General features: G+C 69.8%; 62 protein-coding genes and 3 pseudogenes (1 of these 65 only partly in view). 16 read left to right on the forward strand and 49 right to left on the reverse strand.

Going from position 1 to position 53,838, the window contains the following annotated elements:
- Positions 1-906: 906 nt before the first annotated feature.
- The 3 genes and pseudogenes from ACIF80_RS34640 to ACIF80_RS34650 all read left to right on the forward strand — a co-directional run.
- On the forward strand, positions 907-1,506 hold the full coding sequence (locus ACIF80_RS34640; RefSeq protein WP_399812223.1) for a hypothetical protein: 600 nt from the start codon (positions 907-909) through the stop codon (positions 1,504-1,506).
- 76 nt (positions 1,507-1,582) lie between these two features.
- The gene (locus ACIF80_RS34645) at positions 1,583-1,846 is read left to right on the forward strand and encodes a hypothetical protein (RefSeq protein WP_399812226.1); all 264 of its coding nucleotides are present in this window, start codon (positions 1,583-1,585) and stop codon (positions 1,844-1,846) included.
- 37 nt (positions 1,847-1,883) lie between these two features.
- Positions 1,884-2,045: pseudogene (locus ACIF80_RS34650) on the forward strand (DEAD/DEAH box helicase family protein); the annotation flags it as partial.
- 203 nt (positions 2,046-2,248) lie between these two features.
- Here ACIF80_RS34650 and tpg read toward each other — a convergent pair.
- From tpg to ACIF80_RS34690, 8 genes and pseudogenes are all read right to left on the reverse strand, one after another.
- Positions 2,249-2,539, reverse strand: a pseudogene (gene tpg, locus ACIF80_RS34655) (telomere-protecting terminal protein Tpg); the annotation flags it as partial.
- 37 nt (positions 2,540-2,576) lie between these two features.
- Positions 2,577-3,434 (reverse strand): hypothetical protein, encoded by an 858-nt coding sequence (locus tag ACIF80_RS34660; RefSeq protein WP_399812228.1) that lies wholly within the window; start codon positions 3,432-3,434, stop codon positions 2,577-2,579.
- A 368-nt stretch (positions 3,435-3,802) separates the two neighbouring features.
- A complete protein-coding gene (locus tag ACIF80_RS34665; protein WP_399812230.1) occupies positions 3,803-4,036 on the reverse strand; it encodes a winged helix-turn-helix domain-containing protein in 234 nt (77 codons plus the stop codon).
- The gene (locus ACIF80_RS34670) at positions 3,997-4,464 is read right to left on the reverse strand and encodes a hypothetical protein (RefSeq protein ID WP_399812233.1); all 468 of its coding nucleotides are present in this window, start codon (positions 4,462-4,464) and stop codon (positions 3,997-3,999) included. Before ACIF80_RS34670 ends, ACIF80_RS34665 begins: the two co-directional genes overlap by 40 nt.
- Positions 4,465-4,493: 29 nt before the next feature.
- Positions 4,494-5,429 (reverse strand): helix-turn-helix domain-containing protein, encoded by a 936-nt coding sequence (locus tag ACIF80_RS34675; RefSeq protein ID WP_399812236.1) that lies wholly within the window; start codon positions 5,427-5,429, stop codon positions 4,494-4,496.
- 957 nt (positions 5,430-6,386) lie between these two features.
- Positions 6,387-6,527, reverse strand: coding sequence for a hypothetical protein (locus ACIF80_RS34680; RefSeq protein WP_399812238.1), 141 nt, complete (start codon positions 6,525-6,527; stop codon positions 6,387-6,389).
- A 71-nt stretch (positions 6,528-6,598) separates the two neighbouring features.
- A complete protein-coding gene (locus tag ACIF80_RS34685; protein WP_399812241.1) occupies positions 6,599-7,132 on the reverse strand; it encodes an AAA family ATPase in 534 nt (177 codons plus the stop codon).
- 94 nt (positions 7,133-7,226) lie between these two features.
- Entirely contained in the window at positions 7,227-7,886 is a 660-nt protein-coding gene (locus tag ACIF80_RS34690; protein ID WP_399812243.1) for an HNH endonuclease family protein, read from the reverse strand.
- A gap of 288 nt (positions 7,887-8,174) precedes the next feature.
- Here ACIF80_RS34690 and ACIF80_RS34695 point away from each other — a divergent pair, with 288 nt between their 5' ends.
- On the forward strand, positions 8,175-8,384 hold the full coding sequence (locus ACIF80_RS34695) for a DUF6207 family protein (protein WP_399812246.1): 210 nt from the start codon (positions 8,175-8,177) through the stop codon (positions 8,382-8,384).
- A 245-nt stretch (positions 8,385-8,629) separates the two neighbouring features.
- Here ACIF80_RS34695 and ACIF80_RS34700 read toward each other — a convergent pair whose 3' ends face one another.
- The 5 genes from ACIF80_RS34700 to mobF all read right to left on the reverse strand — a co-directional run bounded on the left by ACIF80_RS34700 (position 8,630) and on the right by mobF (position 13,462).
- On the reverse strand, positions 8,630-9,685 hold the full coding sequence (locus ACIF80_RS34700) for a replication-relaxation family protein (RefSeq protein ID WP_399812248.1): 1,056 nt from the start codon (positions 9,683-9,685) through the stop codon (positions 8,630-8,632).
- 235 nt (positions 9,686-9,920) lie between these two features.
- Positions 9,921-10,532 carry a GNAT family N-acetyltransferase gene (locus ACIF80_RS34705; protein WP_399812250.1) on the reverse strand — a complete coding sequence of 204 codons (612 nt, stop codon included), beginning with the start codon at positions 10,530-10,532 and terminating at the stop codon, positions 9,921-9,923.
- A 220-nt stretch (positions 10,533-10,752) separates the two neighbouring features.
- Positions 10,753-11,277: a hypothetical protein gene (locus ACIF80_RS34710; RefSeq protein ID WP_399812252.1), complete on the reverse strand. Its 525-nt coding sequence runs from the start codon at positions 11,275-11,277 to the stop codon at positions 10,753-10,755.
- Between the two features lie 35 nt (positions 11,278-11,312).
- The gene (locus tag ACIF80_RS34715) at positions 11,313-11,660 is read right to left on the reverse strand and encodes a hypothetical protein (RefSeq protein ID WP_399812254.1); all 348 of its coding nucleotides are present in this window, start codon (positions 11,658-11,660) and stop codon (positions 11,313-11,315) included.
- Positions 11,657-13,462, reverse strand: a complete 1,806-nt coding sequence (mobF, locus tag ACIF80_RS34720) for a MobF family relaxase (RefSeq protein ID WP_399812257.1) — start codon at positions 13,460-13,462, stop codon at positions 11,657-11,659. The genes ACIF80_RS34715 and mobF overlap by 4 nt, the downstream gene beginning before the upstream one ends.
- Before the next feature lie 158 nt (positions 13,463-13,620).
- Between mobF and ACIF80_RS34725 the strand changes: the two genes are divergently transcribed.
- Positions 13,621-13,815, forward strand: coding sequence for a hypothetical protein (locus tag ACIF80_RS34725; RefSeq protein WP_399812259.1), 195 nt, complete (start codon positions 13,621-13,623; stop codon positions 13,813-13,815).
- Positions 13,816-14,118: 303 nt separating this feature from the next.
- Here ACIF80_RS34725 and ACIF80_RS34730 read toward each other — a convergent pair whose 3' ends face one another.
- The 15 genes and pseudogenes from ACIF80_RS34730 to ACIF80_RS34800 all read right to left on the reverse strand — a co-directional run bounded on the left by ACIF80_RS34730 (position 14,119) and on the right by ACIF80_RS34800 (position 22,598).
- Positions 14,119-15,192, reverse strand: a complete 1,074-nt coding sequence (locus tag ACIF80_RS34730; protein WP_399812261.1) for a ParB/RepB/Spo0J family partition protein — start codon at positions 15,190-15,192, stop codon at positions 14,119-14,121.
- A gap of 446 nt (positions 15,193-15,638) precedes the next feature.
- Positions 15,639-15,725 (reverse strand): annotated as a pseudogene (locus ACIF80_RS34735) (ParA family protein); the annotation flags it as partial.
- A 618-nt stretch (positions 15,726-16,343) separates the two neighbouring features.
- Entirely contained in the window at positions 16,344-16,709 is a 366-nt protein-coding gene (locus tag ACIF80_RS34740; RefSeq protein ID WP_399812263.1) for a hypothetical protein, read from the reverse strand.
- A complete protein-coding gene (locus ACIF80_RS34745; RefSeq protein ID WP_399812266.1) occupies positions 16,706-17,395 on the reverse strand; it encodes a hypothetical protein in 690 nt (229 codons plus the stop codon). The genes ACIF80_RS34740 and ACIF80_RS34745 overlap by 4 nt, the downstream gene beginning before the upstream one ends.
- On the reverse strand, positions 17,392-18,171 hold the full coding sequence (locus ACIF80_RS34750; RefSeq protein WP_399812268.1) for an HIT family protein: 780 nt from the start codon (positions 18,169-18,171) through the stop codon (positions 17,392-17,394). The genes ACIF80_RS34745 and ACIF80_RS34750 overlap by 4 nt, the downstream gene beginning before the upstream one ends.
- A gap of 85 nt (positions 18,172-18,256) precedes the next feature.
- The gene (locus ACIF80_RS34755; protein WP_399812271.1) at positions 18,257-18,439 is read right to left on the reverse strand and encodes a hypothetical protein; all 183 of its coding nucleotides are present in this window, start codon (positions 18,437-18,439) and stop codon (positions 18,257-18,259) included.
- Positions 18,436-18,918, reverse strand: a complete 483-nt coding sequence (locus ACIF80_RS34760; protein WP_399812274.1) for a hypothetical protein — start codon at positions 18,916-18,918, stop codon at positions 18,436-18,438. Before ACIF80_RS34760 ends, ACIF80_RS34755 begins: the two co-directional genes overlap by 4 nt.
- Positions 18,915-19,124 (reverse strand): hypothetical protein, encoded by a 210-nt coding sequence (locus tag ACIF80_RS34765; RefSeq protein ID WP_399812276.1) that lies wholly within the window; start codon positions 19,122-19,124, stop codon positions 18,915-18,917. Before ACIF80_RS34765 ends, ACIF80_RS34760 begins: the two co-directional genes overlap by 4 nt.
- A 19-nt stretch (positions 19,125-19,143) precedes the next feature.
- Complete coding sequence (locus ACIF80_RS34770; RefSeq protein WP_399812278.1) at positions 19,144-19,434, reverse strand: hypothetical protein; 291 nt, start codon at positions 19,432-19,434, stop codon at positions 19,144-19,146.
- The gene (locus ACIF80_RS34775; RefSeq protein WP_399812281.1) at positions 19,431-19,871 is read right to left on the reverse strand and encodes a hypothetical protein; all 441 of its coding nucleotides are present in this window, start codon (positions 19,869-19,871) and stop codon (positions 19,431-19,433) included. Before ACIF80_RS34775 ends, ACIF80_RS34770 begins: the two co-directional genes overlap by 4 nt.
- Positions 19,868-20,545, reverse strand: a complete 678-nt coding sequence (locus ACIF80_RS34780; protein ID WP_399812283.1) for a GGDEF domain-containing protein — start codon at positions 20,543-20,545, stop codon at positions 19,868-19,870. The genes ACIF80_RS34775 and ACIF80_RS34780 overlap by 4 nt, the downstream gene beginning before the upstream one ends.
- 89 nt (positions 20,546-20,634) lie before the next feature.
- Complete coding sequence (locus ACIF80_RS34785; protein ID WP_399812286.1) at positions 20,635-20,937, reverse strand: hypothetical protein; 303 nt, start codon at positions 20,935-20,937, stop codon at positions 20,635-20,637.
- 97 nt (positions 20,938-21,034) lie between these two features.
- Positions 21,035-21,997 (reverse strand): AAA family ATPase, encoded by a 963-nt coding sequence (locus ACIF80_RS34790; RefSeq protein ID WP_399812288.1) that lies wholly within the window; start codon positions 21,995-21,997, stop codon positions 21,035-21,037.
- Positions 21,998-22,086: 89 nt separating this feature from the next.
- Entirely contained in the window at positions 22,087-22,254 is a 168-nt protein-coding gene (locus tag ACIF80_RS34795; protein ID WP_399812290.1) for a pRL2-8, read from the reverse strand.
- Positions 22,254-22,598 (reverse strand): hypothetical protein, encoded by a 345-nt coding sequence (locus ACIF80_RS34800; protein WP_399812293.1) that lies wholly within the window; start codon positions 22,596-22,598, stop codon positions 22,254-22,256. Before ACIF80_RS34800 ends, ACIF80_RS34795 begins: the two co-directional genes overlap by 1 nt.
- Positions 22,599-23,141: 543 nt before the next feature.
- Here ACIF80_RS34800 and ACIF80_RS34805 point away from each other — a divergent pair.
- Complete coding sequence (locus tag ACIF80_RS34805; protein ID WP_399812295.1) at positions 23,142-23,828, forward strand: hypothetical protein; 687 nt, start codon at positions 23,142-23,144, stop codon at positions 23,826-23,828.
- 476 nt (positions 23,829-24,304) lie between these two features.
- On the opposite strand, the gene ACIF80_RS34810 is transcribed toward ACIF80_RS34805, so the two are convergent.
- Positions 24,305-25,084 (reverse strand): hypothetical protein, encoded by a 780-nt coding sequence (locus tag ACIF80_RS34810; RefSeq protein WP_399812297.1) that lies wholly within the window; start codon positions 25,082-25,084, stop codon positions 24,305-24,307.
- Positions 25,085-25,175: 91 nt separating this feature from the next.
- On the opposite strand from ACIF80_RS34810, the gene ACIF80_RS34815 reads away from it, so the two are divergent.
- Positions 25,176-25,394, forward strand: a complete 219-nt coding sequence (locus ACIF80_RS34815; protein ID WP_164441989.1) for a hypothetical protein — start codon at positions 25,176-25,178, stop codon at positions 25,392-25,394.
- Between the two features lie 83 nt (positions 25,395-25,477).
- On the opposite strand, the gene ACIF80_RS34820 is transcribed toward ACIF80_RS34815, so the two are convergent.
- The 14 genes from ACIF80_RS34820 to ACIF80_RS34885 form a co-directional block, all read right to left on the reverse strand.
- Positions 25,478-25,975 carry a hypothetical protein gene (locus ACIF80_RS34820; protein WP_399812299.1) on the reverse strand — a complete coding sequence of 166 codons (498 nt, stop codon included), beginning with the start codon at positions 25,973-25,975 and terminating at the stop codon, positions 25,478-25,480.
- A gap of 89 nt (positions 25,976-26,064) precedes the next feature.
- Positions 26,065-26,313: a hypothetical protein gene (locus ACIF80_RS34825; RefSeq protein WP_399812301.1), complete on the reverse strand. Its 249-nt coding sequence runs from the start codon at positions 26,311-26,313 to the stop codon at positions 26,065-26,067.
- Complete coding sequence (locus ACIF80_RS34830; RefSeq protein ID WP_029380917.1) at positions 26,295-26,483, reverse strand: hypothetical protein; 189 nt, start codon at positions 26,481-26,483, stop codon at positions 26,295-26,297. Before ACIF80_RS34830 ends, ACIF80_RS34825 begins: the two co-directional genes overlap by 19 nt.
- A gap of 40 nt (positions 26,484-26,523) precedes the next feature.
- Positions 26,524-28,827, reverse strand: coding sequence for a hypothetical protein (locus ACIF80_RS34835; protein ID WP_399812303.1), 2,304 nt, complete (start codon positions 28,825-28,827; stop codon positions 26,524-26,526).
- A gap of 87 nt (positions 28,828-28,914) precedes the next feature.
- Entirely contained in the window at positions 28,915-29,364 is a 450-nt protein-coding gene (locus tag ACIF80_RS34840; RefSeq protein ID WP_399812305.1) for a conjugal transfer protein TraB, read from the reverse strand.
- 11 nt (positions 29,365-29,375) lie between these two features.
- On the reverse strand, positions 29,376-31,880 hold the full coding sequence (locus ACIF80_RS34845) for a hypothetical protein (RefSeq protein ID WP_399812307.1): 2,505 nt from the start codon (positions 31,878-31,880) through the stop codon (positions 29,376-29,378).
- 123 nt (positions 31,881-32,003) lie between these two features.
- Entirely contained in the window at positions 32,004-32,207 is a 204-nt protein-coding gene (locus ACIF80_RS34850; protein WP_037970934.1) for a hypothetical protein, read from the reverse strand.
- A complete protein-coding gene (locus tag ACIF80_RS34855; RefSeq protein ID WP_399812309.1) occupies positions 32,204-32,752 on the reverse strand; it encodes a hypothetical protein in 549 nt (182 codons plus the stop codon). Before ACIF80_RS34855 ends, ACIF80_RS34850 begins: the two co-directional genes overlap by 4 nt.
- 137 nt (positions 32,753-32,889) lie before the next feature.
- Positions 32,890-34,611, reverse strand: a complete 1,722-nt coding sequence (locus ACIF80_RS34860) for a DUF2637 domain-containing protein (RefSeq protein WP_399812311.1) — start codon at positions 34,609-34,611, stop codon at positions 32,890-32,892.
- A 241-nt stretch (positions 34,612-34,852) separates the two neighbouring features.
- On the reverse strand, positions 34,853-35,212 hold the full coding sequence (locus ACIF80_RS34865) for a hypothetical protein (protein ID WP_399812313.1): 360 nt from the start codon (positions 35,210-35,212) through the stop codon (positions 34,853-34,855).
- 111 nt (positions 35,213-35,323) lie between these two features.
- Complete coding sequence (locus tag ACIF80_RS34870) at positions 35,324-35,626, reverse strand: WhiB family transcriptional regulator (protein WP_399812316.1); 303 nt, start codon at positions 35,624-35,626, stop codon at positions 35,324-35,326.
- 159 nt (positions 35,627-35,785) lie between these two features.
- Positions 35,786-35,968, reverse strand: coding sequence for a hypothetical protein (locus ACIF80_RS34875; RefSeq protein WP_065001274.1), 183 nt, complete (start codon positions 35,966-35,968; stop codon positions 35,786-35,788).
- Between the two features lie 82 nt (positions 35,969-36,050).
- Entirely contained in the window at positions 36,051-36,215 is a 165-nt protein-coding gene (locus ACIF80_RS34880) for a hypothetical protein (protein WP_199846142.1), read from the reverse strand.
- A gap of 171 nt (positions 36,216-36,386) precedes the next feature.
- Positions 36,387-36,995, reverse strand: coding sequence for a hypothetical protein (locus ACIF80_RS34885; RefSeq protein WP_399812319.1), 609 nt, complete (start codon positions 36,993-36,995; stop codon positions 36,387-36,389).
- A gap of 357 nt (positions 36,996-37,352) precedes the next feature.
- On the opposite strand from ACIF80_RS34885, the gene ACIF80_RS34890 reads away from it, so the two are divergent.
- From ACIF80_RS34890 to ACIF80_RS34915, 6 genes are all read left to right on the forward strand, one after another.
- Positions 37,353-38,111, forward strand: coding sequence for a GntR family transcriptional regulator (locus ACIF80_RS34890; RefSeq protein WP_399812321.1), 759 nt, complete (start codon positions 37,353-37,355; stop codon positions 38,109-38,111).
- Positions 38,108-38,818 (forward strand): AAA family ATPase, encoded by a 711-nt coding sequence (locus ACIF80_RS34895; protein ID WP_399812323.1) that lies wholly within the window; start codon positions 38,108-38,110, stop codon positions 38,816-38,818. Before ACIF80_RS34890 ends, ACIF80_RS34895 begins: the two co-directional genes overlap by 4 nt.
- A gap of 353 nt (positions 38,819-39,171) precedes the next feature.
- On the forward strand, positions 39,172-40,287 hold the full coding sequence (locus ACIF80_RS34900) for an XRE family transcriptional regulator (protein ID WP_399812325.1): 1,116 nt from the start codon (positions 39,172-39,174) through the stop codon (positions 40,285-40,287).
- Positions 40,288-41,506: 1,219 nt separating this feature from the next.
- Positions 41,507-42,988 (forward strand): transcriptional regulator, encoded by a 1,482-nt coding sequence (locus tag ACIF80_RS34905; RefSeq protein ID WP_399812327.1) that lies wholly within the window; start codon positions 41,507-41,509, stop codon positions 42,986-42,988.
- A complete protein-coding gene (locus tag ACIF80_RS34910; RefSeq protein ID WP_399812330.1) occupies positions 42,985-43,806 on the forward strand; it encodes a DciA family protein in 822 nt (273 codons plus the stop codon). The genes ACIF80_RS34905 and ACIF80_RS34910 overlap by 4 nt, the downstream gene beginning before the upstream one ends.
- 83 nt (positions 43,807-43,889) lie before the next feature.
- Positions 43,890-44,735: a hypothetical protein gene (locus tag ACIF80_RS34915; RefSeq protein WP_399812333.1), complete on the forward strand. Its 846-nt coding sequence runs from the start codon at positions 43,890-43,892 to the stop codon at positions 44,733-44,735.
- A 191-nt stretch (positions 44,736-44,926) separates the two neighbouring features.
- On the opposite strand, the gene ACIF80_RS34920 is transcribed toward ACIF80_RS34915, so the two are convergent.
- A complete protein-coding gene (locus ACIF80_RS34920) occupies positions 44,927-45,130 on the reverse strand; it encodes a hypothetical protein (RefSeq protein WP_399812336.1) in 204 nt (67 codons plus the stop codon).
- Positions 45,131-45,695: 565 nt separating this feature from the next.
- Positions 45,696-47,507, reverse strand: coding sequence for a hypothetical protein (locus ACIF80_RS34925; RefSeq protein ID WP_399812339.1), 1,812 nt, complete (start codon positions 47,505-47,507; stop codon positions 45,696-45,698).
- 634 nt (positions 47,508-48,141) lie between these two features.
- On the opposite strand from ACIF80_RS34925, the gene ACIF80_RS34930 reads away from it, so the two are divergent.
- Complete coding sequence (locus ACIF80_RS34930; RefSeq protein ID WP_399812342.1) at positions 48,142-48,888, forward strand: DUF5131 family protein; 747 nt, start codon at positions 48,142-48,144, stop codon at positions 48,886-48,888.
- A gap of 24 nt (positions 48,889-48,912) precedes the next feature.
- Here the strand turns inward: ACIF80_RS34930 and tcmP are convergent, their stop codons facing one another.
- On the reverse strand, positions 48,913-50,094 hold the full coding sequence (tcmP, locus tag ACIF80_RS34935; protein WP_399812345.1) for a three-Cys-motif partner protein TcmP: 1,182 nt from the start codon (positions 50,092-50,094) through the stop codon (positions 48,913-48,915).
- A gap of 285 nt (positions 50,095-50,379) precedes the next feature.
- Here tcmP and ACIF80_RS34940 point away from each other — a divergent pair, with 285 nt between their 5' ends.
- A complete protein-coding gene (locus tag ACIF80_RS34940) occupies positions 50,380-50,649 on the forward strand; it encodes a hypothetical protein (RefSeq protein WP_399812347.1) in 270 nt (89 codons plus the stop codon).
- Between the two features lie 7 nt (positions 50,650-50,656).
- Here ACIF80_RS34940 and ACIF80_RS34945 read toward each other — a convergent pair whose 3' ends face one another.
- Together ACIF80_RS34945 and ACIF80_RS34950 are read right to left on the reverse strand one after the other, a co-directional pair.
- Positions 50,657-50,911, reverse strand: a complete 255-nt coding sequence (locus ACIF80_RS34945; RefSeq protein WP_399812350.1) for a hypothetical protein — start codon at positions 50,909-50,911, stop codon at positions 50,657-50,659.
- A 423-nt stretch (positions 50,912-51,334) separates the two neighbouring features.
- On the reverse strand, positions 51,335-51,682 hold the full coding sequence (locus ACIF80_RS34950) for a hypothetical protein (protein ID WP_399812353.1): 348 nt from the start codon (positions 51,680-51,682) through the stop codon (positions 51,335-51,337).
- Between the two features lie 13 nt (positions 51,683-51,695).
- On the opposite strand from ACIF80_RS34950, the gene ACIF80_RS34955 reads away from it, so the two are divergent.
- Positions 51,696-52,370, forward strand: coding sequence for a hypothetical protein (locus ACIF80_RS34955; RefSeq protein WP_399812355.1), 675 nt, complete (start codon positions 51,696-51,698; stop codon positions 52,368-52,370).
- 25 nt (positions 52,371-52,395) lie between these two features.
- Here ACIF80_RS34955 and ACIF80_RS34960 read toward each other — a convergent pair whose 3' ends face one another.
- Positions 52,396-53,838: the 3' portion of an ABC transporter ATP-binding protein gene (locus ACIF80_RS34960; protein ID WP_399812358.1), read on the reverse strand. The gene runs 297 nt beyond the window's last position; 1,443 of the gene's 1,740 nt are visible here — the last part of the coding sequence; the start codon falls outside the window, past its right edge — the gene reads right to left on this strand; the stop codon is at positions 52,396-52,398.

Raw genomic sequence — 53,838 nt, forward strand, 5'->3', positions numbered from 1 at the left:
CCCGCGGAGCGGGTACCACATCGCTGCGCGATGTGCAAGCGAACACCACCGCTGCGCGGTGGTGTTGCGCTCCCGCTCCGCGGGAGCGCTGGCGGGTGGCTGCGCCACCCGCACAACCTCGCTGCTGCGCAGCGAGGTTGACGCTCCGTCCGCTGCGCTCCCGGAGCGGAGGGACTGCGTCCCGCTACCGGGCTTCCGCTGCGCTGCAGCCCGGGTCGGCGGGTCCGCTGCGCTCCCCCGCCCAACGGTCCTTCCGTCTGCGCCTCCAGGACCGTTGGGGCCCGCTTCGCGGGCTGGGCTGGCTGCGAGAATGGGGGGTTGCTCGTTGGTGTCGGGTGCTGGTGTAGTGGGTGCATCAGATTGATGCACATGTAATGTTGGCGGAAACATGGGGCACCTCCCAACCGCCCGGGAACCTTCCCGGAATTCCGAGAGGAACGACCGCAGATGACCGGTCACCACGAATCTACCGGACCCGATCCCGCGCTGAGCAGCGATTCCCTGCGCCGGGTGACGCAGTACCAGACTGCAGGCGTGAAGGCCCGGTTGAAGGTGTTCGCGCTCCTGGATGCGCAGGGCGTACCCGCGAGCGAGGTAGACGCCCTGGTGGCCGCACTGGAGGCCAGGGCGGCCACCAGGGTGCAGTGCGAGGTGGTCAAGCTGGGCGGCTTGGCGCCGGCCTCTCGGGGCAAGGTCTTCGCGGACGGGTGGGACGACGGCGTGACGGCCGTGAGCGAGGCCCTGGTGGGCGTCGCGGACCGAGACTGGTCACGGCACGGCGGGTCTTGTCCTTCGCCCAATGGAAGTGGCCCCGCGGTACGCGGCGGGCCCCTGAGGGATGACAGGTGCAGGTGGCGCCGGGTGACCGCATATGTATCGGGAGACATCGTGATGCCCCCTACGCACATGCGACGTGTGCGCGCCGGTACTACTCGGCTCCGCCAAGGAGGCGCTCTTGCGCTTCTCCTCGCCGCCTTCGCCGCGGTCAGCGCCTGCACGACCAGCGAGCCGGCATCGCAGAAGCCGACGACGCCTCCCTCTTCGTCGTCCCCGGCCTCGCCGACCGCTACCAAGGAGACCCCGGAGGCGGCCGCGAAGAAGGAGGCCATCGCGGCGTACCAGTCCTACTGGAGAGAACTTCCGAAGGCGTACGCGGTGCCTGCGATCGAAGGCACGGAGCTCAAGCGCTATGCCGCTGCCGAGGCGCTCAACAAGGCCGAGGAGACGGTGGCCAACCTGAAGTCGAACGGCCGGCTCATGACCGGCAAGCCGGTTCTCAGCAACCCCACCGTGACCAGCGCGGAACTGACGAAGAATACCCCCAATGCCTCGGTCTCCGCCTGCCTAGACGTCTCCAAGTGGAAGATCACCGACAAGGAGACCGGCAAGCTGGCCCCGGTGGCCTCCAACGCGGTGAGCAAGTACGTCATCACCAGCCTGCTGGAACGCTGGGACGGTTCGTGGAAGGTCCTCAAGTACGAGCTGCACGCGGACCAGCCGTGCTAGCCCTCGCGTACACCCTCATTGCCACCGCGCTCACAACTAGCTTCCTGGCCGGCCGGCCGGGGTCGCTGAACTGGCCGTGCCCATCGCGCACGTGAGGCAGGGCGAGCGAGCCGACCTGGTACGCCGGGTGCTGGAGGCGTTGGGTGAGGCAGGCCGTCTGTGCACGGCCCGGACGGTGAACGGCGACGGGGACTATGTCGTCTGCACGCTCGATGCCGGGCCCTGCAACCCGGACGACAAGCCGACCTTCAAGGACGGGGAGCCCGGCGGCTGGCACAAGGCGGATAAGTCGATCTGGGACGACTTGGGTGCGGCCTGCATTCCGCACGCGGCCATCTGAAAGACCACGGGAATTCAGACATCGGGGAGGCATAGAAATGTCAGCGATTCAGCTCAAGGAACACCAGGTAGATCAGCGCTCCGCGTTTCGTAGGTGGGTGGGATTTCCTGCAAGATCATCTGTGCCCCCGCAGGGTGTCCGGGGCACGATCGTGTCCGCGACCGGGTCGGGCAAGACGATCACCGCGGCCGCGTGCGCTCCGGGGGCCGCGGCACCCGCGTACCCGCCGCCGCACCGCGCTCCTTCGCCGAGGCGACCGCCCACAGGCGTCGGCGGCCCGGGCGTCGAACAGGCGGGCGGCGTAGGGGGCGGGTAGGTGTTGGAGGGCGTCGTCGGTGGTGCCGGGGCGGCGGTGAAGCCGAACCGGGCCCTCGTCTCAACCGTGATGCCGCCGGTGGTGGCGGCCCGGGTGCGGGCCTGTCGGTGCACACGGGGTTGCCAGTGTTTGCGTGCTTCGGCCTCCAGCCGTGCGGCCACCGCTTTGGTGGGGTGTTTGCGCTGGTCGGTCAGGTAGCGCTGCACGGTGCGCTGCGAGGCCCCCAAGCGCTGCGCGACGGCCCGGGTGGAGCCCTTTTCCTGCTTGCGCAGGAACCGCATCCGGGTGGCGGACTGCGGGATCGGGCAGCTGAACGCGTGCTGGTCGCCCGGTGCGCGGAGGTGTCGTTGACCAAGGAACGGCCCCGGTCGCGCCATCGAAAGGCGCGGCCGGGGCCGTTCGCGCAGCAGGGCTTCAGCCCTTGCTGAGGCGCACCGCCGCGGTCTCGCTCACCCGGACGGTCGTGCCGTAGTTGGGGTCCGTCGCCGAGGCCTGGGCCATGACTTCGACGTCACCCTTTTGGAACGGGGTGGTTCCGGTCGGGTCCGCCGTCGCCGTCCATGCGGCCGGAGTGCCTGGCGCGCAGTCCACCGATGTGGAGTACGACCCCTTGATGAGGACCCGCTTTGCGACCTGCGTGACGGTGCCCGACACGTTCACCCGGACCGGCTCGCTGCAGCTCACCGTGCCGTGCACGGTGGCCTTGCCGTTCAGTGTGCTGGCGGTGCCGTCGAGCGCAAGGCTCAGACCGAGGTCGAGCTCTGCGGGCGGTGCCGGGTTGTCGATGTGGACCTCGCCGCGCAGGGCGGCAGTGCCTCCCTCGCAGTGCTGCTCGAACGTGGCGTCGAGCGTCTGCACGTAGCCGTTGGGTCCGAACACCACGTCGGAGACGGCGAAAGAGCCGGTGAGAGTGTTGCAACCGCGACCGTTGCCACTGAGGTCGAGTCCGGGCTCGGCGGCCTCGTTGAACGGGTAGCGGGTGGCGCCGGTGTACTCGCCCGGTACCAATGCCTGACCGGACGGGGCCGCGAGGTCGAGGTACCACCAGTCGCCGTTCGCCCCGTCGACCGAAAGCGAGATGACCCTGTTGTCGGTGCTGCTCGAGACGTCGAGCCTGTCCTGCGACGCGGTGGAGTAGGAGTAGGACTGTCCACCGCTGATGTAGTCGCCGGCGTCGCCGCTGAAGCTGAGCGATCCCGATTCGGCGGGCTGGGCATGGGCGGCGGGGCTCGCGAGGAGCCCGGTGGTGCCGGCGGCCAGCGTCAGAGCCATCGTGAATACGACAGCGACGCGGCCGAGAACGCGTCTGGGCGCGTTGAATGTCATAGGCGTCTTCCCCCCCCTAGGGATGAATGATGCGGTGCCGGCGGAAGGTCTCTTCCTGGGCCCCGGCGAGTGTGGCAAGCGCCGAGGCGGAAGACAACTTATATGTCTCCAACGGCAGTTGAGGTGATGGGCTACCTGGCACCCGGTAACCAACCCGTTCCCCTTCTCACCAGGGCTCGCAGTCTTTCGTGTTGGTGCGGCGGTGGCGCGAGGCCGGCGGGGACCCGGTCGAGAGCGCTGCGATCTCTCACCTTCGTGTCGGTACGCCACCTGCGCGTATACCGCCCGGCGACACTACTGACACCCCTGCTCTCTCATCTCACGACAGTGGCAACACCCGCGGCAAGGCCGATTCCCAGTTCGCTGACCAGCACGTCCGGACAACACCACGGGAACCCACCACCGACACGCCATCCACTGACACCAAACCAAGAGATCGCAGCCCGGTGCACCGGCACCCGCACCGTCCAGCCCATCTGGTGCAAGATCCGCGAAGTCTGCGCGACGCTCAGCGAGACGTGGAAACGCCGGGCCAGGACCGTGGCCACCCGAGCCAGCGTCCAACGCGGGTGCGGTTCTGGGGTCGGCCGGTTGGCGAATGTGGCGGGCGGCGGGCGGCGGCCAGAAGCGCGGTGACCCGAGCAGGGTCGGTGCCGGTGATGGTGGCGATTCGGTCGATGCCCAGGCGGAGGTCGTCGTGGAGGAGTGCGGTGTCCTCGGCCGGGGTGGGGGTGCGGCCGGCGCGGCGGGCGACGGCTCGGGTGTGCTCTTTCCAGGCCCAGGCGGAGGGGCATTGCTTGGTCATGATCCAGGTCCAGTTGCTGGCGATGAGGTCGAAGAGCTGGGTGACGCTGAGCTGGGCTTCCTCTCGGGGGAGGCGTGCGGCGGCGTAGGCGAGGTAGGCCGGTCGGTGCAGGTCGTAGAAGGCGTAGAAGGCGGTTGTGAGCACGGACGCGGTGGGCGGTGTGGGCTTCATGGTCCTTCCCCTGGCGATGGGCGGGCAGATCAGCTGAAGGTGGCGGTGGGGCCGTTTTCGGCGGCCGCCTGGGCGCGGCGCCACAGGGGTCGGGTGATGTGGGGCAGGCTCTGCAGGACGACGGTGAGCCGGTCGATTACCGGCCAGTCGGGGACGCCGGGGCCGTACAGCGCGCGGTCGAGGTCATCGGCGCTGATGGTGTGCTGGGCGGCGGCGAGAATGACCTCAGGGTCCGGTGAGGCGAGCGCATAGCTCAGGCCCTGCAGATAGGTGCGCAGGTACTGGACCGGGTCGTCGGCGTTCGAGGGCTGGACGTCGGCGGCTGCTTCCCATAGCGGCTTCATCAGCTTGGGGTCGACCCCGCACACCTCACAGATGATCCTGACGTGCCTCCAGGAAAGATCACGTTGGCCGGAGAGCATGCGCGAGACGTAGGACTCGTGGACGCCCATCTGTTCGGCGAGTTCCCGCTGGCGGCGGCCGGAGCCGTTGCGCATCAGGGTGAGGGCGGAGGCCAGGCGCTGGCCGGGGCGGCGCAGGATCGGCGTGCCGGCGTCGGCTGCGGCGCTCTGGGTGGGGCTGACCGGTTTGGGTCGGCGGCGGGTGGCCAGGGCGCGGTCGACGGAGGGCGGGTCGTACTTCTTGCGCAGCCGGTCCTCGGTGCGCCTCACGATCGGCGCGAGGTCTGCGAGCGGCTCGCCCTGTGCTCGCTGGCGGACGACGACGGCCCCGATCGCCTCGTCCACCAGGTCCCGGAGGGTGACGAGACGCTGAAGGAGTTCGGTGTTCGGTGCGGCTGCGCTGTACGCGCTGAGCAGCAGGGCCTCGGAGACCATGGTGCAGTCCTCGGCGATGTCGCGGAGGGCCTCGGTGCAGCGGGTGGCGCGGGCGGGGTGGGCCGATGGTACGGAGCGGGCGGGCCGCGGGGTGCCGTCAGCCGTCTGGACGCTGGAACGAGTGGACACGAAGACCTCTTTCGGGGTGCTGGGCGGGTATCTGTACCGGCCGTCCGGTCACAGACGGCCGGACGGTGCTGGTGCCGGTGGGACGCGAGCGTCGGCTCGCGCCCCACCGGTAATCAGGTCAGCGGCGGTAAATCCGCTGGTGGACCAGCACAGACCCGTGAGCAGTCGTCACAAAGAGGGCAACGATGGGCAGTACATGCGGCGGCAGAGTGTCCGGGATCACCAGCAGGGGAAGGCAGATCGCGGCAATGGGCAGGCTCCCGCGGAGCATGACAGCCTTGACATGCCACACCGGGGTTTGGGCCGGGCGCGGCGACGGGATGATACGTTCGCGGCCCGGTTTCCACGCAAGTGCATTTATGCCTGCGGGAAGGCGAGTTCGGCGTCGGCGCAGTGGCATCAGGGGTCTCCCTTTGTTCGGGCTGGCGTTGAGAGCGACAGGACCCCGGCGCACGGGCTACCAACCATCAGTGCCGGGGTCTTTGCCGTCCCGGCAGAAGATGCCGGGAGCAGGACGCTACTACCTTGCGCAGCGGCCCGGTGCCAGAAAGTAGCGTCATGGGTACAGGTGCCTGCCGCCACAGGGACGGTCACACCCAGAAAGCCCCGCACACAAACGGTGACAACCGATCAAAAATGGTCGACCAAACAGGGCATGCCGGGTGAATCCACGAAGCTGAGTACGCCCGCGTGGACTTTCCCATCCCTCCGTACGCCCGCTACGCGCCCCCACTCGCCCTCCGAAGATCCACAAACGTGTCAACAAAACCAGCTGAGCCCGTGCATACGGAGGCCGGTCAGGACCCCTCGGCGGCTCGCTCTGCAGCTTCAGCGTCGGTCAAGGCGAGGACCTGACCGAGGTGGCCGGGCGCGCCAACCACTTCCCTGGAAGACCCCTTTACGGGGCTTCTGCGGACAGTACCGACGCAATTCCGCGGCCCCGCAGCAACGGACGGGTCAGGTGATCTTGCGAGCGGACAACGGGCTGGAGCCGGGGGCGGCCCGGATGCCGGGAACGTTGTCGGCGCGGAGCCTGGCGGCCACCGCGCCGGCGCCGATCTCACCGGCCCCGTACCGGCTGATGCCGGCCGCCGCCATCCGCGCGGCCGTCAGGACGCTCCCGGCCGGGAGACCCGCGAACGCCTCGCGTGTGCGGCGGGCGTGGCCGGTCAGCGGTCCCGTGCGGGCAGGTGGGCCAGACCGGTGTCGGACATGATGCGCTCGACGGTCTCCTCCAGGGCGCTGTCGGCACCGATGACGGTCTCGAGTCCGTCGGGCAGCAGATCGCGCGGCCGGTACCAGTCGCGCAGTCGTGTCTCGTTGACGTCATCGGCGATCGGTTTGGTGGCATGCCGGGCGAGGGTTTCATCGAACGGCACGTCCAGGTAGTAGCCGCGGGTGGGGCCGCGGTGCTCGGCGCGCAGCGCCGTGAGCATGTCGCCGTAGCGGTCGGCGTACAGGATGCCTTCGACCACAACGCGATAGCCGGCGTTCAGGGCGTAGCGGGCGGTCAGGTCGATCAGGCCGATGTTCGCCGCTCCCGGCCGGTCGCGTTCGCGAAGCACGGTGCGGCGGAGGTTGTCCTGGCCGATCAGGGCCAGGCCGCGGCCGAACCGCTGGCGCAGGCCGGCCGCGACGGACGACTTTCCCGAGGCGCTGTTGCCGCGCAGCACGATGAGCCGGGTTTCTTCGGTGCCCACCATCACGGCGGCCACGCTACCGGCGGCCGGTGACACCAGTCTGGGGTGTTCTGAAGACGACGCTCCTCACGGTTGTCGGGTGGGAGGAGACCGTCAGTTATGCGACGGGCTCGTAGGTCACGGTCTGCTCCGGGCAGCCGGCCGCCGTCTCACGCAGGGCTGCCACCTCGGTCTCGTCGGCCGCAAGGCTCCAGCGGAGCTTGGTGGCGACCCACTCGGCGACGTACCGGCAGTGCACCTCGGCAGCAGGCGGCAGCCACTGGGCGGGGTCCTGATCCGATTTGGAACGGTTCGAGCGGGCGGTGACGGCGACCAGACTGGCTTCGGCACCCTGGTCATTGGCGTACATCTCGCGGCGCTGCGCCGTCCACGCCGACGCCCCGCTGTCCCAACTCTCCGCCAGAGGCACCATATGGTCGATGTCCAGACCGGAAGCCGACGTCACCCACACCTGGTCGTAGTACGACCACCAGCGCCCGCCCGACAGCCGGCAGCCGGGCCCCACCGTGGGCGACTCGACGGCCTCAGCGAGCAGAACCTCCCCGCGGGTGTTGCAGCCGTCGGACGGATCCTCCCCGGTGTTCCAGTGGCGGAAGGCATCCCGGTTATAGCCGTCACGGGACTCGATATCCACCGGCAGACGGGTGACGGCCTCGGCCAGCGGCAGCGTCTCCGCCGCGTGGGCGGGCGCGGGGATGGTCAGGGGCAGGACGGCGAGGGAGGCGGCGGCCAGGCCGCGCAGCACAGAGGTGAGCATGAACCGTTGATAACGGCCCCCGAAGGGCACTAACAGGCGTTCCTCGAGTGCGCCGCCCGGATGGACGCAATGGTCGTACCGGGAACCGGGCTGCACGGCCTTCCCGCAGCACCTCCCACTCGAGCACGTCCGTGCGCCCCGCCTACCCAAAGAGGAGCGGGCTGATCAGACTCCGTACGGCCCGGCGTCCAGGCCGCAGGAAGTCAGCACGCACGCCCCGCCATACCCGGTCGGGTGACACTGCCCGCAAGGGAGAACTCCGGCGGGCGCCGGAGCGTCGTGCCGGGTATGAGACCGATCAACAACGCCCATGTGGCAGAGCCGGGACTTGCGGTGGTGGAGATCGCGGCCGCCGATGACCAGACCGCATTCGCCATCCAGGAACTCCTCGCCACACGGTGCGCGGTCGCCGCGGCGGACCGCACGACCCATGAGCCGGGCGAGGCGGGTGTACGACTGCGCTGCTACCTGGACCTGCGCCAGCAACCCGACACGTGACCGGCGAAGACGTGTTCGCTTTCCTCGTGCAACAGGGCGTGCCACGGGCGCCCGGCAGATCCTGGCTGGCGGTCTCTCGGCTACGCCTCATACTGCCCGGGTAGGGCCTTCCGTGGACTGTGGCCACCGGGTGGGCCGCTGCGTCCCGCGCGGTGGCATGAGAACTTCGGTGCCCGTTCCGCCCACCGGACTGGACACCGGGCAGACCCCTTCGGCCAGGGTCGTGCCTGGCGTCGTACGCGGCGTCAGCGGCCGGCGGGCTCGGGATAGCGCCGACGGCGCCGGTCCGGATCGTCGACGCCGATCTCATACCAGGGCTCGCCCCGCTTCAGCCGGGGCAGGGTATTCACCCACACCGCGATGGCGATGCCGTGCACGTCGGCGGTGAGCGCTTGGCGGCGGTTGTCGAGCAGGTGTTCCTCTTTGCCTGCCAGGACGACGTGCAGCCGCGGGAAGGTCTTCGAGCGGGTGTAGCGGTGGCGCTGCCAGAACGGGAACGTGCCGCCGATCGTGCCGCGGGCGCCTTCCCAGACGCGGTGTCCGGCGTAGCGCTCGTAGTCCCAGACCTCCTTGGCAAGGCGGGCCTGGGACATGGTGCCGTTGTCGAGCTCGAAGAGGCGCACCTCGCTGGTCTTGGTCGGCCATGCGAGGACAGCGTCGGTATTGAAACTGAGGCCGGTCTCCTTGATGGTGTGGTTGACCTCCACCTGCCAGTCGGTCAGGTGCTGGCGGCCGCCGTAGGCGAGGATCATGTCCGTCACCGCGACGCCATGCGAGCCGAACCCGGCCAGGACGGCCTTCGCTCCGGTGCCGGCCTTCGGGCGGGGAGGCAGCTCGTTGCCGTCGGCCAGAGCCTTCTGCCCTGCCGGGGTCAGGTTCCAGAGCGGGTGCCGTCCGTCCTTGCCGTTCGTCTCCGCCAGCCCAAGCTCCGCCAGCTTCTTCATTGCCCTGCGCACGTACGACCGGCCGTCGGCATCCTCCTTCGTGATCACCTGGGCCATCTGCCGGACGGTGGCTATCCGCACGCACCCCAGCATCCGCAGCGCATCGACCCGCACCTTGGTCGCGGGGATGGGCTTCTTCCCCTTCGCTGCCGTCTCAGGGCAAGGGAGAGAGGTGTCGGCATGCAGGGAGACCCCTTGTTGGGTGGTGTGAGCTGCGGTGATGGGCACGACGTTGGAATCGTTCGCGGCACCGTTCACGGCACTGGATTCCTGGCCCCCCGGAGGCCGCTCGGCACCCCTTGTCCAGGTCGGGCGCGGCTCCGGTTCGGGCTGTCGGACGCTGCTGGTGTACGTCATGGCAAGGCTCCTCACGCAGGTGACGCGGGACTCCGGACGGAATCCCGCCGTCACCTGGTAGAGGTGTGGCGAAAGTCGACGGTGTGACGCTTCACTGAGTGCCGTTACCGAGCCGTGATCGTCAGGCAGATGCGGGTGTCCTCTGACGCCGAACCTGGACCGATTGCCACTCAACTTGGATCAGCGCCTGATTGCCCCAAAACAGCGCATGGCAGACGACGGACCATGGTCTGCGCTAGTCGAAGATGCCGGTGACCACACTGATGCCAGGGACGATGGAGAGCGACTGACGAACTTGTGGAGACAGGGGGATCCAGGCTGTGCGAGTGGGCTCCTCGTTGATGAGAACGGGGTCTTGGCCAATCTGAATGGCCAAGCCAGCACCAACGGCGCCCACATGCCAGCCCCAGTGCTGGTAGAGGGAGACGAGATCATCCCGGCCGGGCGCGATATTGGCTATGGCGATCCGAAATGCCCTCTTCTGATACCACTCGATGAACGTCTCGGCGAGCCGTCGCCCCAGGCCCTCCCCACGATGGTTCGCACGTACCGCAAGCACGTCAAGAAGAGCCATGCGGCGAGTGATCATCTCGCCTGAAACGCTCAGGCCATCCAGTCCCATGGCCACAGCGGCTCCGGCCGCGACGGCGATCACTTCACCATCTGATACAGCTACCAGTCCCATGGCGAACTGGTTCTCGATAGTCGGGACGTCCAAGTGATCGCTCAGCTTCTCCGCGGGGAACGGCTCAGCAGCTTCCTTGCACAGTTCCATGACGGATGGAACGTCGTCGCGAATCATCCGGCGCACCATCACAGAAGACGTCTGCTCACGGTCCTGGTTCATCAGGCCCCCCATGGCGCGTCGGCAAATCTGGGAGGGAACGGCAGCCGCTGCGTGGTCATCCCCCCAGTCTCCCAGCGGCACGCCCCGGACGGCAGCGGCTTTCCCCTCGGCCGTCGCGCAGCGTGCCGGGACGGAGATTTCTTCCCACCGGAATGGGCGGAATGTCGCAGGTAGCGGAACTGGACAAGGGGCAACGCAGGCGCCGGCCAGGCGAGTCCGCTCACCGTCGGTGCGTGGACTCTATCCATAGGCATCTGCTCTGAAGATCACTTATGAGGCCGCTGCGATCGGCGCGGCGCCTCGTACGTGAGGAGCCATCATGCCCACCACCAACATGCCGCTCGCCCCGATGACCCCGGACGCGGCCATCAGCGCGTTCAGCTACCTCCGGGCCGTGCAGGCCGACGACGTCGACGCCGCCCGCGAGTTCGCCAGCGGCGAGCCGCGGATGCCCGAGCTGCTCGTCGACGTCGTCGAACGGATCGTCGTCCCCGTCACCGCGCTGCCCGGCCCGGAAGCGGGCGAGCCGTGCGCGGACACCTTCGCTCTGGAGACCCTCGGGCGCGTCTTCGTGACCTCGCTGCGGACCTGGGCGCAGGCCGGGCCGGACACGGCGGAAGGCATCGCCCGCTCCGTCATCGACTTCGCCTTGCAGTTCCTCACCGAGGACCACGAGGACGTCGCCGACACTCTGCGCCAGCTGGAGTCCACCCGATGTCGTGCATCGCCGCTGGATGCGGAACATCGTGGGCTCCACTCGGTGGACGATGCCCGGCATCGTCACCACAGCCAGGCGGTGGAGTGCCGCACCCGGGACAGGGCGCGGGCATCGCGGCGCGCGGCCGCGTTGCCGATCCGGTTCTGCCGGGACCGGGGCCGGCGCGACTGCGCGGCGGCGAGGCGGCGCTTCCCGGCGTCCTGGAGTCGCCGCCGCTGCTTGCGCAGCTCCTGCTTCTTCGCCGCCTTCGACTTCGGCTTCCGGGGGCGCTTCCAGATCGGCTGCCACCCCAGGGGATCATCGGACTCGGGCTCCTGGTCCTCATCGAGCGCGGCGGATATGTCCTTGGCGGCTGCGCGGGCGCGGGCGAGGGCGTCATCAAGGCTGGGTTGTTCTTCCGGGGTGCTCACTCAACTCCTCCTGTGGTCCGGCCCGGCGTGTGCTGGATGCCGGGCTGCTGGGTGTGCGGCGGCGGGGCCGTCGCCGGGGCGGGCTGCGGTCGGGGGCCGTGAGCGACGGCGCGCTCCCGGATGCCGTCCTGGAGCTTGGCGGCGACGGCCTCAAGGGTCCGGCGGGTCTGCTCCGCCGTGTCGACGCCGGTCTCCTGCTCCAGGACGCGGACGGCCTCCCGGTCGGAGTGGAACGGCCGCGGGCGCGACCTCGAGGCGGCGGGCACCGCGACGGCGCGCGGCCGGGTGCGGGAGCTCAGGCGCTCCGCACGCCGCGTTGCATGGACCCGGGCGGCCAGGGCGCCAGCGGCGAGGCGGGCCCGCTCGTACGGGGGCGCGGACCGCTTCCGGGTCAGCGGGCGCAGCACGGCCTGGTCCTCGGTGTCGCGCGGGTACAGGGCGCGCAGGTCGGCGGTCATCATCCGTCGGCTGGCCGGGCGGGTGTAGTCGTCGACGGCTGTCTGCACGATCTGTTCGTCCAGGCCCGCCTGGTGGGGTCGGCCGCGCAGGACGTAGGAGAGGTAGCGGCGGGCTTCGGCGAGCAGGTGGTGACGCTTGAACGCGCCGCGCATCACGTACACCACGGCGACGACATCGACGGCCGCCAGCGCTATGTCGACCACCGGCCGCACCCGCGCCCACATCGCCGCGGCCGCCGCCCGCGCCCGCTCCGCCAGCCGGTCGACGACGTCGGCTCCGTAGGCCCGGAGCGCTGAGTCGCGCCATCGCTTGCGCAGCTCGGTCAGCGACAGCATCTCCGTGCGCTTGGGTGGGCGCGTCTGGTCGGCGGCCTGGCAGGCCAGCGCGTAGGTGGCCCGCTCCCCCGGCGGGTGCCCGTGCTGTTCTTCGTACTTGGCGGTGAGGACGGGCAGTGCGTCCTCGATCTGCTGGCGGCGGGTCGACTGCCAGCCGATGAGCCGCTGGTCGATGCCCGCGATCTCCATGACGGGCCTGCGGCCGGGCATCACCTCGCGCGGCTCCCACGCCCACCCGAGCCGGGCAGACACCTCCTCCATGAAGTACAGGGTGTAGAGGGTGTCGGCCGCGACGATGTGGGCCATCATCGAGTCCGCCGACAGGTTGCCCCACGTTCCCTTGTCGTCCGGCCGCCGGGCGCGGATCGACACCACCGCATGATCGTGCAGCAGCGGCTTTCCGGCTCTCGACTCGTAGTGCCGGAAGACCGCGACGATCAGCCCGTCCTTGATCCGGGCGCGGTGCTTGCCGCCGCCTTTCCAGCGGATCTCCGCGACCGACTCCCCCAGCCACGCCAGCGTCTTGGCTTGGGCGATGTCCTGGCACAGCTCCAGCACCCGGCGGTGCTCGTCGTCCATCAGAGCCCACGCGAGGTGTGCCGTCGGCGGGGGCCGGAACGTCAGGTCGAAGCCCAGCCAGGGGGTGCGCTCCTTGGCCTTATCAGTCTTGGGTGAGCGGTTGTGCTCGATGGGCCTGCCCAGCACGGTCGCCCGCCTCGCCTGCGCCGGGCTCTTGCCCTGCGCCAGAAGCTCGCGCTCGATCCGGTCGGCGTCGGGGTGCCGGCCCTCTCCCAGGAGCAGCTCGGCCTGCCGCTCGGTCACCACGTCCCCGTCATTGAGACCGAGCGCGGCTAGGCCTCGGCCCTTCCACACGCCGGGCGGGACACCGGCTTCGTCCTGGGCGGCGCGCAGCGGCGTGCCCGCAGGGCGGTGGCCGTCGCCGACCATCACGCCGCGGAAGTAGTAGCGCCACCCGTTCCCCGGGCGAACCTTCGACATGCTGATCATCGACCTATGGAATCCCGGCGCTAACCTGCGGAAAAGTGCGATCTGGGGTCCTTCCCGCCGGGCGGGAGGCCATCACCAAGTTTTTACCGTGGAGCCCGCCAGGCGGGCCGCCGGTTCAGCCCGAGACGGTAGGCCGCTGGTGTGTGCATCTCCCGCACATGACTATCACCAGGTACGGACAGCCCTGTCCCCTCTGCCGCACACCGCTGCTCCTGGACATGCTCCAGGTGCGCTCCGCGCAGTCCAACTTCCCCACCGCTGAACGCGCCACCGGGCGCCGATGCCTTGGCTGCCAGACGGCCCGGCCCAAGCAGTGGACAGAGGTGATGCAGAGCCACTACGGCGACGTGTGATGGTGCCGTGCGAATACTGCACTCCACTCACACGAGCCTCGCCAGCTACTAAATGCACGCCAACCAACTCCCCCCGTCATCGGCCGCACACCAACGTCTGGAGGTTGTCCAGCAAGCTGATGCCCTGAAGTACCTGCCACTGACCGAGATCGTTCTTGCCTCCTGTCACGTCCAGCGGCAGACGGCCGGTGAAGTATCCCGGCCGGAACATTCCTGCCCTCTGAGGCGGAAGCTTCGAACGGCCACGAAATTATGGAAAGGCCCCGCCCTCGCTGTGGTGGCGAGGGCGGGGCCAGGGCCGCGTCAGACTGTCTGCGCTGCCTTCCTGGACCGTTGTTCGGCCAAAAGGTCAGCCAGCAGATCGAGCTGGTCTGGAGGCATCTTGCGGATCAGGAGTTGGGCCGCGAACTTGCCGTCGTGGTAAGGAAACATCACCGGTTGCCGTCCTGCTGACTCAGCCGTCTGGGCAGGAACAGCGGATGACTGCTGTGGTGACGCCGCTTCCCGATTGGTATCGGACTGTGCGGAGACCGGGGCGGGCGACAGGGCGGTCCGTTCGGCCGGTGCTGGCGGACCGTCCGTGGCGGGCTGTGTGTCCGGCGGTGGTGCCGAGGCCGGGACGTTGGGTGTGTATACCGCGGTATACGCCTCTGAGGGTTCACTTAGCTCCCGCGCAGGTGAACCCGGGGCGGGTTTGCTGGGGTGGGGCTGTTCTTGGTCTGCCTTCCACGCGGCGTACTGCTTGTCCGGCGGCATCGCAGCGTAGCGTCGCATGTCTCGGAACGCGGTCAGCTCTCCTTGGAGGACGAGCTGCACCATCTCGTCGGACAGGCGCAGCAGTCCGATCCGCTGGTTGAACCACGCCTTCGACTTGCCCATCGCGCGGGCGGCGGCGGCTTGGTTGCCGTCGTGGAGTTCGAGCATGGCACGTAGGCCGTCGGCTTCTTCGATGGGGTTGAAGTTGGCGCGCTGCACGTTCTCCGACAGGACTGCGGCGAGGAACCGGACGCGGGTCTCGGTGAGGTCATGCCGCAGCATCAGGTCGACGCTGTCGAGGCCGACTTGGCGGGCGGCGCGCCAGCGGCGTTCGCCGGCGGCCATGACGTACCGGCAGGTGTCGGGCAGCTGGTCTGCGTGCTCTGGGTACAGCTTGAGGTAGGCCGTCTTGTTCACGGCGACGCAGGGCTGGAGCTGCCCGTTGCGCATGTCCTCGCCGAGTTCGACGAGTTCGGTTTCGTCGAACGCTCGGCGTGGGTTGAGGGGGGTGGGGGCGACGAGGTTGGGGTGTACGTGGACAAGATCGGGGCGGCTGGCCCCAGGGACGGCCTCTACCTTGCCGCCGGCGAGGGAGGCGAGGGATACGCGCTTGCCTGCCATCAGCGGCGACCTCCGTAGCCGCGTTCCAGGGCGAGACGGAAGTAGTCCTCGCGTGCGCGGAGGGTGGTGCCGTTGTCGGCGTACTGGGTGACGACCTTGCCTTCGGACGCCGCACGGGTGTGGATCTTGTAGCGGCGGATGACGGTCTTCGCGCGGGGCCAGCCCATCGCGTCGATGTAGGCGATGGTGTCCTCAAGGTCGGCTTTGCCGTCGCGTGGGTCCCAGGCGTTGATGACGACGGTGTAGGGCAGGCCGCGCGGAACGATGACCCGTTCGATGGTGCGGGCGGTCGGGTCGAAGGCAAGCGGCTCGGGCGGCATGGGGACGAGGACGTCGTCGGCGACGTCGAGGGCGGCGGCGAGGATGTGCTCGTTCTCGAGGCTGCCGGGGGTGTCGATGAAGATGTGCTGCCGGTCGTCGCTCTGGCCGAGGACGTCGTGGGTGACGGCGGCAAGGTTGACGGCAGTGGTGGTCTTGCCGACGCCGCCCTTCTGGTTGGCGATGACGTGGATCTGCGCGCCAAGGTTCTTCAGGGCGGCGAGGCTGTCAGGGTCTTCGTGGGCGGCGGCGAAGTCGAAGGGAAGGTTGTCGCCGACGCGGTCGGCCCACCAGATCGTGGACCCTTGCGGGTCGGTGGACACGACGAGGACAGAGGAGGGCATGGTGCTCCGTTTCCGTGTGCTTCCCAGAGCGGGCTCTGGTACTCGGACGGGCCATAGCTTCTCAGATTGGGTGGGCGGGAGGTGGGATTGGGGTGGTTTCGGGTGGGGGCGCAGCCCTGGGTGTATACCGCGGTATACACCTGTGTCTGAGTAGGGAGACGCACCCTGCCAAGGTTTGAGCGCGGCTCGCTCACTCACGGCACGTCTCATCAGATGCCCTTGAACGCAGAAAGGCCCGCACTTCCTCGCGGCGTTTCGCAAGGAAGTACGGGCCTTGGGTCCCCAGAGTCAGGCAGCCCAGGCGGTGGGCGTGCCGTCGTTGGGGTTGGGGATGTTGGCGGCGGCTGTCGGTGCGGGCGGGTGTCACATGGCAGTGATCGGGACGGTGCCGGGCTCCGTGGTTGGCGACCAGTTCATGCGCCAGGTGTTGTCCCACTCGCAGGCGCATCCGTGATCCGAGTGTGGACAACAGCAGCGGTCACTGACCGACTATGCACAAGCCTTGGGGCGCCGTAAGAAGAAGCCGTGGATGTGGACGGCGCGCGGGAGGCGGGGGATGAGCTCCGACGGGTCGTCGTCGGGGTAGAGGTGGAGGTTGCGCCAGCCGTGGACGCGGGTCATGTACGCGGCGGCCTCGATGATGTCGGCCCACCGCTGATGCCCGAGGACGACGAAGCCGATCGGGAAGAGGTGATCCTCGGTCGGGTCGTCGATTCCGGTGACGTACAGGCCGCGATGGACGATGAAGCCGTTCTCCACCGCGTCCTCGCCCGGAGTCCAGAGCTGTTCGGCGGGGTGCATGGTGCCGTCGTCGCCCTCGCTGGTCTCGATCCCGTACAGGGCCGGGGCGGTCATGCACTCACCCCCGCGACAGCGGCGTCCAGGAGCGCCACGGCGTCGCCTTCGTACGGGTCGGCGAACAGCTGGTGGTCGCTCACGCCGAACGGCGCGTACCGCACGGAGACGCGGTGTCCGGGCACAAGGGTGGTCTCCCGCCCGTCCAGCGCGACGGTGAGCCGGTCGTAGTCCTGCTGGGCGTGCCGAGTCTGGGTGTACGGACCGACGCGCAGCAGGGTGAAACCGTCGAGGCTGTTGCCGCGCTTGCGGGCCTCGATGTAGAGGGCGTAGTGCGCGGGGGCCATGCCGACGTCGTCGGGCAGGGGCAGGCCGGCGGTGGCGTGGGTGAGCATCGCGTAGCCGGGCTGCCAGAAGCCGAGGATCGCGGTGGTCTTGCAGCGCAGCCAGCCGCGCTCGGTGTAGCCGAGCTGGCGGCCGTGGAGGTAGGCGCCGGCGTGCGGGGTGTCGGAGTGGACCAGGGTGACGGCGATCATCTCGGGGCCGTGGTCGTCGCCGGGCCGGGTGTGTGCGCGTTCCACGAACGGGCCGACACGCACGGCAATGTCCCGGGCGCTGCCGGGCGTCCAGGGCTCGGGGTTGCGCAGGGTGGTGAGCATCGCGCGGAACTGGTCGACGACGGCCTGGTCCTCAGGGGAGAGGGCGCCGGGGGCGTGTCCGCAGCGGCGGAAGAAGGGCCGCTTCATAGGGCGGGCTCCTGTTCGCGGGTGGGGTGGGTCCAGGGCAGGGCGAGGCCGTCGCCTGCGGTGCGGGGCACGAGGTGGCTGTGCAGGTGGAACACGGTCTGGGTGGCGTCCGGGCCGCAGGAGGTGAGGTAGTTCCACTGGCCGCCGATCTGTGCGGCGAGTTCGGCGGCGCGCATCTGCACGGTGGCGGAGACGACGGGGTCGGTCGTGAAGTCGGCGACGTGGCCGCGGGGCAGGACCAGGAGGTGGCCGTCGGTGCAGCCGCCGCTGCGGGGCACGATCGCGAGGGCGTCGCTCCACTCGTGGACGATCGTGGCCGGGGCGCCGTCGTGGATGATCCGGCAGAACGGGCAGTCGGGGCGCGGGGGCTTGCGGGGGACCGGCGGCCGGTTGATGTGGTGGTGGGTGACCTGCACCTGGGCGCCGGCTTCCCGCATCCGGCGGCCGATGGCGTCGGCGATTGCTGGTGCGCGGTGGCGTCCGTACCAGCAGTTCACCAGGAGCTGGACGGGACGGCCGTGCGCGGCGGCGCGCAGCGCGGTGAGTTCGTGGACGGCGTCGTTGATGATGCGGGCCGAGCCGGGGGTGTTCAGGACGTAGTCGCGTACGCCTGCGTCCTGTCCGGTTTGGCGGGCGACGATGTCGGCGAGGGCCGGGTCGTCGGGCGGGTTCAGCAGGGCGTTGGTGAGGTTGATGCCAAGGACGGCGGCGCGGTAGCGGGGCGGCGGCGGGTCCTGCCAGCGGGCACCGAAGGAGTCGATGAACACGTCGGGCACGAGCGTCTCCAGTCTCGAAGAGGTGGAGACGCCACCGAGCGCCGCCCGGCCAGAAGGGGCGGGCGGCGCTCGGTGGCGTCGGGTGCTACTTGGTGGTCTCGGTGATGACCAGGAACTGGTCGGTGGCCAGGTCCATCACGACCCGGGCGTCCGGGGTGCCCTGGGCTCGCTGGGCGGCGGCGTATTCGTCGGCGGGCCAGGAGCCGCGGGGGTGGCCGACGGGGAACCGTTCGAGGACGGTGCGCTGTGCGGGGAGGGCGGTCGTCATCGCGGGTCGCCTTCCTCGTAGGCGTCGATCAGGTCGCTGATCGCGTCGGGGTTGGTGGCCTCACCGACCCACCGGCCGGACACGGTAAAGACCGGGACCTGGTCGCGGTCGGCGTCGAAGACCGCCACGTAGGTGCCCCAGCGCTCCAGCACGAGGTCGTAGAGCACGGGGGCCGGGGCGGCCTCGAGGACCTCCAGGGCGTCGACGGTGAAGCGGGCCAGGACCTCGGGCTCCTCGGGCTGGACGAGGATGCCGGTGACGCGCAGCAGGTCGCCGGGCTGAATCTCGCGCAGGAGCACGTCGGCGATGCGCGGGTCGGCGGTGGTGCAGGCGTAAACGGTGTCGGGGGTGTCGGGCGCAATGGTGTCCGCGTCGGCGGGGGAGTGGATCAGGTCGAACGTCGCGGTGCCCCAGCCGAGGCTGGGGGCCGGGATCGCGTCGACGTAGCCGTCTATGGCGAGGTGCGTCTGGGGGTTCATCGGCTGGCCTCCGCCAGGGTGTTGGTGGGGCGAGGGGAGCGGGGTCGGGTCGGGCGCTTCTGCGCGAGCACCAGGAGCTCGCGGTTGCGCCGCTGTTGGGCGGGGGTGAGCGGCCGGGCCTTCGCACCGTCGTGGTGCCACAGCGGCGAGGCCGGCGGCTCCGGGTAGGCGAGGGCGTGGTCGACGTCGCGGTCGGTGCTGCTCATGGGGTCCTCCAGGTGGAGGTCAGGCGTGGTCGCCTTGGCCCTTGGACGTGGGCTTCGGCGTGAGGTCGGAGGCGAACCGCCCGAGGCGGGCCTCAACGGGGTTGGCGGTGATCCAGTCCTCCGCGCATGCCTTGTGCACGGGCTCGCCGGAGTGGGAGCGCATGGGCGTGGGCTGGCCGCACAGCGTGCAGGGGATGTCCTGCCAGCGGTCGAAGTGCTGGCCGTCGCGCCAGACGAGAAGCTCGCCGGGAGCCGGGATCAGGTTCGGCTCGAACGGCGGCTTCTCCTTCGTGCGTCCCCTGCGGGTCATGGCCGGAAGGCGGGCAGCTGCTGGAACACGCGCTCCAGCAGGTCCGGCGTCGGCTTCCAGGGCACGACCTGCCCGCGCGCGGGGACGGGCAGGGGGAGCTCCTGGACGTCGTCGAGCACCAGGTGCCAGGCGCCCGGGTGCGCCCACTCCGAGCAGGGCGGCGCACCGTCGGGGTCCTGATGACAGTCGGTGATCCGGGCGATGCCGACCACGGCGCCGGTGACCAGCTGGCGGTCGCGGATCGTGCGGCCGATCAGCGGACTCCGCAGGGTGGGCCGGTCGATAGTCTTGCTCGTGTGCAGCAGCACCCAGCCGGTCCGCCACCGGCCGGGACGGTTCTCCACCGTCTTGGCCCCGGCGAGGATGCAGGCCGCGTACGGCTGCCGGATGCTGATGCCGCGGATCCAGTCGCCCTCGGGCAGGGTCGCGGTGCTCATGCGGCCCGCCCCCACACGGCCGTGCCCGGCCTGCCCGCCCGGCGTCCGTTGATGGACGGGACCGTGGTGTGCGCGGCAGTGGCGAGGACCGCGCGGCCGGAGTGCTTGCCGTCGTACAGCGCGGTGTCGGCCGCCCTCTGCAGGCCGGTCAGGTCGCGGATGCCGAGGACGTCGGCGGCCGCGGCGCCGACCGAGGCGGCGACCTTGAGGGTGCGGCCGTCGTCCAGGGTGACCGGCGTGTGCAGCATCTGGACCAGCTGCGCGAGGCGCTGCTCGCGACGGCCGGCGGGCAGCTCCAGTACGACCGCGAACTCATCGCCTCCGAGGCGGCCCGCAGCGGCGCGCGGGCCCGCCCACGCGGTGATCCGGGCGCCGAAAGCGGCGAGCACGGCGTCCCCGCCCGGGTGTCCGGCCGTGTCGTTGATCTGCTTGAAGTGGTCGGCGTCGACCATGACCACGGTCACGCTGTCGCCGTGCCGGGCAAGGATCCGGCGGGCGCGGGCGGTGTAGGCGTCGCGGCGCAAGAGCCCGGTCAGCGGGTCCTTCTGCGTGGCGGCGAGCCGCTTGTGCAGCGCGACGGCGTGCACCGCCCAGCCGGTCAGCGGCACGGCGGCGGTCGTCAGAAGGAGGGTGCGCGAGCCGATTCGGCCGCGGTGGTGCAGGACGGAGTCCATACTGAGGATCTCCCTCTCGTCTCGTACGGGGTGGGTGGGCCCGGGGCAGGCGACGGTTTCCACGCCTGGACGCCTGTCCCGGGGCAGAGCTACAGCTCGAAGGGGCTGGAGTTGAGCCAGCTGTACGGGCTCCTCCAGGGGCCGGCCTTCGCGGCGGGCCAGTCGAGCTCCCAGCCGAGCCGGTATCCGCAGGCGCCCCAGCCGTCCGGGCGCCCGTGGGGAATCTCGAGTCCGGCCTCCGCCGCGGCGCGTGCCGCGTCGTAGACCTCGTGCGCGGCCTTGATGGCGGCGCTACGGCTGTCGGCCTGGCCGGTGAAGACGTGCACGCCTTCCAGGCCGGGGGTCTCGGTGCTCCGTATGGGGACGTTGACCTCGAAGTAGGGCAGGGTCATGACGTCCGTCTCCTCTCGTGATCGCGGCGGTTGAGGGACCACCGCGACCGCCCCGGCCCCGGCGGTGGGCCGGGGCCGGGGCAGCACGGAGGGTCCGTCAGCCTCGGATCGCTTCGAGGGCCTGTTCTTCGAGGTCGGCGCGGCCTTCGGGGTCGTCGTCCTGGTCGTCGCCGTTGTTGGGGCCGTGGACGGTGCAGACGATGTCCTCGTCGTCGTCCAGGTCGCCGTTGAGCGCGCGGAACAGGCAGGTGACGCTGTAGGCGGGCACCCAGGCGTAGCCGTCGCATTCGTCGTCGTGCGGGCACGGCACCAGCACGTCGAACCCGACGTCGCCCTCGCCGTCCACGTCGGTGCGCAGGGCGAGGGTGAGGTACTGCTGACCGAGGCGGATCTCCGCGACGCGGTCGCCGCCGGCGACGTTCGAGCCGGGCTTCCACTGCCACAGCGGCACGATCTCCTCGCCGAATATCCGGGCCACGAGGTTCAGGTCGCCGAGGCCGTCGCTGCCGTCCAGGCCGAGGTCGGCCTGCCGGGCCCCGCTCAGGCGCTCCAGGAACGGCAGCAGCCGGTAGAGGCTCTCGGAGTAGGCGACCTCGGTGAAGCCTTCCGCCTTGAGGCCGCGGCGCTGTGAGTCGACCATGTCCTTGCGCTGCCGGATGACCACTTCCTCCGGCACGCGGCGGTTGGCCGGCCGCGCGCTCTGCCGGCCCACGCACACCGTGCCGGGGGTGGCGACCAGGAGCGCGATGGGGAGCATGTTGTGCCGCTTGGCAGCGGCGACCAGCGGCTCCCTGGTGGCCTTGGTGACGTTGGTTGCGTCGATGACCGTGAACAGCCGCCGGCGCATCCTCGCTTCCAGGAGCAGGTGCAGGGCGGCGACCGCGTCGCCGGTGGCGTCCTGGTCGCCCGCGTCGTCGCTGACCGTCTCGCGCAGCGCGTCCAGAGACAGGACCTGCGAGGCGGGCCAGGTGTTCGCGATGGTGGTCTTCCCGGCCCCGGCAGGGCCGATGAGGACGACCAGGCCGTTCTTGGGCAACTGCGGGTAGTACGGCGCGGTCATACGGGCTCCTTGAGGGGTGAGGGTGCCGGGCAGCTCGGTGGAGGCGCTGCCCGGCTTGGTGGGTGAACAGGACGGCTTTGCGCGCGCCGTCAGCGGACGATCATGTGGTGGGGGTGGCCGTTCTTCATGTGGTCCACGCACTGCGGGCAGTCCTCGCGCGGCCCGAGCCCGGCGTGCGCCTCGCGGCTGACGTATGCGTGGAACCAGCACTGCCTGCACTGCCCCCGGGGCGGGTTCGTCGCCTTCGCGCTCGCCATCAGCTGGATCCTTGCGCGTGAAGGGCGCGGGCAGACCAGATCAGGCGCTGCCCGGCGTCGTCGGTGATCAGGGCGGCGGCCTCGTGCAGCGGGCAGGAGGCGTCTCCGTCGCGGTCGGGCTCGATCTGCTCGGCACGGCGCGCGGCGGTGAGCAGCTGCGCCACGGCCGCGAGTAAGCCGCCGGGCGGGTCGGTGTCCTCGATGAGCTCGTACAGGATCGCGACGAGCTCCGCTTGGTCGACGTCGTTGGCGCTGAGGTCGTCCTCGATCTGCTGGAGGGCCAGCGAGGCGATCCCGGCCGCGGCGCGGACGCGTTCGATGCGCGTACGGCGCGGGCCGGTCACCGGGTGGTGGCCTTGGCCATGGCGATGAGCGCGGCGACAGTCTCCCAGCCGTGGTTCCAGGAGTTGTCGAGGTGGAAGGCGCCTTCTCTGAACTAGCACCCACGAACGTTGGCCGTGTGTAAAGTTTTGTCAACTTGCGTCCACTGTTGCTCTTCCGGCCAGAGGAGCTGCTGAGAATTAATGCATGGACGACGATCTGGACCAGGGATCAGAAGGCTCCGCTAATCGAGAGCGAAAGAGTTACGGACTCATCAGCACGGCATTCATCGCCGTGTGCTCGGCTATCGCAGGTGGCATAGCGCAGGCAGTCATAGAGAAGCTCATGGGGACGTGAGCTGACACGACAAGCAAGGGGGATTAGTGCCCGGGAGACCTCGAAGAATCTCGATGCCGTCCGTATCTGAACTGCCACGCGGCCCTCATCGCACTCTTCTTGAAGCAGTGCATGTAATCTATCGCAATGCGGGATGCCCAGGAACGCGCAAGATTAGTTCGACTGCCGCAGATTTGGAATTCGTTCGAGACGCAATCTCTCATCAATCTGTGGCAAACATACTCAAAGGCAAGAGCTTCCCAGCCTGGCTGAGGCTTGAAGCAATGGCGGCGGCGCTACTGACCCTGGGTAGATCTGAATCTGTCAAGGCCGAACTCGAACGATTTCGCCCCCTGTGGGTGGCCGCACATTATGGCGAGAACGGCTCAGAGCCACCCCTGGTGGGGATCTTGGACGATGCTTTGAATCGCCCTTGGCCTGGGCATCAGTCCGATTCATCTCCGAAAGCTCCCACTCCTGCTCCACTTGTTGCTCCAGAGTCCGAATCCGCGACGAGCGTGCGGCCCCAGCCTCAGGAAGATCCAGCCGACGAGGCGACAGCGGGTCCGGATCCTGTAGAAGACGAGGACTCTACGTATCAGGGCGTCAGCGCAATGCTCCTGTTTTCCGCCTGGACGGGCCCTGAAATGTTTTCCGTCAAGAGCGTTTCCGGGAAGCTCGTCGTGTCACTAAACACTACGCACCCCATGGGGAAATCAATAGTGGAGGCCATGGAGCGCGATGAGGAGACATCACAAGTTCTCAGTTTGCTTCTGCTGTCCTGGGCGCGAATGGAGGACGAGATCCCATTCATGAAGCAAAGAAGCAGAGTCGAGGACATGAGGCGCGACTGGAGTCGATATGCAGGAAGTTTTATGGAGATGGCCAACCAGGCCAAGTGGGGCGAAGAGCCGTAGGAGTGCTTCCGCGAGGGTCATCGGGTGCTTCGGCTTCGCCCCGGGCGACGGGCTCCTGGCCGCCGGGGCGCAGCCCCATCTCCCGCAGCTGGCGGCGGGTGGCGAGGTTGTCGCGCCCGGCCTGCTTCCACCGGAAGACCGGTAAGGAGCCGTCGCCGAGGTCGTACGGGTCGACGTCGACCAGGTCCTGGTCCTGGTCGGCCATCACCTGCTCCAGATACCGGGCAACCGGCGCTGAGGCAGCGGGTAGCGGGGACCGGGACGCTGCGGGCGGGGCCGGCCGATCCGGCGGCGCGGGCGGGGGATGAGCACGAGCGGTTCCTCCTGGTGTCGGTGGACAGCAAGCACCGCGCCCCGCCGACGTCGTGCTGGTGTCGGCGGAGCGCGGAGCGCGGTGCGAAGTGGCCGGTCGGCCTGTCCAGCCCTCGCCCACCCGCGAGCGGGGTGGGCGAGGACCAGGCGGAGCGACCGGAAGGTCAGTCCCGGAACGGGCAGCCGCTGTGCGGGTGCTGTTCGACGGCCGGGGCCGGGGCCGGGGCGGGCACGTGGACGTGGATCTCGGGCTTGACGGAGACCCTCGCCGGGCGGGCCGGACGGCCGACGCGGCGGCGCAGGGTCAGGCCGCGCATCGCGAACGCGGACAGGACCGTCCAGGCGAGGACCGCGAGGCCGACCGCGATGGGGCTGCTGGTGGCCGGGGTCGCCGTCCAGACCATGAACACGGAGGCCGTGCCCCACCCCGCCCACATCGCCCGCACCCCGTTGTTCCGGGAGAGGTAGCCGAGGACCAGGCCGGTGATGCCGGTGAGCAGCCACAGCGTGTAGACGGTGGAGGCTTCGACCGGGAGACCGGCGGAGTGCTGCGCGATGTAGGTGCGCACCGGCTGGTCGACGACGGCGAACACGCCGCTGGAGGTGTCGACGCCGACCTGCACCTTGGGCACGGCGGTGAGCAGATGGTGCAGCCCCTGGAGGACGACTTCGCCGGCGGCCTTGGCCATCAGCACGACGAAGGACACTCCGGCCACCATCAGGACGGCCCGGAGCCAGGGGGCCATGTACCGGAAGCCGTCGGTGGGGGCGCTGAGGGCGTCCTCCCACATCGCGTGCAGGACGCCGTCTTCCTTCCATGCCTTCTGCCACCAGGTGCGCAGTGCGGCGAACCGCGGCTCCTTGGGCGGGGCCTTCGGGAAGGGCACGGGGAGGTAGGCGAGCTCCTGGTGGTCGGCGCGGGGGGTGTTGTCGTTGGACGGCACGGGGCAACTCCAAGGTGTCGATGCGGGGTTCACGGAGCGTGTGAGTGGGCCAAGCTGTGAGCGACGGGGTTGAAGAGAGGGGGCGGCTGCGGTGGGGTGGTTCACCCGCGATGAGCCGGAGGAAGTCGTCTTCGAAGAGGTCGTGGACACGGACGGGCAGATCTGGCCCGCGTTCACCGACGACGACGGTGTGCTGTGGATCGACGTGGACTACGACGTCGAGGTGACGATCAATGGCGCGATCGTCGACGGGCAGATCCGGGGTGCCGAGGTCGATGAGCACGGCCGGATCTGGATCGACTACGACTGACCGCGAGGCCGGACGGCCTGTCCCGCACCCGAAGCCCCGGCCCGGTGGGCGAGGTGTCGGATACGAGGCAGGGCGCCCGGAGTTCAGCGGACGTCGTTGCGGGTGTGGGAGAACATCCCGCGCTGGCTGCTGGTGTTGTTGATCTGCGTGTTCTGCACGACCGGGCCCTCGTAGACCGTCTTGGACACCGACCTGCGGGCCTTGCTGAACGCGCCGCCGATCGCGGTGGCGACCATCGCGACGCCGGCGAACGGCAGGGTGACCATGAGGACGCCGTAGAGCGTGACGGAGGCCAGGCCCTGGAGGACCAGCCAGGCACCGCAGCCGACGCCGGTGATGCCGGCGCCGACGCCGATGGAGGCCACCGCGATCCCGGCCGCCCACGCGGGGACGATCTGCTTGTCGTCCTGATGGACGGGTGGGGTGTCGCCGTAGGCGGGCAGCGGGGTGTCGTCGCGGAACGACGTCGGGATGTGCCGCACGGGCGGCATCTCGGGCTGGAAGGACCGGGCGATGATCCGCTCGGCTTCGGCCTTGGCTTCGTCGTCGGCGAGCGGGCGGGTGATGGGCTCGAAGTCCACGGTGATCTCCGTTTCGGGGCAGACGCGGGGCGCCCTCCCCGCCGTGGTGACAGGGAGGGCGCAGGGGGGGCGAGAGAGGGCGGGCGGGGCTACTGCTGGTCGGCGGCGTCCTCGAGCGCGGCCGGCGTCGGGTACTGCAACGGCCGGCGGGTCTTGGAGCGGACCACCAGGCCGCCCTGGCGGCCGGTGCGCAGGAGGTCGGCGACCAGGGCGCGGGCCTCGGGGCTGGCCGCGAGGATGTCGGTGGCGTCGTCGACGACCAGGGGACGGTTCATCGGGGTGTTCTCCTTCTCGTTCGGCAGGGACGAGGCCGGGGTGGTCAGAAGCTGCTGATCCATCCGGTGAGGGAGGACACGGCGCTGGTGATCGTGGGGGCGATGCCGGTGCTGGCGAGGAAGAAGCCGAACAGGCAGACGGCGATGCCCGGCATGATCCGCTGGTAGCCGGTGCGCACCAGGATGACGACGATGATGCCGAGCAGGAGGACCAGGGAGATCGACAGGGCCACGGGGATCGGTTTCCTTCGGTGAGTGGGTGGTGGGTGCGGGTCAGCTGTCGGCGAGCTGCCAGTGGCCGCGCTTGAGCGACTTGGCCAGGCCCTTCGCCTTGAGCTGGGTGCAGGCGTTGCTGACGCTGGAGGGCTGGAAGCTGGGCAGGGCCTCGCGCAGCTGCTTGAGGCTCTTGGGCCCGTCGGCGAGTAGGTCGAGGATCTGGTCCTGGAGGCCGGGCTCCTCCCCGATGTCGGGGCCGCCGTCGCCGAACGGGATGCCGAACGGCGCCTCGAACGCGGCGGGCGCCTCATCGCCGTCTCCGCCGTCTCCGCCGTCGGCGTCCGGGGCCGGGGCGCCGGCCGCCGGGGTGCTGCCCGGGACGTCGGAGAACGCCTGGGCGAGGGTGTCGCAGTCGGCGTACGGGTTGGTGTGCCGCACGCCGTAGATCGCGGCCCCGGCCTGCGCGGCCTTGGCCTCGCCCTCGGTCAGCCCGGTGGGCGGCTCGTCGCCGTACAGGGCGATCAGGTCGGGGTAGACGCCGTCGACCTTCTGGGCGAAGAACGTGCGCATGAACTTGGCGCGCCCGTCGAGGAACATGTACGCCATGCCCGCGGTGGACTCGCCGTCCTCGTCGTCCTTGCCGGAGAACAGCGCCTCGATCTGCCCGTTCTCGTAGATCCGGGCGGGGATGTTCTCCATCTGGAAACCGGCCGGGGCGATGCCGTCCAGGCCCATCTCCTTGGTGGAGGAGGAGGCGGTGCGCATGAGGAACAGCGCGCCGACCTTGCCCTGCTGGCGGATCGCGTCGTCGTCACCGAGGTCCTTGAGGTGCAGGGACTGCACGGCGAGCCGGATGCCGATGCCGACCTTGCGGCCGGTCTTCTGGATGTCGGCGATGAGGTAGGCGGTGGCCTTGCGCATCGCTTCGTCCGGGTGGGACAGCAGCCGGTTGATCTCATCCAGCGTGATGTTGATGAGCGGCCACGGCTTGTTCAGGGCGAAGTCGCCGCGGCCCATCTCGTTAGAGATCCGCTCGCGGTACTTCATGACCGCGTGCGCGGCCGTGAGCATCAGGAGCGTCTCGACCGGGCCCTTGGCGAACCAGTCGACCCGGCCCTCCGCCTCGGGCAGCGACATGCCGCCCTGGACGTCGCCGACCCAGGAGACGACGCCGGAGCGCTTCTCCGCGGCGAGGATCAGGTTCTGCAGGACGGACTTGCCCGCGCCGGTGACGCCGGCGGTGATGCCGCGCAGCGCGCCCTGGCTCGGGTCCCACAACCGCATCCGGGCGGGCTTGCCGTCGTGGCAGACGCCGATGGTGACGCGGCCCTTGGAGTCCATCGTCAGGTCTTCGACGGTGGCCTTGCGGACCTTCATCAGCGGGTTCGTCTTGTAGATGGAGACGACGCCCTGGCGGATGCCGTCGGTCTCGATGACGAGCCGGGAGGGGTCGTCGATGCCGAAGGCGGAGCAGATCGCCGTGTGCGGCAGGTGGATCTCCTTGCCGGGCGGGGAGGCGACCAGCAGCACGATGCGGTGCGGTTCGGCCCGGTAGTCGAGCAGCTCGACACCGGGGGCGGCCTTGCCCGGGGCGGCGACCGCGGTCTCCCACAGGCCGCGGATGCCTTCGGCGACGGCTTCGACGTCCTCGGAGGTGGGGCGGGCGACCAGCCGCATCCGGCCGGGCCCGGATCCCTGGATCGGGCGGATTTTCACGGTGCCGACCGGGAAGTCGAACGCGGCGGCGAGCTGCACCTCGGTGAAGGTGGGCACCGCCTTCCCGGCCTGGGCGACGACGATGGCCTCGAAGTCGGGCCGGTCGGCGCGGAACGGGGTGATGGACACCAGCCGGGTGCCGTCGCCGGTGGCCTGCTGCCACTTCACGGCGAGGAACTCGGTGTAGGTCAGCGGTTCCCCGGGTCCGGCGCCGTGCTGCGCCTGGTGCTCGGCGAGCTCTAGGACCAGGCCGGCGCTGCGGGTGAGCGGCACCATCCATCCCATCAGGGACGCCCACGCGGCCGGGGCGACGACCTCCCACCAGTTGAAGCCGGGGGTGATCAGGTTCGCCACGTAGGTGCCGGCGGCCGTCAGGAACGGGATCGCGCGCTGCGCCCGGGTCAGGACGCTCAGGCCCTGGTCGGGGTCCTTGGTCTTTGCGTACAGCCAGGCGAGGGTGCCCAGTCCGATCCCGCCGGAGGCGAGGTAGGACCAGGCGCTGTCGTCCAGCTGCGGGCCGACGGCCATCCCGGCCGCCGCGAGGGCGTAGGAGGTGCGTTCGGCCAGGACGCGCCGGTAGATGACGTGGCCCGGGACGCGCTTGGTGGTGTCGGCGGCCGGCGCCGCCTGGTCGATGGTGCTCAACACTGCCTCCGTTCAAGGGCAGGCAGCAGCAGGGGCCGCACCCGGCGGTCCGGGTGCGGCCCCTGCTGCTGCGGGGTGAGGGGTTGTTCAGCTGCGGCGGCCGGTGCGCCGGTAGAAGCCGGGCTTGGCCTGCCGGACTCCGGAGCCGTTGGAGGCTTCGTAGCCGGGGCGGTACTCGCGGTCGTGCGCGGAGTTGAAGCCGCGGGCATCGGTGTCGACGGCGTCGGCCGCGTTGACCATCTCGCCGGACGCCTCCGCGACCCCGGTCAGGGAGGTGGAGACGTCCTCGATCATCGAGGTGAAGCGGGGCTCAACTTCGGCCTGGCCGCACATCTCCGACAGGCGCATGGCCGCACCGGCGTTGGCCTGCATGTGCGAGCGGAGCAGGTGCATGCCCTCCTTGAGGAAGAGGGCGGAGGCCGCGAGCTTGGCGGTCCGGCCGGCCAGGGCGAGGAAGCCGTTGCCCGTGCTGGCGCTGCCGGTGCTGCTGGCCACGCCGTTGTTCATGCCCGGGATGGCGGGGAGGTTGTCGCTCACGTGATCTCCTCTCAGTTCTCGTTGTGAACGCGGGCGGCGGGCACGGCCAGGCCCATGTCCTCGGTGGCCTGCACGAGGGGCCGGTAGGCGTCGAACATCGCGTTCTCCGCGCTCTCGGAGAGCTCCGCGGCCGTCAGGGATTTGGTGGACATCTCGTCGGCCTTGCGGGCCAGGACCTCCATGGACTCCGCCAGCTTCGCCATCGCGGCACCGGTCATCCGGCCGATGACGTTGTGGGTGGAGCGCAGGTCGGCGGCGAGTTCGTCCAGCTCGTGCCGAATCTGTCGCGCCTTCTGGGAGAGGTTGCGGCAGGTCTCGTGCGCCTTGAACGACTGCCCGGTGAGCTCCTCCAGGACGTCGAGCGTGTCGTCGAGGGTGACCTCGGTCTGGTGCTGGGCGTCCATGTCCGCGACGCTGCCGCTGCCCCATTTCGTCAGCCAGGCGTCACTCACGCTGTTCTCCTTCGTGCTCGAGGTCGAGGTGCTGGCGGGGAGCCCCGCGCCGGACGTCGCCGGGCCGGATGTCGGGGAGTCGGCCCGCTCCACCGTGATCGGACCGGCCGGAGCGGACGCCGCCGTCGCCATGCCCATCGCCTCGAACGGCGACAGGCGCGGGGTGCCGGTGCCCGGCACCGTTCCGCCGCCCGGCGGGGTCGAGGCAGTGGCGGCACCGGCGACCGCAGTGGCCGGGGCGGGCATCGGGCCGGTCGGAGCGGCGGGGCCGGGCCGTGTGACCGGGCCGGGCGTCGGCGCCGGACGCGGGCCCGGGACCGTGGTGGTGCGCATCCGGGCGCGCTTGCGGGCCCGCGCCTTGGCCGTGGACCAGGGGGTACGGCGGGTCGGTACCCCCGCGGCCGGACCGACCGGCGCCTTCGCGGCCGGACCGGCGGGCTTGGTGGTCTTGGTCTTCGGGCCGGTCTTCTTCTTCGGCTTCTTGACCTTGACCTTCGTGACGACGGGCGGCCGCATCTTCTTGCGGCGGCGCTTGAGCCGCTTCTCAGCGGTCTCGTGCACCGCCTCGCCGAAGGTGGTCCGGCCCCGTTCGGCGGACTTGCGGGCCGCGTCCATCTTCTTGCCGTACTCGCGGTCGAAGCGCCGGCACTTGCGGCAGCGGCAGCCGTAGGAGTCCGACGCCGCCATGGTGCCGTGCGCGATGCCGGGCGTGAGCTTGACCTTCTTGCCCTTGCGGGACTTGCCGCCCGGCGCCTTGGGCACCGGGGCCGGGATCGTGCCGCCCTTGCCGGAGCGGGTCTTGCCCTTCTTCCCGCCGCCGCGCTTGCTGCCGGGCGCCGTGGTGCCCGCGCCGCTGCTGCCCTTCCCCTTCGGCTTCGTCTTCGGGCCGGTGCCGGAGGTGGTGGTGCCGGGCTTCTTACGCAGGATCCCGGACGGGCCGGTCGTGCCGCGCGGCGACTTCTTGGTGCCGCTCTTGGGACCGGTCGTCGTGCCCTTGCCGGTGCCGGGGCCCTTCGAGCTGGTGGTTCCGGGCGTGGTCTTCCCGCCCGCCCCCGTGCCCTTGCCGGAGCTCTTGGTGCCGGGGCCGGTCGTCTTGTCGGTACCCGTCCCGGAGCCCGGTCCGCGCTTCTTGCCCGGACCGTCGGACGAACCGCTGGCCCCGGCCCCGGTGCTGCCGGGGCCGCGGTTCTTCCTGCCGCCACCGCCGCCGCTGTTGCTCGGGCCTTTGCCGCCGCCGGAGCCTCCCGAACCGCCCGAGCCGCCGGACGATCCGGGGCCGCGGTTCTTCTTGAGGTTCACGCCGCCGCCCTGCGAGGTGCGCTTGAGCGGTGTGACGCCCGAGCCGCCCTCGCCGCCGGAACCGGAGTTGGAGCGGCCGGGCCCGGAGCCCGAACCGCCGCCGCGCCCGCCCCGCGAGCCGCCGCCAGAACCGCCAGAGCCGCTGGGCGACCGGGTCGTCGACCCGCCGCGCCCCCGGCCTCCCGAGCCGCCCGAGCGGCCTCCCGGGCCGCCAGGACCGCGCTGGAGCGTCTTGCGGCCGTACTCGTGGCTGGGCTGCACCTGCTTCTTCGAACCGCTCCCGCCGGGGCCGTCCTTGGCGGTGCTCGCGGTCTTCGCGACCGCTTCGCGCTGCTCCCGGTTGGCCCGGCCCGCCGCGACGGCGGAGTGGATGCCGCGCATGGCCGCCAGGGACACCGCGAGGATCGCCGCCAGGGACAGCGAACCCAGGCGCGGCGCGGCGGGCTGCGCACCCTCCGAGCGGAAGGTCGCCGGGACCATCGCGCCGCCCGTCGCAGGGGTCGCGGCGGGCGCAGCGGCGGGCTCCGAGTCGCCGGAGAACGGGGTGCCGAGACCGGGCTCGGGCAGGGCCGCGATGACGTCCATCGGGTCGGTTCGTGTCGCGGGTGCAAACGCTTCGGGGGTGACCGGAGAGGTGTCTGCGGGGGCGGCGAACGGCACGTCGACCGGAGCCGAAGCAGGGGGTTCCGCGGGGGGTTCGGCAGGGGCGGTGTAGCCCACGCGGGGGAAGTGGATCAGGTTGTTCGAGCCGTCGTCGTCGGCCATGACGTCTCCCTCTCGGAGTTGACAGACGGTCACCGCCTGGGGCACCCTCTCGCGCGCACGACACGCGCGCGCCTTGGGGTGCTCCAGGCGGCGAGGAAGAGGCGGTGATGAAGAAGAACTTCGTCACCCTCCGTTGCGCTTGAAGAAGTCGTGCAGCTCCTCGGTGAGCTTGCGCCACACCTCGGGACGACCCTCGCGTTCGGCCTTGATGGCCAGGGTCCGGCACGCGTCGTACCAGACCCCGGCCCGCTCCTTCTCGGTCGTGGCTTCCGCGATCCGCGCGTTCCAGTGCTTCGCGCGGTTTTGCGTCTGCCGAGGCGTGCTCAACCCTGCTCTCCCTTCGGGAAGTAGTCGTTGATCGAGGCGGTCGGCCGCTCACCGCCGGCCGCCATCGGCCACTGCTGCCAGGGGTTGTCGGCGGCCACGAACTCCGCCGGCCTCGCCTGCCCGGCCGCGCCCGGCACCTGGTCGACCGGGGCGTTCAGCGAGGTCACCGTCTTGTCCAGGGACTTGGCGACGGCGGTCCCCAGGGCGGCCTGACGGCCGGACTTGCGCTCCAGCTTCCGGGCCTCCGCCGCGGCCCTGCGCTGGGGGAGCTCCAGGACCTCGTTCTTGTAGGTCGCGTACAGGGCCTCCGCCTTGCTCGCGGCCTCGCCGGACGCCTTCTGCATGGCCTTGAGCTGCCGCGACACCTTCCAGGCGCGGATCTTCTTGGCCATCCAGCGGTCACCGTCGATCGGCGTCTGCTCCAGGCGCCGGCGCACGATGTCGGCGATCTGCCCGTACTGCTGGGCGTCGCGAACGTGCTGGTCGCGGACGGTCGCGGTGAAGGCCCGCAGGCCCTCATCCGTGAACAGTGCGTTGATATCCATGAGGTGGGGTTCTCCTTCTCGGGGCGGGGGTGATCTGGGAGGCTTTGTCGTGGCGTTTCGGCGCCTTCACCGCGCTCCCGAGGCGCTGACTTCGTCTCGGGGGCCGGTGGAACCGTCGAAAGGCTCGTTTGTGCAGGTCACTGCTCCGGGCGGTATCCGTTGGCGAGCAGCTCGGCTGCCTCCTGGCGGTACTTGGAGGCGGTGTCGGTCGACGACACGTCGAACTCGCGCTGGACGTCGGCGATCGAGACGACCCGGCACAGCTCCCGCTGGATCCCGTCGGCGTCCAGGCCGACGAACACCGCGCCGGCCGCGAGCGCCATGCGCACGACCTTGCGGAGCGCCCGCTCGCGCGGCTTCAGCTTCGCGGCGTCCTCAATTTCGGCCGCGCGCCGCTCGACTTCGGCGGCGGCGAGCCGCCTTTCGGCAGCGGCGTACTCGGTTTCGGCTTCACGCTTGCGGGCCGCCTGCGTGTTCGCGTCGGCGGTCGCCTTGCGCTCGTTCTCCTGCGCCGCGAGCCGGTCGGCTTCGGCGGCGCGGCGGCGGGTTTCGGCAGCGGCCTTCTCCGTTTCGGCAGCGACCCGATCGGCTTCGGCAGCACGCTGCCGGGCCTCCGCGATCTCCGCCGTCTCGATGGCCTGAGCCTCCGCCGCGGCGACCCGGTCGGCCTCCGCAGCTTCCTTCCGCTTCTCCGCCGCTTGGCGCTCCAGCTCCGCCGCGCGGACATCCGCAGCGGCCTTGGCCTCGCGCTCCTGGGCGGCCTTGCGCTCCGCCTCCGCCTCACGGGCGCGGGCTTCGGCGATGACCGCCGTCTCCAGCGCGGCCTCCTCCAGCGCAGCGGCCCGCTCTGCGGCGCTGACCTGGGCTTTGGCGTGGGCGCGGGCCTGGCCGGTCTCGCCCTCCACCCGGGCGCGGACGGCTTCGAGCTTGCCCTCCGCCTCCAGCCGGTCGGCTTCGGCCTGCTTGCGCGCGAGCTCCTGGCGCGTCTCCGCGTCCAGGCGCCGGCGCTCGGCTTCCTCCGCGCGGGCCTCCGCCTCGCGTTCCTGCTGCTCAGGCATCGCGAGGGCCTCGGAGACGGTGTAGCCGTAGGCGGCCATCTTCATCGGCAGCCGCTCATCCTCACTGGCCTTGCCCAGGTCGCCGTCGTACTTGCGCTTGAGCCACTGCTCGTAGGCGATGAGGTCCTGCTGGCGCCGGATCATCTCCGGGTAGGAGGTGACGTTGTGCAGCCGCATCCGGCGGTAGAACCGCGGGGTTGCGATGGGGGAGAGGATCCAGCGGTGCAGCGGGATCCGGTCGGTGACCGTTCCCGCCTCCAGCCTGGCCTTTTGGATGATCAGGCGGCGGGCGGCCTCGACGCCGATCACGAACAGGATCGGCATGACGCCGTGGCTGGCGGCCTGGACCGGATCGGTGCCGATGTGGCCCTGTGAACTGGCGTTGAACCAGATCGTCGCGCCCGTCATGGCGTGCGCGGCCATCCGCAGGAGCGGCCACGGGGTGCCCTTGCGGATCAGGTACAGGTCCAGCGCGAGGAACGCGATGATGCTGGCGTCGACGCCGACCGGGAACCAGGGGGCCAGTTCCTTGCTGAACCCCCAGCTCAGGGCGACCTTGGCCAGGGTGCTGTAGGACATCGCGAAGCCGATGACGCCGACCAGCGTGCCGCCGAAGGCGGCGACGAGGGACAGGGCGGTCATCAGCCGGTCGCGGGTGGGCTTGATCGTCTTCCGCTTGTCCGGACTCGAAACGCCCCGGGCCGTACCCGAAACCTTCTCGGGTGCGCCCGAAGCCAGGCCCGGCGGGTGCGAAGCGGGGGTGTCGGGAGCCGCGGTCTGCGGCACGTCAGTGATCGTCATGGGGGCCTCCGGAAGGGGTCGTTCAGGGCGGGGTCGAAACGGCGGCCGGTGCTCCCGAAACGCGAGGGGTGCGTTCCCGAAACGGCGGCCGGTGCGGACGGTTGATCACGAAACTGGCACCGGCACTACCCGCTTCGGGCACACGGAAAGGCCGGCCTCCCGAGGGGCGGGCGGCCGGTGCGGGGGAGCGCTGCGGGGCGGGCCCGAAACTGCCTGCCGCTCCCGCCGGGCGGGAACGAAATCAGCTCTCGGGGAACCGCGCGCCGTGCCGGATGAGGTCGGCGGTGGTGATGCCGAAGTGGCGGCACCGGTCGATCAGCGGCTGGAGCCTGTCGCTGTCGGAGCGCGTCTCGGGCGAGCCGACGCCGTACCGCTGCTGCGTGGCGAACAGCGCGTTGAGCGCGGTCGCGGTGCGGGCGGCGTGCCGTTCGAAGCGGCCCTCGCCCACCCATTCCTCCGCGATGACGTGGAGGGTGGTGCGCCAGCTGCCGCTGTAGTCCTCCGGCTCGATCGGCGGGATGTCGCTGCCGAAGATCGCGAAAGCGGCGGCCTGGGCGGCGGCTTCCGTGCCGGGCTGGAGCGGGGTCATCGTCGTGGCCATGTGGCCTCCCTCGACTGTCGGTCCGGGCTGTCCGGCTCCCCGTCACCGCCCGTCCCGGCCGCCGTGGTGCAGCGGGTCGGTGCGGGCGGATCAGGCAGCCGCCAGAACGGATCAGGCAGTGCGCTGGCGGGCGGCGCGGCGCTTGAGGGAACGGCGCTCCTTCTCGGACAGCCCGCCCCACACCCCGGCGGCCTCGCCGCGCTCCAGCGCGCCCTGGAGGCAGGGCTCCATCAGCGGGCAGCGACGGCAGACAGCCTTGGCCTCTTCCTCCTGGAGCAGGGCCGGGCCGCTGTCCCCGATCGGGAAGAACAGCTCTGGGGCCTCATCGGCGCAGGCCGCGCGGGGACGCTCGGGCGCGGCCGCGGTTGAGACGGCGCCGTAGTACGGGGTGCGTACGATGGAGTTGCGATTCATCAGGGCCTCCCAGAAGGTCCAGTGCAGGAGACAGCCCCGGGGCGGCCACCCTGGGGCTGTTGCGTGTGCGGCGGCCGGACGGCCGGAGCGGGCGGAAGCTCCCGGCGCTCTCCGCCGGCCCCGGCCGGGACGGCGCGGGGACGACGGGCAGGGCCGGAATCAACGCTGCTTCTGACGTGCGTTGTAGGCGTCCTGGAGGCGGGCGAACCGATCGTGGATCGGCACCCCCTCGGCACACGGCGTCTCGCCCTGGCAGGCCGGGCACGCGGCGGTGTGCTCGGTGGAGTCCTGGAACGCGCGCATGTAGCGGACGAATAGGTCGTCGGTCGGCCGGGCGCTCATCGGCGGTTGGCCTCCGACCTCTTGTTCTGCTCCCGGTTCTTCTGCGAGAGCGCCTCGCGTTCGGCGTCGGTGAGGCTGGTGATCACGCCGCCACCTCCCAACCGGCCAGCACCGGCGCGACGGTGGAGAAGAGGACCAGGGCGACGTCAACGCGGGCGGCGTCCTCGGGCTCGTAGCCCTGGTCGTCGTCCTCGCGCTCGATGTCGTCGATGATCCCCGCCCGCGGCTGCGCCGCGGTGCGTGTCATGCTGTGCTGCATCAGGTCCTCCAGTCAGGTCCTGGACAGCTCCCGGGCCGCAATCCCAAGGGCTGTCGCGATCGCTCCCTACTCGGGGAGCTGACTGCTTGTACGAGCAGCCACGGCCCCGGCCTCCCCTCTGCGGGGTGGCCGGGGCCGTGGTCGTTCGTCCGGAGCGGGTCAGTTCGCGGGGCGCTCGGGGTGCAGCGTCTTGAGCGGCACCCGGGGCGCACCCAGCGGTGCGTCGCCGCCTGGCAGCTGCGTGCGGCGGGTGTCGGCGTCGCGGACCGCGGACTCGGTCGACGCCCACTTCATCTCGCGCAGCAGCCACAGGGGGCGGCCGTTGCCGGGCTCGTCATCCGCCGATGCCTGCTTCTGCGCGGCGATCTGGCTGACGGCCGGGGCGACCGCGGTCTTCGGCTTGCGCAGCACGGTGGTCGAGCGGCGGTGGCCGGTCTCCGCGTGGCCGTCCTCCAGGCGCTCCTGCCACTTCTTGACCGTGACGTCGACGGTGACCAGGCGGTTGCTGCCCAGGCGGCAGCGGACGGCCGCGTCCTTGCCCGCACGGCCGGTGTCGTGCGGCACGAGCTTGGGCTTGCTGGTCTGGAGGCCGGTGATCGGCACCCACGTCTTGCAGTCGGGGCAGATCAGCGACGCACAGGCCGGGCGCAGGTCGAACTGGTGGGGCTTGAGAGTGGAGAGGGTCAGGGCAGGGCGGGCGTTGACGGTGCGGGAGCGGGTCCGGCTCCAGCGGGGACGGGCGGTGCGCTCAAGGGTCGAAGCAGACATCTGGACTCCTCACAGACGGAGCGGCAGGGGCGCGGGTCGCGATGCTCTCTCCGCCCTCCGGGCCGCCCGGTTCAAGGCCGGCGTCCCGCAGGACAGACAGCGCACAGCGCTGCGACGTGCACGCAGTTGTCGCGGCCGTCAGGCTCCGGGGGAGTTCGATGGTGCTCTCGCGTCCTCAGCGAGCTGAGGACTACCCCGGCCGCCCCGAAGGGCGGACGACTATTGCGGTCTTGCGATGGTGCTTACTCGGTGCTCCCGGAGGATCACCGACACCTTACATCAGGTTGCATCAGGTACCCTCAGGTGTCAAGCGGTATAGTGAGGCACCCAGAGGGAATCCGAAGGAGGCGAAGGCACATGTCAGGGCCACCCCGAGCCGACAATCGGCCGCCATACGCGCGCATCGCGGGCCACTACCGCGACTTGATCAGCTCTGGGGAGCTCTCGCCGGGTGACCTCCTGCCCAGCATCAAGACGCTGGCTGCCGAGTGGGAGGTCAGCACCGCTACCGCGGACCGGGCGATGAGGCTGCTGCGCGAAGAGAGGCTGGTGCGGGGCATCCCGGGTGTCGGCACCGAGGTGACGGCGCGTCCCATCTCGCTCTCCTCCGGAGCGGAACGCCACGACCGCAGCAGCAAGACTCAGTCGTCGTGGGGCGTTGGAGAGAAATCCTCCGGCCACACCGCCGGCATAGTGGCGGCTCCTGAGGACGTCGCTCATGTGTTTGGCATTTCGCCTGGTGACGACGTGATTCGCCGCAGCCGTGTCTACCGGGACGGTCATGGGATCGTCTCCCACTCCACGTCATGGATCCCGGCGGAGTTCGCCCAGGCCGTCCCCGAGTTGGCGCGGAGCGAGCGGCTCAAGGGCGGGCTGTCGCTCGACTTGATCGCTCGGGCTACCGGACGGCACGTCGTTAAGCGCGTGGATGAGGAGACTGCTCGCATCGCGACAAAGCGCGACCTCGAGCTCTTGGAGCTGGAGGCCGCCACCGTCGCGGCAATCCTTGTGTTGACCGCGCGCTTCCTGGACGCCGACGGCGAGCTGCTGGAGTACGGCGTGGACTTGGGCGCCCCGGGCCGCACCCGTCGCACGACGTCAGAAATGCAGCGGTGACCACACGGAACGTCGTCGCCCTCGACGACACGCTCGTCTCCTGCCTCGAAACCCGCCTCAGCCAGCTTCTTCGAGCCGAGCACACCGACACCCTCACGCTGGAAGGACGATTCGAGATCACGCGTATCTCCGCCGCTTTGTCTGGCCGACCGGACCCCGCGCCTCGCGCGATCCTCATGTCCGGTCTCCAGGGCTCCGGCAAGACAACCCTCGCCCGCGCCCTGGAGAAGGCCGGCTTCCGGCGCCTGTGCCCTGATGAGGAGATGTTCCGCCGCTACGGCCACTACGGCAGGGACTTCCCCCGCGGCGAGTTCAGGGTCCGGGAGGCGCCCGTACTCAAGGACATCGCCCTTGAACTCCAGGACCTCCTGGCGGCCGGACACGACACCGTGGTCGACCACGGCTTTTGGACTCCGGAAGAGCGAGCCCAATGGGCAGCAACTGTGATGGAGGCCGGCGGCGAGCCTGTTCTCATCTACTTGCCAGTGCCGCATGAGGTGCGCTGGGACCGAATCCGGAAGCGCAACGAGCAGTCGCTGGCCGACGCGAACAGCATCGAGTTCAGCGAGGAAGACCTTCTCAGGCACGCGGGCCGCTTCCGCCCGCCAACCGCTGATGAGCCGCACATCCTGTACAACGGTCACCCAAAGACCGTGCTGGCCGCGCTCCGCCGTGCAAGTCCTCCCATGGATGGCGGCCCCCATTGACTCCTACCCCCCACACGCAGCACCTGGCACTTGATGACCATGACCGTGCTCGGGTCCTGCGACTGCGGAAAGTGACATCGGCCGGTGACATTCGGAATGTCACCACCACTTGTCACCTCCGCGCGATCAAGAGGCCGTGCCATGCTCGGCCGCAGAAGGGCCGGCTTCCGCTCCGCGGGCATCACCCTGTCGGGGCGCAGGCTGCGCCGCTGGACCGTACGGGGAAGGGGATCGCGATGGTTGACGAGCGTCCTGACTGGGCTCGCCGGATGGTGGATGAGCGTGCTGCTCGGGGCTGGTCGCAAACCGACGCGGTGCGTGCACTGATGGTTCGGCTCCCAGACAACCAGGTCGTGAGCGAACAGGACCTGCTGCGCCAGTGGAAGCGATGGGAGGCGGGCGAGGCTCAGCCGACGAAGTACCGGTCAGCAATCGCTCAGACCTTCGGTACGACGACGGGCGCCTTCTTCCCCGAGCGCAGCCGGCGCGACGGCCGCGCGGAGATCTTGCAGGTCAGCGGCATGGACACGGTGGACATCATCGCGCGGCTGCGAGCCTCGGACGTGGACGTCGCGACGCTGGACGCGCTGCGGATCACGGCGGACCGGCTGTGCTGCGAATACGCGTACATGCCCGCCGACCAGCTGCTCCTGGAGGGCAAGGCGTGGCTCGCCCGCGTCGTCGGCCTCCAGCACCAGCGGGTCAGCCTGGCACAGCACCGCGAGATCATCGCGCTCGCCGGGAAGCTGTCGCTCCTGGTGGGCTGTGTCGAGTACGACTCCGGCCGCCCCCGCGACGCGGAGGCGACCCGGCAGGCCGCGCTGATGCTCGGTCAAGAGGCCGGGGAGCTCAGCGTGCAGGGCTGGGCGCACGAGATGAGGGCTTGGTTCGCGCTGACGCGGGGCGACTACCGCGGCGTCATCGCGGCCGCGGAGACCGGCATCGCCGTGGCGCCGAACGAAAGCGTCGCCGCGCAGCTGTACGCTCAAAAGGCCAAGGCGTGGGCGAGGTTGGGCGACCGGTCGCAGACCGAGGTCGCACTCGACCAAGGCCGCCAGATCCTGGAACGGCTCCCGTATCCCGAGAACATCGAGAACCATTTCGTCGTCGACCCCGCGAAATACGACTTCTACCGCATGGACGCGCTCAGGAAGTCAGGCGAGAACCGACTCGCGGAGCAGCTGGCCAATGAAGTCATCCGGGCCAGCACGGATTTCGACGGGACGGAGCGGTCGCCCATGCGGATCGCGGAAGCCCGCGTCACGCTCGGCGTGGTCGCCGCACGTGAGGGCGACCTGGACACTGCGCTCGCCTACGGGGAGCGGGCCCTGACCGGGGAGCGGAAGTCTCTGCCCTCGCTCGCGATGGTGGCCGCCGACCTCGGTCAGGCCCTCCAGACACACTACGGGCACGCCTCGGAGGCGCAGGAGTTCGTCACCCATCTTCGTGAACTGCGGGGTGGACAGTGACTTTCCCGTACGGCGGGCAGTTTCCCGCGCGCTTCCCGTCAGACGGGTTGGCCTTGCATGCTGCGCGAATTCGCCCCGCAGTTCTGGCCGGTTATGCAGTTAGGCTGTGCGCAGAAGTGATCGACAACGGCGAAAGCCCCCGGGACCGGGCCTGGTCCACTGGGGGCTCTCGAACGGGGCGAAGCTCCGTTTGGGCGAGCACCTGGTTGGGAGGTGATCGCGGGATGAAGACTACCCGCACCCATAGAACTTCACACGCATCTGCGCCGTTCCATCGTCGCGATCACGCCTTCAGGTGCGCTTTCCGGCAGGCCGACTCCACCTTCGGAATCGAGGGGGTCGGGATGACCTAGGTCATCGGCCGCGCGCGCCACTCTGCGGACTGACAATCCGCTTCGGCCTCGCGCGGCCCTTCGCACCGAGCGGGATTGACACCCCGGCTCGGCTGCTCGGTCCCGGGCATGACACCGGTTCCAAGCTTCGGCTCATCGAGCCACTTCCTTCTCAGTAACCCCGCCTTCGACAAGCGGGTCGGCCCCTTCGACAAGGGCCACCAGCAACACCCCGGCCTTTGACAGGGCCAGCGCATTACCCGAGCAAGACCCCGACCGCTGACAACGGTCGGCACCCGCCCAAACCGCGGGGCTCTTTGACGAGGGCCCTGCGGTCCACCACCACCCAGAGGAGAGGAGAAATCTCCCCCCTTCCGACCCACCTCTCGGCGTTTCGGTTGGGACCGCGCCCGCTCCTCCCGGAGGGGGCTTGGTGCCTTCCATCCACTCGTCGGCCCGCCCCGCGTCGCGGGGTGGTCCGGCTCGCATATGAAAGTTGGTGTCCCCGCCATAGTGCACGACTTCCCGTCTTCTTGTCAGCTCGACCGTGTCCGATTCACGCTGGTTCGACCCATCAGCACTTCCCGCGTGATGGGATTCGCACACCCTGTTTGCGCAGTTCACGGCTTTAGTCATGATGAGCCTTGGAGTGAGCTCCTGGCGGCCGCCGGGGATGCGCTCCTGCCAGGCCTCTCTCGTCGTCTCTCCGCTGTCCACAGCTTCGACGCCGGTCGCCGGACTCTGTCCACAGGTCGTTCGGTGCAGGTTCGCCGGATGGATGATGAAGCGCGTGTTCTGCCCCGAAAGGGAGGTGTCCGCTTTGGCGTGTACACCGGCTCGATGGCGACTCAGGCGGTATTCGCGGCTCCTGCCGTGGCGGTGGGCCGGTGAGCGGCGTGGCGGCACCGGCCGCTGTGCTGCTCCCTTCTCCGCGTCCGTCGGTCGACGACGTCGACGCGGTGGTCGTGCTGCCTGTGCTGTTCGTGCCGGAGGCGTCGCAGTGGCTGTCGACGTCGACGGGCCGGATCGCGGGCGATAGCTACTCCTGGATGCAGGCGGTCCACTGGGTGGCCGGGTCCGGGCTCTACAAGCCGCGGCGGCACCGGTCGCACGGGCCGCGCAGCTTCGGTGCGACGACCGTGCGCGTCGCCCAGGAGCTCGCGCAGCTCTTTCCGTGCCGTCCGGGGGTCGAGTACCTGATGCGCCGCACCGGCATGGCGGAGCGGTCGGTGGAGTACCACCTGGGGATGCTGCGAGAGGCCGGGCTACTCGCGTGGATCGTCAAGGGCACGCGGGTGTCCGGCGGCCCCGCACTGGCGTCGGAGTTCGCGCGGATGATCCCGGTGGAGTTCGATGCCGCGCTGGGGATCCGCACGGTGCAGCGCGATGAGGACGCTCCGGCGTACACGCGGGCGGTGTCCGGGATCGCGGAGGCCGGCCGGGAGCTGATGGCGAAGCTGGCGAAGAAGGCGTCGCGGAAGGTGCGCAAGCCGCGCTCGAAGACGTCGTCGAAGGTCCCGGCGAAGGCCTTAGTGAGGGGTGCTGAGCAGGGGGGTGTGACGGCTGTTTCGGATGAGGTCCGTTGCACCCCAATGCAGGTTGGTACCTCAGCGTCTTCTACTGCGGGTGATACTTCCCTCCCCCCTGAGAGCAAGCTCGCCAGCGGGAAACGCAAGTCCCCCACCCTAAAGAAGTCCAAGGCGAAGCCCGGTGGACGCCGGAAGCTGAACTGCGTCGGTCGCCGCTTCCAGCTGACCGGGGAGCTGATCTGCCGGGTGCCGTGGCTGGCGAAGGCTGCGCGGCCGCGGATCGCCTGGATCGTGCGGGAGGTCGCCGACGCCGGGTGGACCGCGGACGAGGTGATCGCCTGGCTGGACCTGGAAGACGCCCCGGAGCAGGTGCTGCGCCCGTCCGGATTCCTCGCGCAGCGCCTGGACGGCGCCGTGCGGCTGTGGCCGACCGCTGAAGGCCGCGCCCGCGCGGTGGAGGCATACCGGGCCTCCCGCCGCGCTGAGCAGGCCCGGCACGCCGAATGGGAAGGCTCCGGTGGTCCCTCGAGCCAGTTCGCGGCCCGTCTCTTCCGTGAGGCGGCCGCGCAGGTCCGCCGGCACGACCAGCCGCCCGCGCAGCTGCTGTACACGCTCACCACCGACGACGTCCCCGCCGCGCCGCCGGAGCTGTCGGAGCACGAGCTGATCGACATGCGTGCGGCCGCGCAGAAGGACCCCTCGCTGGTCACCTCGATCGCTGCCGCCTACGGCGAGGACTACGCGCGCTACGTGTTCAGCGCCGATATCGCCGACCTGGTCCAGCGGGTGCGCGGCACCGGCCACCTGGTCATCGACCGCCCCTGGGAGGAGTACGCATGAGCGAGGACCTGGCCCCCGCCCTCTCGGGTGTCGACCTGGCCCGGGTGGCGCTGCAGGTCGCGCGGGCAGCAGCGAAGACCCGGTCGGCCGATGCGGCCGGAGGCGGTGCCGCCACCCGGCGCGTGCGGCCGTCGCGTCGCACCGGCGGACGGGATCCGATCACGTTCGCCGCCGCGATCGACCATCTCGTGGCCGAGCGGGCCTGGGAGGCCCCGGCCGCAGCCGGCAGCGTCATCGACCGCTGGGCGGACATCGCCCCCGAACTGGTCGGCAAGGTCAAGCCGGTGCACTACGAGCCGGCCACCCGGCAGCTGGACCTGCTGCCCGTCTCCCCTGCCTACGCCACCCAGCTGCGGTTGCTGGGCAGGCAGCTGATCGACCGGATCAACACCAAGACCGGCCAGGAAACCGTCAAGGAACTGCGCGTCCTGGCCCCGGGCGACACCGCATCTGCCCCGGGCGACACCGGGGCAGACCACGAGGGCTCATCGAACGCGAAGGCGCCGGTGAAGACCCGCGAGATGGCTTGCGACGGCTACCGCCGCGCGCTCGCCGCCCACCAGGCGGTCCGTCCCGACCGGCACGTCGACCCGGCCATCCAGGAGGCTGTCGAGTCGCAGACCCGCGCCCTGCGCGAGCTCAGCCGGCGCGCGTTCCCCGACCCCGAGTCCGGTGACCAGCCCAGCCCCATCGAAGCAGCCCGTGTCCAACGGCGTCGCGACGCCGCTGCCAGCCGGGCCGCCGCTTTGCGGCGTGCCCGAGCCGAATGCGCTCAGAAGGCCGACGGGCAATCAGCAGCCGCGCAGCGCACGGCGTGAGAAAGCGGGCCGCCGTGCCGAAGCCCGGTCTTGACGTAGGCCATAAAGCCCCGTCCAGACCCAGGATGCGCAAGAGTGGGCGGGTGTCCAAGAAGAAGAACGCCAGCAGCAAGGAAAAGCGCGCCGGACGCCAGAGGACTGCCGCCGAGAGCCGGCGCCGCGCGCAGCAGTACGAGGGCGTGCCCGAAGAGATCGTGGAGCTGCTCGAATCGCCGTACACCTTGCCGGAGTGGGAAAGGTTTTACCGCGCCTTCCCCACGGTCACCGCGGCCGTCGAGGCGGCTGGCAGGGGCGAGACCGTGGAGGTCTACAGCAGCGAGCACGAGCTCTACCAGCTGCGGGTGATCCTGGTGGATGGCGAACCTGTGGTGGAGACACTCCTGTATGTGCCCTACGGAACGCGGGACGCGCTGTGGAGCGGGCTGCTGCACAGCGACGACCAGGACGACGCACTGAAGCGGATCACCGGTGCGCTGCCTGACCTGCTCCCGGACGATGTCCCGCTTGAAGGGGTCGACTGCGTCGTAGAAGCGGCCCCCTCTGGGGCGAGACTGCCGCGCTTTGCCTACCGGTACCGGATCCCCGCCTCGGGCCTGAAAAGGTGGAAGGATCAGTGGGAGGAGGCCAGCCGTTTCACTTCCCTTCAGGAAGCCGTCAGCTGGAGCGATACCCGTGCAGCTGGCCACGCCGACGCCGTCGAGATTCTGCGGCGGCACGGCATTCCGGCGGTCAGCTGCGACGCCTGCGGACATGCCGTGACGAACCGCCACCCCGCCTGGCCCGGACTGTGGGTCGACTTCATGGGCGATGATTTCGGGCCCGTGTGCCCGGAGTGGGACGACTCATCGCTGGAAACGGAGAACGAGCTGGACAGCCTCGCCATCGGAGGCCCTCACCAAGTCGACGAGGCCGCCCTGACGGGCGCTTGAGCAGCGCAACGTCACCCCATAGCCCGAGTGTCTGGGCTTGTGGCCGGGATGGCACCGAAACGGTGCCGTCGCGGACCAGGGCATGGACCTGGGCGGACATCAACAGCCCGGTGGTTCACCTACCGGCGATAGCAGGAGAGAGCCGGCGGCCGGGCCGAGCCCCACGTCATGAGGCCCGGCCTGGGCAGTCTTCAGACGAGACCGAGCACGGCCAGTGTCGTGAGTCCGAGCGTCATGGACACCGCGAAGGTGCCCCCTGCAGAGAGGACGGCCTCGGCGAGGGAGGCCCCGGTGGTGTAGGTGAGGATTCCAGCACCGGTAGCCACGATTATCGAGGCCAGGGCGCACACCACGACCAGCAGCACTTTGACGCCGAACGATGGGTTGAACTTCAACGGTCCGGATGACCTTTCCGGTGGCCGGACCTGGGGCACACGGCTCTCAGCCCGACCACCACGTTGCCTACGTGGGATCTTGCTGAGGCCGTGCCGACGTTCACGAGTCTCGCTGGCCTTGCCAGGGCCGTCCTGTGGCTGTTCATCCCGATCTGCTCGGTGGTCAACGGTGCGTAGGCTCACCAATAAGCTCTCGAGGCATCAGCCACGGGCTTCGCAACATAGCCGCATAACAGGGAACAGCACGATGAGGCTCAAGCCCACTTCGGGGCGCCTTGTTGTCGGCCGACCCGGGACACGTCGGGGTCCCGAGCTCGCGCATGTCGCTCGCACTAGCTGCGCACTGTAGTGGAAGGGCAGAATCACAACACTCAAGACACGCACACTTGTTCAGTCCGACGGCTGGGGGCACGCGGCGCCCAGGTTCGCCGGTACGGCCGTCGGTTTCGCCGGCGGGTAGGACTGGCCAGCCGTGGGCCGCGCCGCCCGGCGGCCCTACGGCGCCGCAGCGACCAAGGCCAGCGCCAGGCCCGCGAACCGTGGCCGCCCCGAACCTTCCGTTGCCTCAGCCGAGAAGAGCAGCCCGTTCAGGATGTCTACGCGCCCGGGTGGGTGTGCCGTCCAGGGAGTCGAGGAGCTGACCGAAGGTGATCTTCTCTTCGTCGTAGTCGAAGGTCATCGCGGCGGCGAGGGCCTCCCACCGTCCCGTGCTGCGCCCGCAGTGGTCCAGCAGGATCTTCAGGGTGGCTTCGGGTTCGTGGTGGGCGAGGACCTCGTCGGCGGGGAACTGGCGCAGGTGCTCCAGGGTGCGGTAGCGGGATTTCACGATGGCGCGGTAGACCTCGGAGCGGGAGAGGATCTCACCGGTGGCGGGGGAGTCGAGCCAGGACTGCAGGACGGCCGCGGGGTCGGGGTGCTTGCTGAGTTCGTCGTCGTCCAGCAGCCGTACCACACCGTCGTCCTCGTCTTCGGGTACCGGGACGGCGGCTGCCGCGGCCAGGAACCAGTCGGGGCCGTCGGCCTTCTCGGCGATCCAGGCCAGTTCGGCGGGGTGCAGCCCGTTCAGGACGTCTGCGACGGTGGTATGCGGGGCGTGCGGGTTGGCGGCGAGGGTGGACAGTGCCTGGACGCGGCGGTGCTCGTAGTGGCGTTCCAGGAGCCGGGCCGGGCGGTCGTGGTCGGGATCTGCGTTGTCGATGATGCGGATCAAGGCTCGGCTCGGCGTGGGGGAGACGACGGCCGGCTGATCGAGCCGGGCGAGCTGGGCGCAGGCTCCGGCGAGGTGGTCGGGGTTGGCGCTGAGGAGGGCAAGGTCCTCGGCGAGGCGGAGGACGCGGCCGTCGAACTCGTGGTCGCCTTCCTGCTTGTCGGCCCAGGTGAGCAGTTGGCCACGGATGACGAGAGTGTCGGCGGCCGCGTGCAGCTGGTCGGCGACGAGGTCGACCAGGTGTGGGTTGTTGTGGACGCGGTTTGCGAGGTGGTGCAGGGTCCGGCGGGCAGTCACCTGTGGGTTGGGCAGGTCGGCTAGTTCGGGCAGGCACAAGGCCGGAAGGCAGGCGAGCAGCAGTTCCTCGCTGAGAGCGGGAGCCGGGTCGGCGGGGAGTTCCTTGCCATCCGGGTCGGCGGCGCGGAGCCGGGCTTTCTCGAGGGTCTGCGTCTCGGCCTGGTCCAGCAGCAGGTGCTGGACAGCCGCCCCGAGCACGGGGTGGGCGGTGAGCTGCGCCCACCGCCCGGGGCACCGGGCCAGCATCGCCCAGCTGGCGCGGCCGCCCAGTTCCAGCGACCAGTCCTTCGGATACGCGGACGCGGCTTCCCAGCCCTCTTCGGGTTCCGGGTGGAGCAGGTACGCGGCGAGCGGGGTGAGGCAGGCTTCCAGGACGGCGTCGAACAGTTCTGGCGGCACGGGCGGGGCCGGCGCGGCGCCCTTGGTGCGGGTGTAGCGGTCGGGGTCCCAGTTCCGGATGACCTGCTCTACCTCGTGGTCGGGGAGGCGGGGCAGGAGCGCGATTGCCGCCTCGACCTGGCCGGGGTGCCATGCCAGCGCGGAGATCAGCCCGGCCCAGGCCCGGCGGTGCCGCAGGATGGCGGGCACGTCGGCGGCGGTCACGGTGCCGTCGGCCGCCAGGGCGGCCAGCATCTTCTCGTCGACGTGCACCAGGAGCTGGCCGCGCAGCCGCTTGGCAGAGGTCCGCGCCAGCAGCGCGGGCAGCGCGGCCTTGAGTGCTTCCTCCCGCCACCGGTCGGCCTGGGCGTCAAAGCCATCTGGCGCCGCCGCCGGGGCACACAAGGCCCCGATCACCGTCTTGAGTGCTTCCTCGGGGAGGTCCTTGCTCATCGCGAGATCCCGCCACAGCGGGTACGTACGGGCGTTGACCATCCTCGGATCCCCTCCACACCTGACCCGGCGTCACTGCCTGGTCGCCATCCGTAGAAGCGACCGTACGGCGCACTCGGGCCCAAGCGGGGCGCGATCCATAAAGTCGCCTCGCCTTCATGCGCTGATCTGAGCCATGCGAGAGCGCGGCGGGTCAACGGCGTGGGATGAGTTCGGGCACCGAGGAGGCGGTGTGCGGCCATATCACCGCGTCGGGTGGAGACGCCATCGCGGACGCGGTGGAGCGGCAGGCTGCCGCGATGCGCGCGCTCAGCGCCCGCGCCTTCCCAGAGACCGACGTGCCAGGCGAGCAGCTGGCTCCGATCGAGGCGGCCCGCACCAGACGTCGGCAGGCGGAGGCCCCCGGGTCCTGGCGCTGCGCGAAGCCCGGCAGGAACTCGTGGCCTGGAAAGCAGCTGCGCCTCAACGGCTGTTGTCCGGTGAGGGCCGACTCCAGGAGGCCTAAGCGGCTGCACCGTGCGGCTCGACGGTCGGCGCAGCGGCACCTACGACATGAACGTGTGCTCGATATTGTGAATGTTCAGGATCGGTTACGAACCTCGGCAGTCCCGGTCATCGCTTTCCGCAACGCGATGGTGGCAGGCATCGTTGGGCAGCACACAGCAGGAGGGGACCAGTGAGCGACCGTAGTGCGATCGAGTGGACCGAAGCGACGTGGAATCCGACCACGGGATGTGACCGTGTCTCGGAGGGCTGCGACAACTGCTACGCGCTGGCGCTGGCGAAACGCCTGAAGGCGATGGGCTCGCCGAAGTATCAGGCCGACGGTGACCCACGGACTTCCGGCCCTGGGTTCGGGCTGACGCTCCACCCGGACGCCCTGCGGGTGCCCTACGGGTGGAAGAGCCCGCGCACGGTGTTCGTGAACTCGATGAGCGACCTCTTCCACGCCCGGGTTCCGCTGGACTACGTGCGCCGGGTCTTCGAGGTGATGGCCGACACCCCGCAGCACACCTACCAGGTGCTGACCAAGCGGGCACGGCGCCTGCGGCAGGTCGCCGGCCGTCTGGAGTGGCCGGACAACCTGTGGATGGGCGTGTCGGTGGAGAGCGCCAAGGAGCTGCCGCGTGTGGACGACCTGCGGCAGGTGCCGGCGGCGGTGCGGTTCCTGTCGTGCGAGCCGCTGCTGGGGCCGCTGGACGGGCTCGAGCTGTCCGGAATCGACTGGGTGATCGCAGGCGGCGAGTCCGGGCGGGGGCACCGGCCGCTGGACGAGGCCTGGGTCGCGCAGATCCGGGACGTCTGCCAGCAAGCCGGTGTGGCCTTCTTCTTCAAACAGTGGGGCGGCCGCACGCCGAAGGCCGGCGGCCGCGAGCTGGACGGCCGTACCTGGGACGAGATGCCGCAGCCCGCGGCGGTGTAGCACCGCGGGCTGCGGGCGGCGCGTTCACGGTCGTGCAGGATGCACGACCAGTGCGCGGGTCTTTTCGCCGCCGATGCCCGTGGTGGGTGTCTTGCCCTGGCTGTGGAGGTACTTGACGGCTTTGCGGGCGGCCGGATCGGTGACCTGCCCGAAGTAGTCCCCGAAGACAGTCAGGGTGTGGTCGACCAGCCGGACCGGACGTCCGGCGCTCAGCAGTTCCTCCAGGTTGGCGGCCATGACCGGCACGGCTTCCTTCTCCACGGTCGCGGGGTCGGGCCGCAGGACGGAGACGGTGGAGAACAAGGCGTCGGGGTCGTCCCGGGTCTCCTGCAGTTCCAGGGTCTTCCACCATTCCGCGCGGGCCCGGGCCACGGTGTCGCCGAACACCCACAGCCCGTACTGGCTGCGGGTGGCGAACACCAGCCGGTAGACGGCGCGCTTGTGCGGCGCGTGCGAGACCGGCACCGACTGCACGAACATGCCGGTGCGGCGGGCCAGGCGGCGGGCGTACTCGGCTGCCACCGCTTCGATGGCGTCCTCCGCGGCGCCGGCCTGCGCGCCGGGGGCCGCCGCCTCGGCGAAGTACTCGCGCCACCAGGCGCCCCCGCAGACCTCGTCGAAGCGCCGCAGCGAGGTCTCGTTGCCCTTGGGCGAACGGACATGGCCGCCCAGCCGCCACACCGCCATCATGCTGAAGTTCATCAGCAGCTCGGTCGCCGGCTTCCTGCGCGGCCGCTGCCTGGCCAGCACATCCACGAGCCGGTCCTGGGGCAACACCAGCCCGCACGGATCCAGGAAGAGGAACAGCGGCGTGCCCGAGGCACGCTGGATAACGCTGTCGAGGACACCATCGACCTCACCGCGGTGGGCGTGCGCAAGCACACCGCGGCGGCGGTAGCCCTCCACGACCTCCTGCAGCCGCTCGAACGACCTGGCTTGTGCCTCGGTGAAGAAGCCCTCCACCGTCACCCCACGCTGGGCACGGAAGTGGGAGGCGACCCTGAGCGCGATCTCCGCGGAGGCGGGCTCGCCGTTCTCGTAACGGCCCTCGCCCGCGTACCCGTCCAGGTAGACCACCCGCTTGTCGTGCGACTGGCCGCTCAGCATGCCGCCGAACTGCGGCAGATAGCGCTTCAGCAGGTCATGCTTGAAGACGCTGGGCAGCGCTTTGTCTTTCCAGTAATCCCCGCTTGTTCCCGTCGACATGGCCCCCACCTCGTCACGGTCCGGTCAACCGTCTGCTACGCATGGTCAGTCACGCACCGGAGTCCGACAAGAGGCCCGAAGCCTCACCCCTCGCGGTTCCGACCTGGCTGCGGTGCTTGAGAGATCGTGGCGAGGGGACGCGGTTGCAGCAGTAGCCCGTTCGAGTGAGAGGCGTATGCTGCCGCGCCTCTCGGTCGTCAACCCAAGCAGTGCAACGTCGCCTGTTCCGGTGATCTCCGGCCCGGTCGCCGACATGGCATCGTGGCCGTCGCCACACTCGCGATCGTGACCGACCTGAACCTCCCCGGCGCCGCCTCCGAGGACCTCCCTGACGGGGCAGCTCGGAGGACAGCTGGCACCGGCCGCGTCCGCTTCTCGCTCGCGCGGTGGGTCCTCGCCCCGCGTACGACGTGGCAGGCACGCCGCCTGGCCGCTGACTTCGGTGAGGGGATGGATGCCCGAACTGCGTGGGTGATGGCCCGTCTGGCCCGTCATCCTGACGAGCGTGGCTACGCCATGGGTCACCTGGACGACGATCGTCGGGCCGTGGACTGAGCTGAGCTCAGGTGTCGGCCTTCGGTTCGCGTAGAGAGGTTCTCTCGCCGGGGACAGCCTCGCCGGTCTCGTCGTCGATGGACCACAGGGCGCAGGCGAGGAGGTACAGGGCGACCATCCCGGCGTAGATGAACGCGCCCCAGCCGAAGATCAGCACAAAGACGTTCGCGTCGCCGCGCGGGGCGCTGTAGGCGACGCCCTGCCCGGTGGTGAACAGCCACGAGAACCACGTGGAACGGACGAATCCCGGGTCCGCATCCACTCCGTCATCACCGGAGAGATCACCAACGAAGAGTGGAGATCCACCGTAGCGGCGCCGTGCACGTCTACGAATGATCCTCCCGGCACGACACCCGGCAACCGACTGATGCCGGGCGCCGTGCCGGGGCCCTTCACGCGGTGGTGGGGCCGGTCTCCTCGTCGGGGTTTGTGCTCTGCTCCGTGGAGGTCGGCAAGGTACCAGTGTTCTCCGGCTCGCCGTCGCCCTCGGTACGGCTTTCGACGGAGGGGATGTCCGAGGTGGGGGTGGTGCGGTCGTCGAGGGTGATGGTGACCGGCGTACCGCTGGAGGTGAGGTCGGTCAGGCTCTCTTCGATCCGCTCATACAGGGTGGCGGCGAGTTCTTAGTCGCCGTCGTCGTCGCTGGCGGTGTGCTTAATGGAGTGCAGGCTGATCAGCAGGGCAATCAGGGAACGACCGGACAGAGCGGCGCGGATCCGCTCGTCTCCCTCGCGGCGACCTGCGGCGGCACTCGGAAGTGCGGGTGCCGTCCGGCGTGGGCGGTGATGAACTCCCAGATGTCGCGGTGGCACAGCAGGCTGGCGGAGGAGACGCGGGCCGCCGTCTTGAGCAGGGTGCTGTGCTCTGCGCTCACCTCGGCGGCCGCGGTCTCGGCGGCGGTGTCGGGCTGGGGCCGCAGCTCTTCCACGGCGGCGCGCAGGTCTGCGATCTCCCCCCGCAGGGAGGCGAGCGCGGACCTGGCTTCGACCAGGGCCGTGCAGGCCGGCGAGCCCGTGGAGTGGACGGGCAGCATCGACGGGTCGACGATGCGCCACCGTGTCCTCCTGGCCGACGACGGCACCACCGCCGTCGAACAGGCTGTCTTCGCCGGTGGCCCTCTTGAGGAGATCCTGCTATGCGCCTGGCACCAGGCCGGGGAGCAGGGGCGGGAGTTGCTGGAGGACGGAGTGCTCGCCGCCCTGGATGACCTTCATGCGGTGGTCCGGCCGGTCCTGGAGGCTGAGATCCGCAAGGTTCGCCCCGACTACACCGCTGCTGTTCTGCAGTCCTTCCGTGAGGAGCCAGAACCGCACGGGCCGGGCATGCCGGTGTTCGGGTGGCGTCTTCTCCACCCGGTCGGCCCGGACACCACTTGGGAGGACACCCGCGATACCGCCGCGTGGAACACCTCCCAGACCATGTCCGGCTGGCTCGACTACTACGACCACATCCCCGAACTCCAGCGGACCGGACTTGTTGGCCTACTGCGCAAGCACGGTGTCCCTGTCGTGCTCTGCGCGGATTGCGGGCAACCCATCACCGACCGCCACCCGCGGTGGACCGGCGTCTGGGTCACTCCCGACAGTGAGCACGGCCCCGTGTGCGGAGAACCCCAGGCCGCTCCTGTCACTGCGAAGCCTCTGATCGGGACGTTCACCGACCAGGACTTCGGCAGCCCGCACCGCCCTGTGACACCACAGACAGTCTTCTGTCGGAGATGATCTGCAGTTACAGGACAGCCCTTATTCAGGACGGTACCCTTGGCCGCACCGAATCGCCCAGCAATTGCTTGGTTGCGAGATCTTGATAAATGCCTTCGATCGCGATCAGTTCCTGGTGAGTGCCTCGAGCGCAGATCCTTCCCTTGTCCATGACCAGAATTCGGTCAGCGGTAGTGACTGTGGAGAGGCGGTGTGCGATGACCAGGACCGTGGTTTCACGTGAGATGTCGGCGACCGCCTCTCTGATCTGGAGCTCGTTTACAGAATCGAGCTGCGAGGTGACTTCATCCAGTAGAAGGACAGTAGGGCGTCTCAGGAGCGTCCTGGCGATGGCGACACGCTGGCGTTCCCCTCCGGACAAGGCGGCCCCGCGATGCCCCACGGGAGAGTCCAGACCAGAGGGTAACCGTTTGATGAGTGCCTCAAGTCGAGTGGCAGAGATGATACTGGCGAGTTCGGCTTCCGTCGCCCAGGGCGCCGACAAGAGCAGGTTCTCCCTCAAGGTTCCATCAAGAACCGGAGCATCCTGCTCCACATATCCGATGGTAGATCGGAGTTGTTGCAGCGATATCTCTCGTATGTTCCGGCCATCCAACGTCACCTTGCCGTTTTGCGGGTCGTAGAAGCGCTCCAACAGAGAGAAGATAGTGGACTTACCCGCTCCGGACGGGCCGACGATTGCGGTCAATCCGCCGGCTGGCAGCTCGAAGCTCACATCGGACAGGGCCGCCGGCTCGTTCGAGTGGTAGCTGAAGGTGACCTCCTCGAAGGCGAGGGGGGATTTCAGGACCTGTTCAGCCCGGGGCGCTGCCAGCACCGGTTCGCATTCCAGATCGGATATCTCACCTATTCGCCGCACCGCCGCCAGACCGGCCTGCAAGCCGCTCGCTCCGTTCACGAGTAGTCCGATGGGGCCGGTGAGATAGAACAGGTAGAGCAAGAAGGCGATGAGCGAGGACAGGGGGAGGGCGCCGCTTTCGACCCTTGCACCTCCGACTCCCAGCACTGCGAGGAAGGACATCTGAATGATGAGACTTGTTGACACCCCGGCCAGCGCCCCCCAGCCTGCCGCACGGACCCCGTGCTGATATGCCCTTTCAGCAGCATCATTCAGGGCGGAGATCTCCCGTTCCTCGGCTCCGCTTGCCTTGATCGTGCGGAGCGCGCCCAGCGACCGTTCGAGGCCCGATGCAAGTTCTGCCAGGGCGATTTGCACCTTCTGGCCAGCCATACCGATCCGGGGCATGACGGTTACCGTGGCGCTGCCCACAACGATCAAGATTCCGCTAACCACGGCGAAGAGCACGCCGTCCAACTTGTACATGAAGAACGTCATACCGATTAGGGAGCAGAGTCCCGTCGCCACATCGACGAGATTTCCTGTCGCTGCTTGACGGAGAAGAGTCGTGTCTGCAGTCGCCCGAGACAAGAGATCTCCTGGCTTGAACCGCTCGGCCGCGCTGACGCG

This window comes from Streptomyces sp. NPDC085927, from assembly GCF_044540975.1.
GTDB classification, from domain to species: Bacteria; Actinomycetota; Actinomycetes; order Streptomycetales; family Streptomycetaceae; genus Streptomyces; species Streptomyces hirsutus.

Bases quoted from the DNA above. Each gene is read 5' to 3' on its own strand.
- ACIF80_RS34640 (WP_399812223.1), top strand. From the start codon at position 907: ATGCGACGTGTGCGCGCCGGTACTACTCGGCTCCGCCAAGGAGGCGCT.
- ACIF80_RS34660 (WP_399812228.1), bottom strand. From the start codon at position 3,434: ATGGCTCTGACGCTGGCCGCCGGCACCACCGGGCTCCTCGCGAGCCCC.
- ACIF80_RS34670 (WP_399812233.1), bottom strand. From the start codon at position 4,464: ATGAAGCCCACACCGCCCACCGCGTCCGTGCTCACAACCGCCTTCTAC.
- ACIF80_RS34680 (WP_399812238.1), bottom strand. From the start codon at position 6,527: ATGGCGGCGGCCGGCATCAGCCGGTACGGGGCCGGTGAGATCGGCGCC.
- ACIF80_RS34685 (WP_399812241.1), bottom strand. From the start codon at position 7,132: ATGGTGGGCACCGAAGAAACCCGGCTCATCGTGCTGCGCGGCAACAGC.
- ACIF80_RS34690 (WP_399812243.1), bottom strand. From the start codon at position 7,886: ATGCTCACCTCTGTGCTGCGCGGCCTGGCCGCCGCCTCCCTCGCCGTC.
- ACIF80_RS34695 (WP_399812246.1), top strand. From the start codon at position 8,175: ATGAGACCGATCAACAACGCCCATGTGGCAGAGCCGGGACTTGCGGTG.
- ACIF80_RS34700 (WP_399812248.1), bottom strand. From the start codon at position 9,685: ATGACGTACACCAGCAGCGTCCGACAGCCCGAACCGGAGCCGCGCCCG.
- ACIF80_RS34705 (WP_399812250.1), bottom strand. From the start codon at position 10,532: ATGAACCAGGACCGTGAGCAGACGTCTTCTGTGATGGTGCGCCGGATG.
- ACIF80_RS34710 (WP_399812252.1), bottom strand. From the start codon at position 11,277: ATGTTCCGCATCCAGCGGCGATGCACGACATCGGGTGGACTCCAGCTG.
- mobF (WP_399812257.1), bottom strand. From the start codon at position 13,462: ATGATCAGCATGTCGAAGGTTCGCCCGGGGAACGGGTGGCGCTACTAC.
- ACIF80_RS34725 (WP_399812259.1), top strand. From the start codon at position 13,621: ATGACTATCACCAGGTACGGACAGCCCTGTCCCCTCTGCCGCACACCG.
- ACIF80_RS34730 (WP_399812261.1), bottom strand. From the start codon at position 15,192: ATGGCAGGCAAGCGCGTATCCCTCGCCTCCCTCGCCGGCGGCAAGGTA.
- ACIF80_RS34740 (WP_399812263.1), bottom strand. From the start codon at position 16,709: ATGACCGCCCCGGCCCTGTACGGGATCGAGACCAGCGAGGGCGACGAC.
- ACIF80_RS34745 (WP_399812266.1), bottom strand. From the start codon at position 17,395: ATGAAGCGGCCCTTCTTCCGCCGCTGCGGACACGCCCCCGGCGCCCTC.
- ACIF80_RS34755 (WP_399812271.1), bottom strand. From the start codon at position 18,439: ATGACGACCGCCCTCCCCGCACAGCGCACCGTCCTCGAACGGTTCCCC.
- ACIF80_RS34760 (WP_399812274.1), bottom strand. From the start codon at position 18,918: ATGAACCCCCAGACGCACCTCGCCATAGACGGCTACGTCGACGCGATC.
- ACIF80_RS34765 (WP_399812276.1), bottom strand. From the start codon at position 19,124: ATGAGCAGCACCGACCGCGACGTCGACCACGCCCTCGCCTACCCGGAG.
- ACIF80_RS34770 (WP_399812278.1), bottom strand. From the start codon at position 19,434: ATGACCCGCAGGGGACGCACGAAGGAGAAGCCGCCGTTCGAGCCGAAC.
- ACIF80_RS34775 (WP_399812281.1), bottom strand. From the start codon at position 19,871: ATGAGCACCGCGACCCTGCCCGAGGGCGACTGGATCCGCGGCATCAGC.
- ACIF80_RS34780 (WP_399812283.1), bottom strand. From the start codon at position 20,545: ATGGACTCCGTCCTGCACCACCGCGGCCGAATCGGCTCGCGCACCCTC.
- ACIF80_RS34785 (WP_399812286.1), bottom strand. From the start codon at position 20,937: ATGACCCTGCCCTACTTCGAGGTCAACGTCCCCATACGGAGCACCGAG.
- ACIF80_RS34790 (WP_399812288.1), bottom strand. From the start codon at position 21,997: ATGACCGCGCCGTACTACCCGCAGTTGCCCAAGAACGGCCTGGTCGTC.
- ACIF80_RS34795 (WP_399812290.1), bottom strand. From the start codon at position 22,254: ATGGCGAGCGCGAAGGCGACGAACCCGCCCCGGGGGCAGTGCAGGCAG.
- ACIF80_RS34825 (WP_399812301.1), bottom strand. From the start codon at position 26,313: ATGGATCAGCAGCTTCTGACCACCCCGGCCTCGTCCCTGCCGAACGAG.
- ACIF80_RS34845 (WP_399812307.1), bottom strand. From the start codon at position 31,880: ATGGCCGACGACGACGGCTCGAACAACCTGATCCACTTCCCCCGCGTG.
- ACIF80_RS34855 (WP_399812309.1), bottom strand. From the start codon at position 32,752: ATGGATATCAACGCACTGTTCACGGATGAGGGCCTGCGGGCCTTCACC.
- ACIF80_RS34860 (WP_399812311.1), bottom strand. From the start codon at position 34,611: ATGACGATCACTGACGTGCCGCAGACCGCGGCTCCCGACACCCCCGCT.
- ACIF80_RS34865 (WP_399812313.1), bottom strand. From the start codon at position 35,212: ATGGCCACGACGATGACCCCGCTCCAGCCCGGCACGGAAGCCGCCGCC.
- ACIF80_RS34870 (WP_399812316.1), bottom strand. From the start codon at position 35,626: ATGAATCGCAACTCCATCGTACGCACCCCGTACTACGGCGCCGTCTCA.
- ACIF80_RS34875 (WP_065001274.1), bottom strand. From the start codon at position 35,968: ATGAGCGCCCGGCCGACCGACGACCTATTCGTCCGCTACATGCGCGCG.
- ACIF80_RS34880 (WP_199846142.1), bottom strand. From the start codon at position 36,215: ATGACACGCACCGCGGCGCAGCCGCGGGCGGGGATCATCGACGACATC.
- ACIF80_RS34885 (WP_399812319.1), bottom strand. From the start codon at position 36,995: ATGTCTGCTTCGACCCTTGAGCGCACCGCCCGTCCCCGCTGGAGCCGG.
- ACIF80_RS34890 (WP_399812321.1), top strand. From the start codon at position 37,353: ATGTCAGGGCCACCCCGAGCCGACAATCGGCCGCCATACGCGCGCATC.
- ACIF80_RS34910 (WP_399812330.1), top strand. From the start codon at position 42,985: ATGAGCGAGGACCTGGCCCCCGCCCTCTCGGGTGTCGACCTGGCCCGG.
- ACIF80_RS34925 (WP_399812339.1), bottom strand. From the start codon at position 47,507: ATGGTCAACGCCCGTACGTACCCGCTGTGGCGGGATCTCGCGATGAGC.
- tcmP (WP_399812345.1), bottom strand. From the start codon at position 50,094: ATGTCGACGGGAACAAGCGGGGATTACTGGAAAGACAAAGCGCTGCCC.
- ACIF80_RS34950 (WP_399812353.1), bottom strand. From the start codon at position 51,682: ATGCTGCCCGTCCACTCCACGGGCTCGCCGGCCTGCACGGCCCTGGTC.
- ACIF80_RS34955 (WP_399812355.1), top strand. From the start codon at position 51,696: ATGCGCCACCGTGTCCTCCTGGCCGACGACGGCACCACCGCCGTCGAA.